General features: G+C 49.7%; 41 protein-coding genes (1 of these 41 running past the window's edge). 37 read left to right on the plus strand and 4 right to left on the minus strand.

Going from position 1 to position 57,671, the window contains the following annotated elements; genetic code table 11:
* Positions 1–16: 16 nt before the first annotated feature.
* From GX019_00450 to GX019_00460, 3 genes are read left to right on the plus strand one after another with little or no spacing between them, the layout of a single operon-like run.
* Positions 17–1,105 carry a Gfo/Idh/MocA family oxidoreductase gene (locus GX019_00450; GenBank protein ID HHT35627.1) on the plus strand — a complete coding sequence of 363 codons (1,089 nt, stop codon included), beginning with the start codon at positions 17–19 and terminating at the stop codon, positions 1,103–1,105.
* 5 nt (positions 1,106–1,110) lie between these two features.
* Entirely contained in the window at positions 1,111–2,076 is a 966-nt protein-coding gene (locus tag GX019_00455; protein ID HHT35628.1) for a sugar phosphate isomerase/epimerase, read from the plus strand.
* 40 nt (positions 2,077–2,116) lie between these two features.
* Positions 2,117–3,142, plus strand: a complete 1,026-nt coding sequence (locus GX019_00460; GenBank protein ID HHT35629.1) for a Gfo/Idh/MocA family oxidoreductase — start codon at positions 2,117–2,119, stop codon at positions 3,140–3,142.
* A 61-nt stretch (positions 3,143–3,203) separates the two neighbouring features.
* Here the strand turns inward: GX019_00460 and GX019_00465 are convergent, their stop codons facing one another.
* On the minus strand, positions 3,204–5,153 hold the full coding sequence (locus GX019_00465; GenBank protein HHT35630.1) for a hypothetical protein: 1,950 nt from the start codon (positions 5,151–5,153) through the stop codon (positions 3,204–3,206).
* A 284-nt stretch (positions 5,154–5,437) separates the two neighbouring features.
* Here GX019_00465 and GX019_00470 point away from each other — a divergent pair, with 284 nt between their 5' ends.
* Positions 5,438–6,364 carry a dihydrodipicolinate synthase family protein gene (locus tag GX019_00470; GenBank protein ID HHT35631.1) on the plus strand — a complete coding sequence of 309 codons (927 nt, stop codon included), beginning with the start codon at positions 5,438–5,440 and terminating at the stop codon, positions 6,362–6,364.
* 25 nt (positions 6,365–6,389) lie between these two features.
* The gene (locus GX019_00475; GenBank protein ID HHT35632.1) at positions 6,390–9,437 is read left to right on the plus strand and encodes a hypothetical protein; all 3,048 of its coding nucleotides are present in this window, start codon (positions 6,390–6,392) and stop codon (positions 9,435–9,437) included.
* Positions 9,438–9,479: 42 nt separating this feature from the next.
* Here the strand turns inward: GX019_00475 and GX019_00480 are convergent, their stop codons facing one another.
* The gene (locus GX019_00480; protein ID HHT35633.1) at positions 9,480–10,115 is read right to left on the minus strand and encodes a cobalamin-binding protein; all 636 of its coding nucleotides are present in this window, start codon (positions 10,113–10,115) and stop codon (positions 9,480–9,482) included.
* A gap of 433 nt (positions 10,116–10,548) precedes the next feature.
* Between GX019_00480 and GX019_00485 the strand changes: the two genes are divergently transcribed.
* The 6 genes from GX019_00485 (at position 10,549) to pelA (ending at position 20,236) form a co-directional block, all read left to right on the plus strand.
* Positions 10,549–12,702 (plus strand): hypothetical protein, encoded by a 2,154-nt coding sequence (locus GX019_00485; protein HHT35634.1) that lies wholly within the window; start codon positions 10,549–10,551, stop codon positions 12,700–12,702.
* 29 nt (positions 12,703–12,731) lie between these two features.
* Positions 12,732–15,551 (plus strand): hypothetical protein, encoded by a 2,820-nt coding sequence (locus tag GX019_00490; GenBank protein ID HHT35635.1) that lies wholly within the window; start codon positions 12,732–12,734, stop codon positions 15,549–15,551.
* Positions 15,551–16,462, plus strand: coding sequence for a sugar ABC transporter permease (locus GX019_00495; GenBank protein ID HHT35636.1), 912 nt, complete (start codon positions 15,551–15,553; stop codon positions 16,460–16,462). The genes GX019_00490 and GX019_00495 overlap by 1 nt, the downstream gene beginning before the upstream one ends.
* Before the next feature lie 7 nt (positions 16,463–16,469).
* Positions 16,470–17,411: a carbohydrate ABC transporter permease gene (locus tag GX019_00500; GenBank protein HHT35637.1), complete on the plus strand. Its 942-nt coding sequence runs from the start codon at positions 16,470–16,472 to the stop codon at positions 17,409–17,411.
* A gap of 100 nt (positions 17,412–17,511) precedes the next feature.
* The gene (locus tag GX019_00505) at positions 17,512–18,861 is read left to right on the plus strand and encodes an extracellular solute-binding protein (protein HHT35638.1); all 1,350 of its coding nucleotides are present in this window, start codon (positions 17,512–17,514) and stop codon (positions 18,859–18,861) included.
* 70 nt (positions 18,862–18,931) lie between these two features.
* Positions 18,932–20,236, plus strand: coding sequence for a pectate lyase (gene pelA / locus GX019_00510; protein ID HHT35639.1), 1,305 nt, complete (start codon positions 18,932–18,934; stop codon positions 20,234–20,236).
* 50 nt (positions 20,237–20,286) lie between these two features.
* Here pelA and GX019_00515 read toward each other — a convergent pair whose 3' ends face one another.
* Both GX019_00515 and GX019_00520 read right to left on the minus strand, forming a co-directional pair.
* Positions 20,287–21,321, minus strand: a complete 1,035-nt coding sequence (locus tag GX019_00515) for a methyltransferase (GenBank protein HHT35640.1) — start codon at positions 21,319–21,321, stop codon at positions 20,287–20,289.
* Between the two features lie 107 nt (positions 21,322–21,428).
* Positions 21,429–22,016, minus strand: a complete 588-nt coding sequence (locus GX019_00520; GenBank protein HHT35641.1) for a discoidin domain-containing protein — start codon at positions 22,014–22,016, stop codon at positions 21,429–21,431.
* Between the two features lie 219 nt (positions 22,017–22,235).
* Between GX019_00520 and GX019_00525 the strand changes: the two genes are divergently transcribed.
* From GX019_00525 to GX019_00650, 26 genes are all read left to right on the plus strand, one after another.
* On the plus strand, positions 22,236–22,892 hold the full coding sequence (locus GX019_00525) for an Asp/Glu/hydantoin racemase (protein ID HHT35642.1): 657 nt from the start codon (positions 22,236–22,238) through the stop codon (positions 22,890–22,892).
* A gap of 3 nt (positions 22,893–22,895) precedes the next feature.
* Positions 22,896–23,726 (plus strand): transketolase, encoded by an 831-nt coding sequence (locus tag GX019_00530; GenBank protein HHT35643.1) that lies wholly within the window; start codon positions 22,896–22,898, stop codon positions 23,724–23,726.
* Positions 23,723–24,682: a transketolase gene (locus tag GX019_00535; GenBank protein ID HHT35644.1), complete on the plus strand. Its 960-nt coding sequence runs from the start codon at positions 23,723–23,725 to the stop codon at positions 24,680–24,682. The genes GX019_00530 and GX019_00535 overlap by 4 nt, the downstream gene beginning before the upstream one ends.
* Complete coding sequence (locus GX019_00540; GenBank protein HHT35645.1) at positions 24,679–25,731, plus strand: hypothetical protein; 1,053 nt, start codon at positions 24,679–24,681, stop codon at positions 25,729–25,731. The genes GX019_00535 and GX019_00540 overlap by 4 nt, the downstream gene beginning before the upstream one ends.
* A 21-nt stretch (positions 25,732–25,752) precedes the next feature.
* Positions 25,753–26,094, plus strand: a complete 342-nt coding sequence (locus GX019_00545) for a cupin domain-containing protein (GenBank protein ID HHT35646.1) — start codon at positions 25,753–25,755, stop codon at positions 26,092–26,094.
* A gap of 10 nt (positions 26,095–26,104) precedes the next feature.
* Positions 26,105–27,115 (plus strand): hypothetical protein, encoded by a 1,011-nt coding sequence (locus GX019_00550; protein ID HHT35647.1) that lies wholly within the window; start codon positions 26,105–26,107, stop codon positions 27,113–27,115.
* Complete coding sequence (locus GX019_00555; protein HHT35648.1) at positions 27,115–27,954, plus strand: transketolase; 840 nt, start codon at positions 27,115–27,117, stop codon at positions 27,952–27,954. Before GX019_00550 ends, GX019_00555 begins: the two co-directional genes overlap by 1 nt.
* The gene (locus tag GX019_00560) at positions 27,923–28,903 is read left to right on the plus strand and encodes a transketolase family protein (protein HHT35649.1); all 981 of its coding nucleotides are present in this window, start codon (positions 27,923–27,925) and stop codon (positions 28,901–28,903) included. The genes GX019_00555 and GX019_00560 overlap by 32 nt, the downstream gene beginning before the upstream one ends.
* Positions 28,904–28,905: 2 nt before the next feature.
* A complete protein-coding gene (locus GX019_00565) occupies positions 28,906–30,813 on the plus strand; it encodes a hypothetical protein (protein HHT35650.1) in 1,908 nt (635 codons plus the stop codon).
* Between the two features lie 13 nt (positions 30,814–30,826).
* Positions 30,827–31,927: a trimethylamine corrinoid protein 2 gene (locus GX019_00570; GenBank protein ID HHT35651.1), complete on the plus strand. Its 1,101-nt coding sequence runs from the start codon at positions 30,827–30,829 to the stop codon at positions 31,925–31,927.
* A 20-nt stretch (positions 31,928–31,947) separates the two neighbouring features.
* Positions 31,948–33,243 (plus strand): four-carbon acid sugar kinase family protein, encoded by a 1,296-nt coding sequence (locus GX019_00575; protein ID HHT35652.1) that lies wholly within the window; start codon positions 31,948–31,950, stop codon positions 33,241–33,243.
* Between the two features lie 3 nt (positions 33,244–33,246).
* The gene (gene pdxA, locus GX019_00580) at positions 33,247–34,260 is read left to right on the plus strand and encodes a 4-hydroxythreonine-4-phosphate dehydrogenase PdxA (GenBank protein ID HHT35653.1); all 1,014 of its coding nucleotides are present in this window, start codon (positions 33,247–33,249) and stop codon (positions 34,258–34,260) included.
* Positions 34,261–34,288: 28 nt separating this feature from the next.
* On the plus strand, positions 34,289–35,176 hold the full coding sequence (gene dapA / locus GX019_00585; GenBank protein HHT35654.1) for a 4-hydroxy-tetrahydrodipicolinate synthase: 888 nt from the start codon (positions 34,289–34,291) through the stop codon (positions 35,174–35,176).
* Positions 35,177–35,194: 18 nt separating this feature from the next.
* Positions 35,195–36,502, plus strand: a complete 1,308-nt coding sequence (locus GX019_00590) for a DUF4038 domain-containing protein (protein ID HHT35655.1) — start codon at positions 35,195–35,197, stop codon at positions 36,500–36,502.
* A 404-nt stretch (positions 36,503–36,906) separates the two neighbouring features.
* Positions 36,907–39,021 (plus strand): hypothetical protein, encoded by a 2,115-nt coding sequence (locus GX019_00595; protein HHT35656.1) that lies wholly within the window; start codon positions 36,907–36,909, stop codon positions 39,019–39,021.
* A 23-nt stretch (positions 39,022–39,044) separates the two neighbouring features.
* Positions 39,045–41,879 (plus strand): hypothetical protein, encoded by a 2,835-nt coding sequence (locus GX019_00600; GenBank protein HHT35657.1) that lies wholly within the window; start codon positions 39,045–39,047, stop codon positions 41,877–41,879.
* Positions 41,869–42,774: a sugar ABC transporter permease gene (locus GX019_00605; GenBank protein HHT35658.1), complete on the plus strand. Its 906-nt coding sequence runs from the start codon at positions 41,869–41,871 to the stop codon at positions 42,772–42,774. The genes GX019_00600 and GX019_00605 overlap by 11 nt, the downstream gene beginning before the upstream one ends.
* A 4-nt stretch (positions 42,775–42,778) precedes the next feature.
* The gene (locus tag GX019_00610) at positions 42,779–43,747 is read left to right on the plus strand and encodes a carbohydrate ABC transporter permease (protein HHT35659.1); all 969 of its coding nucleotides are present in this window, start codon (positions 42,779–42,781) and stop codon (positions 43,745–43,747) included.
* An 11-nt stretch (positions 43,748–43,758) separates the two neighbouring features.
* Positions 43,759–46,035, plus strand: coding sequence for an alpha-xylosidase (locus tag GX019_00615; GenBank protein HHT35660.1), 2,277 nt, complete (start codon positions 43,759–43,761; stop codon positions 46,033–46,035).
* 258 nt (positions 46,036–46,293) lie between these two features.
* Positions 46,294–47,658 (plus strand): hypothetical protein, encoded by a 1,365-nt coding sequence (locus tag GX019_00620; GenBank protein HHT35661.1) that lies wholly within the window; start codon positions 46,294–46,296, stop codon positions 47,656–47,658.
* 113 nt (positions 47,659–47,771) lie between these two features.
* Positions 47,772–49,112 carry an alpha-L-fucosidase gene (locus tag GX019_00625; protein ID HHT35662.1) on the plus strand — a complete coding sequence of 447 codons (1,341 nt, stop codon included), beginning with the start codon at positions 47,772–47,774 and terminating at the stop codon, positions 49,110–49,112.
* Positions 49,113–49,131: 19 nt separating this feature from the next.
* Positions 49,132–51,144 carry a beta-galactosidase gene (locus tag GX019_00630; GenBank protein ID HHT35663.1) on the plus strand — a complete coding sequence of 671 codons (2,013 nt, stop codon included), beginning with the start codon at positions 49,132–49,134 and terminating at the stop codon, positions 51,142–51,144.
* A gap of 71 nt (positions 51,145–51,215) precedes the next feature.
* Positions 51,216–53,885: a hypothetical protein gene (locus GX019_00635; GenBank protein HHT35664.1), complete on the plus strand. Its 2,670-nt coding sequence runs from the start codon at positions 51,216–51,218 to the stop codon at positions 53,883–53,885.
* A 20-nt stretch (positions 53,886–53,905) separates the two neighbouring features.
* Positions 53,906–55,051, plus strand: coding sequence for a hypothetical protein (locus GX019_00640; GenBank protein ID HHT35665.1), 1,146 nt, complete (start codon positions 53,906–53,908; stop codon positions 55,049–55,051).
* 23 nt (positions 55,052–55,074) lie between these two features.
* Positions 55,075–57,291, plus strand: coding sequence for an SUMF1/EgtB/PvdO family nonheme iron enzyme (locus GX019_00645; protein ID HHT35666.1), 2,217 nt, complete (start codon positions 55,075–55,077; stop codon positions 57,289–57,291).
* An 11-nt stretch (positions 57,292–57,302) separates the two neighbouring features.
* Positions 57,303–57,671, plus strand: the start of a protein-coding gene (locus tag GX019_00650) for a Gfo/Idh/MocA family oxidoreductase (GenBank protein HHT35667.1). The gene runs 708 nt beyond the window's last position; the window shows 369 of its 1,077 coding nt (coding positions 1–369); it begins with the start codon at positions 57,303–57,305; the stop codon falls past the right edge of the window.

Raw genomic sequence — 57,671 nt, forward strand, 5'->3', positions numbered from 1 at the left:
AGGGGGAGGTAGAACGATGGAAAAGGTAAGAGTTGGGATTATTGGCTGCGGCGGCATTGCCAACGGCAAGCATCTGCCGGCCCTGGCCAAAATTCCAGAGGTTGATATTGTGGCTTTCTGCGACATTATAGTTGAGCGTGCCGAACAAGCCAAAGAAAAGTACGGCACTAAGGATGCTAAAGTCTATGTGGATTACCGGGAACTCGTGGCAGACTCCAGCGTCGATGCGGTCCATGTGCTGACTCCCAATGACCTGCACGCCCCGATGACGATCGCAGCGTTGGAAGCCGGCAAGCATGTAATGTGCGAAAAACCCATGGCCAAAACAGCCGCGGAAGCGCGGGCGATGTATGAGGCTGCCCAGAGAACCGGCAAGCTGTTAACCATCGCGTATCAAAACCGCTTCCGGGAAGATGCCCAGTATCTGTACCGGGCCTGCCGCAATGGCGAACTGGGCGAAATCTACTTTGCTAAGTCTCACGCTGTGAGAAGAGCCGCTGTTCCCACCTGGGGAGTATTTCTCGATGCTGAAGCGCAGGGCGGCGGACCCCTGATTGATATCGGCACCCATGCTCTTGATTTAACCCTGTGGATGATGGATAACTATGAGCCGAAATATGCTGTGGGCACCACTTACCGCATGCTCGCCGATAACCCGGATAAAGCCCTGGCCAACTCTTTTGGGCCGTGGGATACCAAGGAATTTACTGTTGAAGATTCCGCCTTTGGATTTATTGTCATGAAAAACGGTGCCACCATCTTTCTGGAGTCCAGCTGGGCCTTAAACACCTTGGAGGTAGGCGAAGCGATTACGACTCTGTGCGGAACCTTAGGCGGCGCTGATATGCGGGACGGCTTAAGGATCAACGGCCAGAAATACGGCAAGCACTTTGTTGAAAAACCGCAGTTAGGAGCAAGCGGAGTTGATTTCTACCAGGGCGAAACTATGAGTCCCGGGGAAAGAGAAGCGCAGGTGTTTTATGATGCGATTCTGAAAGGAGACCCACTCGTGGTAGAGGCAGCTCAGGCCTTGGTTGTGACTGAGATTTTGGAAGCCATTTATAAATCGGCGGAGACCGGCAAACCAGTATTTTTCGAGGAGTGAGATTGATGAAACTGGGTGTATTTACTGTGCTTTTGGGTAACCGCAGTTTGGATGAAGCGCTTCAGTACTTAAAAAGCCTCGGTGTGCAGGCGGTTGAGATTGGCTGCGGCGGCTTTCCGGGTAAAGCCCACGCTGATCCCGATGAGCTGCTGAGCGATGCAGCCAAATTCCAGGCATTTGTGGATCTCTTCAAAAAGCATGAGATGATGATCAGCGCGTTAAGCTGCCACGGTAATCCGGTTCATCCCAAGCAGGAGATTGCCGACAGATTTCACCGGGATTTCGAAAAAACGGTCCTCCTCGCTGAAAAGCTGGGGATTAATATCATCAACACTTTCTCAGGCTGCCCGGGAGGTTCGCCTCAGGATCAAACTCCGAACTGGGTTACCTGCCCCTGGCCCTCGGATTTTCTGGATATTTTGGACTATCAGTGGAATGATGTCTTAATTCCCTACTGGGAAAAGACAGTGAAATTTGCCCGGGACCACGGTGTTGATAAAATTGCTTTCGAAATGCATCCCGGCTTTGCCGTCTACAATCCCGAAACGCTGCTGAAGCTTCGGGAAGCAGTTGGCGAAGAAATCGGTGCTAACTTTGATCCGAGCCACCTGATCTGGCAGGGAATCGATCCCACTGCTGCCATCAGAAAGCTTGGTAAAGCGATTTTCCACTTCCATGCCAAGGATACCAAGATTGATCCCCACAACACTGCGGTTAACGGCGTGCTTGATACCAAGCACTACGGCGATGAAATCAACCGCTCTTGGCTGTTTAGAACTGTGGGCTACGGCAACAGCGCCCAGTATTGGAAAGACATTGTCAGTAATTTGCGGATGGTGGGCTACGACTATGTTTTAAGCATTGAGCACGAAGACAGCTTAATGAGCGTAAATGAAGGTCTTACTAAAGCAGTAGAGTTTCTCAAGGATGTATTGATGTTTGAAGATACCGGCCAAATGTGGTGGGCCTAGATAAATCCAATTAGATTAAGCAGTGCTGGAGGTTTAATTAATGAAACAGTTCCGAGTTGGTATTATTGGCTGCGGCAACATATTTCCGATGCATGCCATTCCTGTTACAGCGCAGGAAAATGCTGAATTGGTCGCAGTCTGTGATGTGAAGGAAGACCGGGCCAGGGCAAAAGCGGAGGAGTTTAACTGCGCTTACTACCTTGATTATCAGGAAATGATCGATCAAGAAAACCTGGATGTCGTGCACATCTGCACACCTCACTACCTGCACGCGCCCATGGCGATTTACGCTGCGAAAAAAGGGGTGCATGTGCTGACAGAAAAACCAATGGCGATTAAGCTTGAAGATGCCAAGGCCATGATTGCTGCTGCTGAGAAAAACGATGTGGTTCTCGGAGTAATTTTCCAAAACCGCTACAATCCCGGATCAAAATTAATCAAAAAAGCCCTAGATTCCGGTGAACTCGGCGGTGTGATTTCCTGCAAGCTGTCGGTAACTTGGCAGCGCACCGATGAGTATTACTCCCAGAGCGACTGGAAAGGCACCTGGGATAAAGAAGGCGGCGGGGTAGTCATCGACCAGGCCATTCATACTCTTGACCTTGCCCGCTGGCTGATCAACTCTGAGATTGAGTTTGTAGAGGCTAATATCGCCAACCGCACTCACCAAAAAATCGATGTTGAGGATATGGCGGAGGGGATTATCCAGTTTAAAAACGGTGTGCTGGCAAGCTTCTACACCATCAATTACTACGGCTATGATGCTCCGGTAGAGATCGAGCTTTACTGTGAGCGGGGTAAGGCGAAAATGAGCGCTGATGGCGCCGTGGTTACCCTCAACGATGGCCGCGAATTTAAAGCGGATAAAGATCCCCGGGAGTCCTTTAATTACGGAAATGTGAAGCAGTACTGGGGGGTAAGTCACGTTAAGCAGATTGCCAACTTTTATCAGGCTTTAGGCGCGGGCTTTGAGCCGGATATCACCGGAAAAGATGCGCTGAAAACCCAAGAGCTGGTCTGCGCGATCTACGAGTCGGGCAAGCAGGGAAAACGAGTAATCTTTTAATCAACAGCATAAAAAGAGCGACCCAGGACAATTCCAGGGTCGCTTTTAAGATCTGTTTTTATTATTTTACGGCAATCTCGATATAGTCGATTCTGGTGAGCATACTTTGGTCACTGGAACCAACAACTCGGATTTCATCACCGGTTTTGAGCTCAACGTTTTCAATCGTATGAGTTTCAATTTGATTGGTGTTCTTTGTCGCAACGATCCGGTCAACCTGCTCATCATTGACATACACAGTGATCACGCCGCGGCCAGAGCTCTGGTCTAAGTAAGCGATGGTTAGATCACAGACAGTGTCCGGATCATTCCAGACTGCGCTCAGAGTTCCAGTACCGGCTTCCACTTTCACCAACCAGTAATTGGATGGTACCAGATAAGCTCCCGGACTTGCCGGATGATGCTCCTTGAAGTAGCGGCCGCCAATTACCATATCTTCTGCTTCGGTCCTGCCTGCTCCGATATAGAGTACCGGCAGTTCAAAACTCCAAGTTTCGCCCGGAACAATGGTGCCGTCAGCGAGCACAGTATCTACCCGCCAGTAGTAGGTTTCACCTAACTGGAGTCTGCCCGGAGCAAAGGATGATTCTTCAACTCTGCCCAGCAGATTGTTTTCGTCAAGCTCAGGAGTGGTACCCAGATATACATCATGGGCAACAGCGCCTAATCCAGCTGCCCAGTCTAACTCCAGCGGCTTAGCTGAAACTGCATCAGCCTGGTCGTAGGGCATCGGTTGGCTGCCGTTCGCCGGCTGAGGTTTGGAAGCCAGCGCTGGAGCAGTTCTGAATCTCCACAGCTCCCCTTTAATCTCTCCATCAGCAGTAACTGCATCAACCCGCCAGAAATAGACAGTATTGGGTTGGAGTTTGCCCGGGTTGAAGACGGGTTCGGTTACATTGGCTTTGCGGTTAAGCGTGGTATTGGTGCCAAAATACACGTTCCAGGATTCAACCTCGCGGGTATCCACCCAGGTTAACTCCGGTTCGTTAACTGCAAGATCAACTGTGCCGTTGCCGGGAACTGGAATAACTAAGTGTTCAAAGGCTGCTCCCGGTCCTGCGTAAGTGCTGACCAGGTTCGGGATGGCAGCGGCATCACTTAAGATAAAGTCATAATCGTAGTAGAAGCTTGGGTCAAAGGACTTACCGGTACCGGTTGTATTGCCGCGGGAGTTTTCAAAGATATTGCCGACACTTTCCAGATCACCATAGTTAGCTTCCCAATCATTGTGGTTGTACATCTGCTGGAAAGGATTGTTGGTATTGAAGAAATAGTTGTTTTCAGCAAGCACCTTAGCCCGGGTGTGGGTGCCGATCGCATAGCTGGTAATATTGGTGTAGTAGTTGTTAAAGACGTGTCCTAAGCCGTAGCCAACCCGAGGATTGCGCTGGACATTGTCTTTGAACCAGTTATAGTAGTATGTATTTCTGTTTTTGTTGTGGTCTTCCCAGTGGTTGGTTCCTGAGTTGATCAGGGACACTTTGTCGTGCTCTCTGAAAATGGTCCAGGATACAGTAATGAAGTCAGAGCCAAGCGTAAAGTCGAGGAGACCGTCTTTTGCTTTGTGCAGGTCGCAGTGGTCAATCCAGACATGATGGCAGTCGCGCAGGGCAATCGCATCATCGGTGCGCACGTCGGTGATGGTGAGGTTGCGGATGATGATGTTATGGGCACCATCTGCTCTTAAACCAAACCACTTCAGGGTGGCGTCGTCACCTAAACCAATGATGGTTTTGTTGGATTCAACATGAACATCGCGAGAACCGGTGATTGTGCCTTTGACGAAAATTGTCAGCGGTTCCGGACTGGAAGCGTGCTTTTGCAGATCTGCGATGTTGGTAACAACCACGGTTTCACCATTTCCTCCGCCGGTAATGCCGCTCATGCCCAGGCTTGGATAAGTAGCGAATCCTACCGGGCTGTTGACGGGGAAAGCAAAGGCAGAGGCGCCGATCAGTGTTAAAGCCAGTAAACTAACGAGCATGATACGAGTTAACAGCTTTGATTTCATTTTAGTCATCCACCTTTCTGTTAATTTCCAAAAAAATTGGGCCCCAAGCAGTTGTGTCGGACTCTCACCTCCCGTTCCGGTTATTTTCATGCGGCCTGTGTGTTTCCTTTTTTTAGATAATATTTATTTAAAAAAATAAATATTTTACTTATATTTTAGTGGATATATTTTACCGTGTCAAGAACTAAGGCCGCTGGTATTTACAGTTGAGTTGATAAATATTAACTCGTTTTATATAATTGATATGATTCTGTTAGGTAATTTACACACAAAGGAGATATCCCATGACTAAACAACTACCTATTGTTAAAGGCATTTGGCCAACTATGATTACCCCTTTTACTGATGATAATAAAATTGATTATCCGGCCCTGGAAGCAATGATCGAGTGGTATCTCGCCAGAAAAGTTCACGGCTTGTTCGCAGTCTGCCAGTCCAGTGAAATGCAGTATTTAAGTTTGGATGAGCGGACTGAGCTGGCTAAGTTTGTGGTGGAGGCAGTGAATGGAAGGATTCCGGTGGCCGCTTCCGGCCACAACAGCTCTAACCTTGCTGACCAGATTGACGAGCTGAAAGCAATGGCTGATACCGGCATCGATGTGCTGGTGCTGGTTGCTAACCGCTTAGCAGCTGAGACTGAATCAGAGGCGGTGTGGCTGAGAAATTTGGAAGAGCTGATGGCAAACCTGCCGGATCTGCCTTTGGGCTTATATGAGTGCCCTGCGCCGTACAACCGCCCGGTTGAAGGTGAGCTTTTAAAGTGGTGCAGTGAGACGGGTCGGTTTCATTTCTTTAAAGATACCAGCTGCGATCCGGATAAGATCAAAGCCAAAATTGCGCTTGTTCGGGGTACCGATCTTAAGTTTCTCAACGCCAATTCCGCGACTCTGCTCATGTCTCTGGAGATGGGCGCAGACGGTTTCAGCGGTGTGATGGGAAATTTCCATCCGTCCCTGTATGTGTGGCTCTATGAAAACTGGCAGCAGTATCCGGAGCAGGCGAAACGGCTGCAGGATTTTCTTGGACTAGCTTCGGTGATTGAACAGCAGTGCTATCCCATTAATGCGAAATACCACTGCCAGTTAGAAGGTCTGCCGGTTAAGCTTTATTCCCGCCGGCGTCCCCTTGCGGATTTTAAGCCTTCGTTTAAGGTGGAGGTGGAGCAGCTGCACGAATTAACGCAGGATTATTTGGAGAACTACCGGGTTTAAATAGAAAACATCGGGAGTGGTAAATTTGGATCTATTAAAGTTTAAGAATCCCCCCAAGGAATATCGGACAGCGCCGTTTTGGTCCTGGAATGATGAGCTTGCGGAGGAGGAGCTTCGCCGGCAGATTCGGGAAATGAAGGAGCAGGGTTTCGGCGGCTTTTTCATGCATTCCCGGGAAGGCCTGCGCACTCCTTACCTTACTGATACCTGGTTTGAGCGGGTAAGCGCTGCCGCTGCAGAAGCTGAAAACCAAGGCATGGATGCTTGGATGTACGATGAGGATCGGTGGCCGAGCGGCTGCGCGGGAGGGATTGTGACCGCCAGCAGTGATGAGTATAAGGCGAAGTGGCTGGTAATGATGCCGAGTTCTGCAGCTGCGATTGCTGATGCCTTAAACGATCCTAACACAGCGGCTGTTTTCTGCCTTGAGTTTGATCCAGGTGGCAGTTTAATTAGGTTTGAGCGGATTGGCAGATCCGACCAGATTACTCATCAGGCTGAGAATAATGATAAAATTACATACTGTCAGTTTCAAATTCAGGTGCAGAGACCGACTAGCAACAGCAACGGCCATGGCTATATTGATGTCTTTAATCCTGAGGCGGTTCAGGAGTTTATTAAAGTTACCCATGAGCGGTATTTAAACCGGGTAGGTGAGTATTTTGGTTCAGTAATTCCGGGTATCTTTACCGATGAGCCTACATACCGGAGCAAAGCGGACAATTCCATCCCTTGGTCGCCGTATATTCCTGAGTATTTTAGCAGCCACCACGGCTACGATCTTATGAATCATCTGCCGGAGCTGTTTTTTGAATCAGTGGAAAGCGCGAAGATCCGCTCAGATTTTTACTATACCCTCACCAAAGCTTTTGTGGAAAACTTTACCAAGCGGATCTATGACTGGTGCGACAAGCACGGGTTAATGGCCACCGGGCACCTGTTAAGCGAAGATACTTTGGTAAAGCAGACTAATGCCGTGGGAGCGGCTATGCCCCACTACCAGTATATGCATGTCCCGGGCATTGATCACCTCGGCAATAATACTGCTAACGCCTTGACTCTGAAGCAGTGCGCATCGGTGGGCAATCAGTTTGGCCGCCGGCGGATGCTGTGCGAGATTTTTGGCGTCAGCGGCCACCACATGACGTTTGCGGATCAGCAGTGGATTGCTAACTACCACTTTGCTTTGGGGATCACGTTTTTATCTCAGCATTTGGTGCTGTACTCCATGACAGGAGAGCGGAAGCGGGATTATCCGCCGACTTTCAGCTACCACCAGCCGTACTGGCCGTATTACCGGTTGATCAATGATTATTTGGCGCGAGCCGGCTATTTTTGTCAGCAGGGAGATTATTTCTGTGATACCTTGGTGCTTCATCCCATCGGCTCGGTATGGGCCGAGTTTAATCGCGAAGGTGGACGTCCTCTGCCCAGCAAATACGATGCAGAGCTGATTAAGCTTCAGGATGCTCTCTTTCAAGCTCAGATTCCTTTCGACTATGGCGATGAGCTGATTATGGAAGAACATGCTGAGGTTGTGGTGGAAGCTGGGCGCGCTTATCTGCAGATTAATAAAACAAAATACAGGACGGTAATTGTACCGCCGTCTTTAACCTGGCGAGCTGGCACCTTTGAGCTGTTGAAGCGTTTTGTGGCAGCCGGAGGCAGGCTGATGTTTGTGGGGGAAACCCCCAGCCTAATCGGGGGCGAACCGGACAGGAGCAGTTGGAAGGGGCTGTTAGCAGATGCTGATTTTCTAGCGGACGATTGCCACGAACTGATTGACCGCTTAGGACAAATCTGCTTGAGACCAATCCAAGTTGAGACAAAAACCGGTGAAGATATTTCCCATGTCATCTTCCAAGTTCGCACAAATGGTGATGCCTATTACTGCTTTATCGCTAATCTCAGTCGGGAAAAGACACATGAGCTGATTGTTACTGCGCCAAAAGGCAGGTATGTTTACAGCTTAGATTTTGCCAGCGGAGCAGCGGCGCAGGTGGAATATACTGCTTTAGGAGAAAAGCTGCAGTTTGAGCTCACCCTGGCGCCTGCTGGTGGCCGTGGATTCCTGATCACTGACGAAGCGCTGACCGCTGGAAAACCTCAGCTTAGTTTAGGAAAAGATCAGAGTGTTATCTGGACAGCTGATCAGTGGAACTACAGGCTTACCCACAAGAATTCGCTGACTCTGGATTACTGCCGCTTTGCGGCTGAAGAAGGTAATTACAGCGAAAAGGTTCCGGTTTGGCAGGTCCGGCGGGCGCTGTGGAAGGCAGCTGGTTTGGATCCGCTGCGAGGTCTGCAGCCCTGGGCTGCGCTGGAGCGCAATCTGGATCTGAAGCGGATTCCCATCAAGCTGATATTTGAGTTTATGGTCGAGAAACTGCCGGCAGAGCTTGGGCTGGTAATTGAGAACAGCCACCACTGGCAGCTTAAGGTAAACGGCAGGACAGTCAGCACTAAAACAGATCGATATTATTGGGACCGCCAGTTTGGTTTGGTTGATATTTGTGAACACGCTGCTGTGGGCAGGAATATAATCGAGCTTTCCGGTGAGTTTTATTATGGAGTGGAGCTTGAGGAGATTTATCTGGTAGGCGATTTTGCCCTCAGGCAGACAGGATATAATTCCTATGCTGTGACTGGAAAACCTGAGCGGCTCGCTAACGGCAGCTGGGTCTACCAAGGCTACCCGTTTTACGCTGGGAATATAGTGTATGAAACGGAGTTTAATCTTGATGACTATGCTCAGGACACTCGCTATCTGCTTCAGCTGAACAATCCCCGGGGGACCCTTTTTAGAGTTAAAGTAAATGGTAGGCAATGGCATAACCTGATCAGCGAGCCTTGGGTGGTTGATGTCAGTGGTGATTTGAACCAGGGCGGCAATCTGGTGCAGATTGAAGTGGTGGGATCGCTTCGGAATACCTTTGGTCCCCTCCATCACCGCCTCCAATCGCCGGCGTGGTGCGGACCCAATCAGTTTGTAGACGCAGCGAACTGGATCGACAGCTATCAGTTTGAGGATTACGGCTTGATTGATGGCGTTTCCTTAGTGATGGTGAGATAACAAGAGGCTGTTTGGTGTAATGCCAAACAGCCTCTTTAAGTTTTAAGCAGTGCATGCCTCCACAGCAACTTCTGCAGCAGATGCCGCATCGGGAGCGTAGAGGTCAGCGCCGATTGTTTCCCTGAACTGATCGGTAACCGGCGCGCCGCCGATCATGATCTTAACTTGATCGCGGATTCCCGCTTCAACAGCGGCGTCCACAATCATTTTCATTTCATTCATGGTTGTCGTCAACAGCGCGGAGCAGGCAATGATCTGGGCATTTTCTGCTTTAGCGGTTTCAATAAACTTCTCGCAGGGTACATCGATGCCTAAATCGATTACTTCTAAGCCCTTGCCTTCCATCATCATCCGCACTAGGTTTTTGCCGATATCGTGGAGATCGCCTTTGACGGTACCCAGCACGACTTTGCCCTTAGTCTGAGCATTTGCTGAGACTAATAGGGGTTTTAAAAGAGCAGTTCCAGCATTCATAGCTCTAGCAGCGATAAGTACTTCCGGAACAAAGATTTCGTTGTTCTTAAATTTTGCGCCGATCACATCGATGCCCGGCATTAAGCCCTGCTCGAGGATTTCTTCGGCCTTCAAACCTTGGTTGATGGCCTGCTGAACTAACTCTTCAACAGCTTTTGCATTGCCCTGCTGCAGTTTCAGGGAGATTTCTTTAAGCAATTCCATATCGCACCCTCCATAGACGTAGTTTATGTTTCCAACGCTTTGTATATTATATCTTGATTCTTGATATTTTTAAAGTTAAAATCGCCAACTAAAAATTTTAGTTGATTTAAGTTCGAAATTGCAAAAACAGATCTAGTTTCCCACCGTTATTGTAAACTATATCAGTAAACTTAGCAAACTGTTGTCTAGATTAACTTAAAGAAAAATGGAACTGCCTGCTTGTTTCAATGGAAAATACCAGCTAAAATCGGTTGAGAAAAAATTGACATTGTTAACTCGTTGTTATATAATTTATTCATCAGGAAGTTTACTAAAAATTTACCGGCACTTTTACTTGTTAAGAGTTTCGAAGGATAGTTTTACTAAAATCGAAATAGAAGACATAGTATTTACTGGGGACATGGATAGCCTTTACCGGGATGGTGACTAAAGCATGAAACGAAGTATATTTGTCAAAGTGGTTATTTTAGCAGCAGTACTGATAGTTATGGGCGCGCTGCCTGTTGATGCAGCCCTCTACAAAAGTTATCTGTTTGATGCGTGGGGTGTTCCTATGCCCACACCCGAACCATATCTGCCGGTGCAGGTGATATTCGGCAGCGATATCGGCGCTGGGGATTTTCGCAGTCCCCAGGATATTTTTAGAGCTCATGATGGGACCTTGTATATCGTTGATTCCGGGAATAACCGCATTGTCAAAACCACCAGCGGCTTTGAAGTGGTTCGGATTTACCAGGAATTTGACAATAACGGTGTCAAGGATACCTTTAATAATCCCCAGAGTGTGTTTGTAACAGCGGAAGGCGAGATCTACATCGCCGATACGAATCGGGAGCGGATTGTCCGGCTGAAGCAAGACGGTGAGCTGATTTCAATTATCGGGGCACCGAAAACAGACAATCCCGACGCTTTTCCGCGCCACTTCCGCTTTCGTCCCAAGCGCATCGCAGTTGACCGGTTCGATCGCTTGTATGTAATCGTCGAAGGTCTTTACGAGGGCTTGATGGAGCTCGATCTGGAAGGTAACTTCCGCACCTTTACCGGTGCGCCGCGGGTATCGCCTACCGTGTGGGAGTACTTCTGGTATCGGATTGCGTCCGAAGAACAGCGAAGCCGCAGAAGGCTGTTTCTTCCGACCGAGTACAGCAGCATGCACTTAGATGCCGATGGGTTCATGCTGACTACCATTTCCGGCGGTGAGGTCCAGGACGACCACTTTGTGCGCAAGTTAAACCCCGCTGGTGTGGATATTCTCAAGCGGGAAGGTCTTCATCCGGTGATGGGGGATCTCCGCCCCGGCATGGGAACCAGTTTAGAAGGAAACTCCCGCTTTGTTGATGTTGTCGGCCGGGAGAATGATATTTACAGCGTGCTCGATCAGCAGCGGGGCCGGATCTTTACCTATGACGGCCAGGGCAATCTCCTATATGTTTTCGGCGGTCTCGGCCAAGGAGTAGGCTTGTTCAGCCGTCCGGTAGCCATCGAAGCGGTAGGGGATCAGCTGCTGGTTATTGACAGCCGCACCAACAGCATCACTGTTTTTGCTCCGACGGAGTATGCGAAGCTGATTCACACCGCATTGGACCTTTACAACCGGGGTAAGTACGATGAAGCAACTGAAGTTTGGCAGCAGGTTGTTAAGCTGAACGCCAATAATGAGCTGGCCTTTTCCGGTATGGGCGATTCGGAGCTCAGCAAAGGCAACTTCGAGCAGGCCATGCTGTATTACCGCCTCGGCAGCGACCGGGAAGGCTATTCTAAGGCCTTCTACCGCTACCGGCGCGAGGTAATCGGTGCTAATTTCGGAAAAATCATGACCGCTGCCCTGGTGATTATTGCCGTTTTATCTATCGGTGCCAAGCTGCAGTGGCGGACTAAGTTTAAGGAACGCTTCCGCAGCAGCCAGGCAGCAGCCGCTCTTGCCAGCGAGCGGGTGCAGGGCAACCGATTGGTGATTTATCTGAGGAAAACTTGGCAGGCGCTGCGCTTTGCCAAACATGTGATATTCCATCCTTTTGATGGCTTCTGGGATTTAAAATATGAGAAACGGGGTACATCTTCTGCCGCGACCATCCTGTTAATTCTAGTAGTGATATCTTATATCTTTATGCGGCAGTACACCGGCTTTGTGCTTAATTATAACCGCATTGAAGACTTAAACATTATTGTTGAAGCAACAAGTCTTTTAGGACCATTTATCTTGTGGTGTGTTGTTAACTGGGCATTAACAACCCTGATGGACGGCAAGGGTAAGATGAAGGATATTTACATCGCCGGTGCGTATGCCTTAACGCCCATGATTCTCATAAACTTCCCAATTACCATCATCAGCAATTATATGACCATCGAAGAAGGCACTTTCTATTATCTGCTGCTGGTGGTGGGAGTGGTTTGGGCCATGACCCTACTCATTTTAGGAACCGGGGTAATTCACGAATACAGCTTCGGCAAAACGATCTTTACAACCCTGGCTACTATCGTTGGGATTGGAATTGTTATCTTTGTAGGTTTGCTGTTTTTCCATGTAATTGATATGATGTTCAATTTTGTACGGGAAATGTATGTGGAACTGACCTTTAGGTTGTAGTGCAGTCTCACAATAAGGGAGCGAGGAACGTGAGTTGGCAGCTGAGATCCAGTAAAAATCTTTATCTAGGCTTAAGTGTATTGTTCCTGGTACTGTTATGCAGTTTTACCGTTGACGCCAAGCTTGCCGATTTTGAGCTTGCTGCCGCCAGTGAATACTTAAACCTGTATTTTAATCCGGAAACTACCGAGATTGCGGTAGAAGATATTCAAACCGGTAATCTGTGGTTTTCCAATCCGCAGAATCGGTTTTCTACCAGTGGGTATGTATTCAACCGGTTGAGCAGCCAGTTTACTATTGTTCATGATCCGAAATCAGTGCAGAAAGACAATCACCGCTACAGCATTGATTACGAGCAGTTTGAAGTCTCGCCGATTGAAAATGGAGTGCGGGTGGATTACACGATTGTCGAAGAGTGGAAGCCGGAGCATTATGTTCCGAAAATGATCAAGCAGCAGCGGATGGAGGAAGTAATTCTGTCTAAGATTGAAAGTGAATCCGACCGCAGCCGCATTCTGGAATACTATAACTTGATTATGCTGGCGCCCTTGGAAGGCGAGCGCAAGGCGATTCCCGGGGTTCAGCAGGAGCGTGTTTTTGGAGAGTATGATTTAGTAATCCTCAATCCTGATTACCAGGAGCGTCTTGGCGAGCTTAACAGCATGAAAGCAGAAGCAGCCCGGCTGCCCGAAGGCGAGCGGGGTGAGCTGGAGAGCCAGATTAAACGCTTGGAGCAGCAGCTCGATAAAGAAAAAGAAGATATTGTGTGGCGTCTTCTGTACACCATTGTGGATCACCGTTTAGATATTGAAAAATCCGATGATATCGTTTTTGACCATGTGGCTCATCTAGTGGACAGTCCAACATACTTAATGGAATTAGTACCGCGGTTCTATCTAACCGCGGTGCAGAAGATCATTATTGAAACAGGCTACACGCCGCTTGAATCTGCCGAGGATCATCTGGAAAACAATATCGATCCGATTCTGGCCAATCTTCAGGTGTTTTCGGTGCCAATTGAGTACACTCTCGACGGCGCCAATCTGGTGGTGCGGATTCCGGCTGCTGAGATTGAGTATCCCATCGATGTGGAAAACCGGATTGGAGAAAAGTTTTCTTATCATCTCCACACCCTGAGGGTGTTAGAGAATTTTGGCGCTGCTGATATTAACGATGAAGGCTATATCTTTGTTCCTGACGGGTCGGGAGCCTTGATTTATCTGAATAATAACCGGCTGTTTACCTCCGGATACAATGATCAAGTTTATGACAGGGATCATGCGCTCAATACTCCTAACGAGATGCAGCGCTTCCCGGAAACGATCCGCCTGCCGGTCTTTGGTCTTAAAGCCAATGATCAGGCTGTGTTTGCCATTATTGAAGAAGGGGCATCGTTAGCGCGGATCAAGGCCGATATTTCGGGGCGGACCGATAACTACAACCGAGTTTTTGCCGAGTTTTCGCTGCTGCCCACCGGCAGTGTGTCAATCAGCTTGGAAAGTGAAAACGTGGAGTTTTCGGGCAGCATGCCTGTTTACCAAGCCCGCCCCTATCAGGGAGATTTCGTGATTCGCTATGCTTTTCTAAGCGGCGAAGATGCTAACTATATGGGCATGGCTAACTACTACCGCAGTTATTTGATTGAGAAACACGGTTTAAAGCGGAAAGCTCCGGGAGAGAGCATTCCCTTTTTCCTGGAACTGGTTGGCGCAGTTGACAAGCGGGAGCCAATCTTAGGCATTGCCCGGGATGTAATTTACCCCTTGACTACATTTAACCAGGCTCAATCGGTTCTGGAGTCGCTTAAAGAGGAAGGAATCAAAAATATTCAGCTTAAGTATACCGGCTGGCTGAAAGGCGGCGTTGAGCACAACTATCCGACCAAAGCAGCTGTGGAAAAGGCTTTGGGCAGCGCTGACGATTTAATCCGCCTGGTGAGTTATGCTGAAAGCGAAGGACATGAGGTTTACCCCAGCGTTGGGTTTATGAGGGTGTACCGCGATGGATGGTTTGACGGATTCAGCTCCCGGAAGGATTCAGCGCGGATGCTGGACCGCCTGGTAGCTAGAACTTACCGCTACTGGCTCGATACCTATGATCGCAATCCAAGCGGTTCGCATTATGTGCTGTCCCCCCGCAAGCTCGATGATCTGGTCGATCGGTTTTTACAGGATTACCAGAAGTTAGGTTTGGCAAAACTCAGCCTCTTTGATCTTGGCCGGGAAGTAAGCTCCGATTTTATCGATGATCCAAATCGGGTGATCGATCGGGAGCAGGCGGTGGAAACAGCAGTTAAGCAATTGATCAAAATGAAAGAGAACGGCCTTAAGCTGATGGTGGATCACGGCAACGCCTATGCCATTCCATATGCCGACGCGATTGTCAATCTGCCCAGCCGCGGCAGCTCTTATCATGTGGTAAATGAAGAAATACCGTTTTACCAGATTGTGATTCACGGCTTAATTGACTACGCCGGCAGTCCGCTTAATCTGTCATCTGCTGCGAAAGCGGATTTCTTGAGAATGCTGGAATCAGGCAGCTATCCGTATTTCATCGGCAGCTATGAGCCGTCGTTTACCGTGAAAGGCTCCAAGTTTGACCATTTATATGCGCTTCACTATGGCGACTGGATGGAGGATGCGGCCGAGATTTACCGCGCTGTCAATGAGGCGTTGAAAGACGTGCAGGATCAGCTGATCGTTGATCACCGCATGCTTGCCGAACAGGTTTATATGACCACTTATGAAAATGGCAAACAGATTATTGTCAATTATAACCAGCATCCGGTGGAAGTTAATGGATTGGTGATTGATGGTGAGGACTTCGTGGTTATCGGGGGTGGAAACTAATGGAAAAGCGTGCTAGACGACGCTTTAGGCTGACTCTTACTCGTCAGCGGGCAATCTGGGGACTGCTCTTTACAGGAGCGTTTATCATTGGGTTTATTGCCTTTTTTCTCGGTCCCATAATTCAGTCGTTCCAGTTTGCCTTCAGTGAGTTAAAAATCACCCCGACCGGTTTTACCCTTAGTTATGTAGGCTGGGAGAATTTTCGCTACGCGCTGCGGGTAGATCCCAATTTCGTCCAGGTGTTTGTGGAAACCACCGCTCGGATTTTGGTGGATATCCCGGCAGTGATTATCTTCAGTTTCTTTGCTGCGACACTGCTCAATCAAAAGTTTAAGGGCAGAACTCTGGCCCGCGTGGTTTTCTTCCTGCCGGTTATTCTGACTTCCGGAATCATTTATAAGTTTGAATCCGGGGATATTTTTCATGAAATGCATATGCACGCATCCCAAGAGGAGATCGTTTATTCTTCCCAGATTATTATGGGAGTGCTGATGCGGATGCGCCTGCCGGAAACATTCACCCAGTACATTATCGCCGCGGTGAATCGGATTCCTGATATCATCAACGCTTCGGCGATCCCGATTCTGATTTTCCTGGCAGGACTGCAGGGGATTCCATCGTCTTTGTATGAGTGTGCGAAAATCGAGGGGGCAACCGGCTGGGAGAGTTTCTGGAAGATCACTTTCCCCTTAGTTTCACCGCTGTTTTTAACCAATATTGTGTATATCATTATTGATTCGTTTACAGCGCCCGGCAACCGCTTGGTTGAACTGATCGAAAACGCAGCTTGGGGACGGAATATCTACGGAGTAAGTGTGGCGATGACGTGGATGTACTTTGGCGTAATTGCATTAATTCTAGCAGTTGTCTTTGCAGTATTATCAAAACGGGTCGTTTACATGGAGGAGTGACGAGACAATGGCTGTTATGGTTAGGCCGAGCAAATACCGGACATCCAGCTACTGGGCGGGCATAGCCTGGAGTATTGTTCGTGGTGTGTTAGTGGCCGGTATCTGCTTTATCATTATTTATCCACTGCTGATAAAAATCTCATCGTCACTGATGACAGAAGCGGATCTTTATGATTTATCGGTAAAATGGTTTCCCAGGCGGCTGAGCTTTCAAAGTCTGGCGCGAAACTACCAGATGCTGTACCACGAAATGAACTATGGTGTGGCGCTGATCAATTCGATTCTGCTGGCATTGTTCGTTTCTGTTCTGCAGCTGATTTCCTGCAGCGTGATTGGCTATGGTTTTGCAAGATTTAAGTATTTTGGCAGCAACTTTGTCTTCGCTTTGGTGATTCTAACGCTGCTGGTGCCGCCTCAGATGATCATGGTGCCTATGTTCCTCAATTTCCGGTTTTTTGACTTGGCAGGTCTATTGCCTAAGTCGTTCAATCTTTTGGGATCGATTTGGCCCTTTGTACTTACATCCCTGACAGGAATGGGCATGAGGAACGGATTGTTTATCTATGTGATGCGCCAGGTATTCAGCGGCCAGCCGAAGAGTTTGGAGGAGGCGGCTTTGGTTGACGGAGCTGGTCCAATCCGCACTTTCGTTAGGATTATGCTGCCCGGTGCCAAATCAGCTTTGATGATTGTGTTTCTGTTCTCGTTTGTGTGGCAGTACAATGATTACTACTTTACATCGCTGTACATGACCAGCCAGACCATGCTGCTTCCTTTTAGGCTGGATCAGTTGACCAGAATTTTTGACGTGTACGAGTATACTGAGGAGTATGTCACGATTGTAACCAATACCGGTATGATTATGTTTATTGCCCCACTATTGATCTTCTATGCTTTCCTCCAGCGTTACTTTGTGGAGAGCATTGAAAGAACAGGAATTGTTGGCTGACATAATAACAGCAAAGGGGGGAGAGAGGAGAATTTACGCAATCTGCAGGTAGTTGTTTTAGGGTAAAAATGTGATCTAAAACTTAAAGGAGGTCCTAGCTTTGAAAAAGAGATTATCTTTAAGTATCTTCTTAGTTCTGATTCTGTTAATGGCTGTCAGCGTAAGCGCTGAAGAAGTAAAGTGGGATCTGGGCGGACAAACTATCCGCATCCAAACTCGCTGGGAAGACGTTACTCCGCTGGGAGAACGGGGAGCCCACAACTGGTACCAACCGGATGAGCGCCTCTTAGCTCATATCAAATCTGTTGAAGAAATGTTTAACTGCAAAATTGAATTCGTAGCTCGCGGTCATGAAGGTGACGCTTGGGCAGCAATCCAAGAAGGTTCTCTGCTTGGCGAGACTACAGTTCACTTTGCTCACTTCTCAGCTGGTATGGTTGTACCTGCTACTGCTGGTGCACTTCATCCGCTCAACGATATCCTTGATGATGAGTTCTATGAATCCTATCCGATTATGTTCCAATATCCGAGACTGTCTGGCGACAGCGTAGGCAGCACAATTTACGGATTTGAAGCTCTCGGCCACTCCCGCGAAGCTAGAGTTATCATGTGGAACAAGAGCCTGTTTGAGCGGGAAGGCATCGAGAGTCTCTACGACATTTATGAGCGCGGCGAATGGACTTGGGATAAGTTCTATGAGATCGCCCGTGCCCTCACCAAAGACACCGACGGTGACGGTGAATACGATCAATATGGTTTAGGCGCTTTGGGTGTGAAAGAAGTTTATGACTTCCTGGTATCCAATGGTGCTCGCTTTACTCAAATCAGAGAAGACGGCAGAGTAGAATTTGATCTGCTCAGACCAGAATTCCTGGAAACCATGGAATTCCTGCAAAAGATTTGGTCTGAAGGTCTTGTTGGTGATGGCATCAGCAGCAACCGCTCCAGAGCAGCTATGTGGTTAGATATCGGTACTCACATCTCTAACCCGGGCCGTCAAGCTGAGTTCTACGCTATTCAAAACGATGAGTGGGGTATCATTCCTCCGCCGCAGGGACCAAATGGCAAAGGCGAAGTTAACATGCATACCCGCTGGGTTGGTGTAATTCCGAATACTGTTGAAGATCCGAGAGCGGTAATCGAAGTTGTCAGCGCTCTGTTCCAAACCCGCGAACCCTACATCGACAAAGAAGAATGGGAAGCTAAGTGGTGGGATAGACACTTATGGGCACTGTATGACTATGAGTCCTTCGAATACCTCCAGGAAGCTATGAGAAACTCGGTTCTGGTACCAGACCATGTTGAAACCCGCGTGCTGGTTGTTCACGCTGAACCAAAAGCTGAGGCTGTCTTTGATCAGATTATTAAACAAGGCGCCAGCGCAGCCAGCGTTCTCGCTGAATGGGAACCGGTTCTCCAAGGCTATCTTGATGAAATGCTGAAACAATAGTATAGTAGAAGTAGATGGGGGATCTGCTCAGCAGGCAGATCCCCTTTTAACGATTAAAAGAGGTGTTATTATGTGTCTGAAGTTTAAGAAGCTGCTGCTGCTCGCTGTCATGTTTGTTGTTTGTACTTCTGCAGTTTCCGCCCAGTATGGTGTGCCCACATCAGCCCGGGCAGTAGATCTTGCCGACAATTTAATTGCCTGGCAGACCGAGTCAGGGGGCTGGACAAAGAATACTGATTTCAGCACAGTTAAGTACCAGCCGGGCATGTCCAGAGGACCGGTTAACCGCTACGGTCAGGAGTGCGGCACTTTTGACAACAACGCCAGTATTGATGAAATGCGCTTCTTAGCAATGGTGTACAAGTGGCATGGCCACGAGCGCCACAAGGAAGCCTTTATGAAGGGTTTAAACTGGATGCTGGAGGCCCAGTATCCCAGCGGTGGCTGGCCCCAGTACTATCCGCTCCGGGACGGCTATTGGGATAATGTTACTTATAATGATAACGCCATGGCCCGGATTCTGTCGTTTATCAGGGACATGCTCAACCAGCAGGCCCTTTATGATTTCATCGGCGAAGAGAATTTTGTCCGCTTAGAAGAAGCGTATGAGAAGGGTATTGAGTACATTTTAAAATCCCAGATTGAAGTCAATGGCCACTTAACCGCCTGGTGTCAGCAGCATGACCCGGTTACTTATGAACCGAGAATGGGTCGGGCGTATGAGCATCCGTCGATTGTTTCTGCTGAATCAGTGGGTGTGGTTCGCTTCTTGATGTCAATTCCGGATCCGTCTGAGGAAGTGCGGCGGGCAATTGTCAGCGCGCTGGAGTGGTTTGAGCTGGCGCAGCTGCCGGCAGGAAACTGGGCCCGATTCTATGACATCGACACCATGGTTCCCATCTTCTCCGGCCGCGACAGCATTATCCGCTACCAGGTAACCGATATCGAGCTGGAGAGACAGCAGGGCTACAGTTGGTTCAACAATTCACCGCGCAGCCTGCTGGAAGAAGCCCGCAAGGGTGATTATTTGGATAAACTTCGGGAGAGTCTGCCTGATCACCAGCCGATCACCATTGAAGCATTTGCTGATCCGGCGGTTCCTAAGTTTAACAGTCCAAAAATCTGGCCGGCTCAAACAGTTTCCGGCATCATGACCATTGATATTGAACTGTCCATGCGCAAACCGGAAAACTTTGAGGAAATTGTCATTAAAATTGGTAACGAGGAAATTTACCGGGGCAGTGAAATGCATGTGCAGCTGGAGCATGATACTTCAGCAATGCGAAACGGCATTCACGCTTTAATTGTGGAAACTACTACCAAGGCAGGTGCGTTTATCCGCCACTCCGCCAATTTCACTGTCAATAACCGCTAGATCAAAACGACCAACCACGGCTTTTACACTGCCGGCAGTTGGTCGTTTTTTTAAGCTTTGATGCCTGCAAACAAGGCTTCAATATTAGCCGGATTTACATCCGGGAGAATCGCTTCATGGCTCGGTGAGATAATCAGTCCGGTTGGGAAAATAGATTTTAGTTCCTTAACTTTGGCCTTTACCTGTTCGGGAGTTCCGTTGATCAGAAGCTCCTGGGCATCAACCCCGCCGCAGAAGGACACCTGATCGCCAAACTCTCGCTGGAGCTTGTATGGATCCATGTTCTTGGCCAGCGCCTGAATGGGGTGAATCACATCCACACCGGCGGCAATCAGATCGGGAATTACATCGTAGATTGAGCCGCAGGAGTGGTAAAAGACCTTCAAACCATAGCTTTTGGCCTGCTCAATCAGCTTAATGGTACCCGGGATGACAAACTCCCGGACAGCATCCGGAGAAATCATTAAGCCCCGCTGGCTGCCAAAATCATTGCCAATTAACACCGCATCTAGTTTACCCTCAGTGGCACTGTAAAAAATCTCATTGGCATCTAGGTAGAATTCTGCGATCCGATCAATTACTGCTCGAAACATTTCTGGTTCAGTCAGCATTTTCACCAGGGCGGTTTCCATGCCGAAAGCAGAGCAGGCATCCTGAAAATGAGCAGACCAAACCACACCCATTACCGGATACCCCGGCGGCGCCGCTTCCACCGCCTGCCTGCATTTTGCCGGATCAATATGGTCAGCGGGATTAGGCCAGTCAAAATCATTAATGCGGCTGGGATCGGAATAGTCTTCAAAGAAGCCCGGCGCGGTTAAAGTCCGCTGATCCTTGCGGCCGTCGGCTGTGGGTTTAGCAAAATCGAGAGCAGTGTAAATTGCGCTGCTGGTGGGTGACTCATAGGGCATTTCCACCGGATAGATATCATCATCGATTACAGCCTTAAGCTCATCGATGTCGGAAACCTGAAAATACTCAAAAAGGCGGTCGCAGGCTTCCGGTACAGGCAGACCCAGCCAGGAAGCAGGCCGATCCACTGGTTTTCGTGCAATTGTGGCATAAAATCGTTCGATCCGATCCATCAAAACCTTCCCCTTTCCATAATGTGCGAAGACCAACTTTTCAGCAGGATGAAAAGTTGGCCGCGCTGTCAGCAGAAACCTTCCCTCTGCGTTAAGAAACGATTATTTTAGTAAACCTCAAGTTCTGCCAGTTGGAATACGAAGCCATCGCCGCCTTCACGAAGATTGGTCGCTTTAACTCTTACATATCTGGCTTCGACTGGATCAAAGGTGTGCACTACAGGTGCTCCGTCTTCTGGCTTTGGAGCATCAGTTACTGCAACAACGGTAGTCCAGTGATCATCGCTTTCATTTTCCTGTTCCCATGCAGCCGGGTCAACGGCAGTTTGAATCACATAGTCAATGGGGAAATAGTTTCCGGCAGCGCTGCCGTCAGGACGGGGGCAGAGAACAACTTCCGCGATGGTGTGGACACTGCCTAGGTCAATTTTTGCCCATTGGGTAGAGTTTTCTCTAGCGATTTCCGGGTTGAAATAGCGGATAGCGCTGCTCCAGCCCCGGATCACATTCTCCTCATCAAACTCCCGCATGCCGTTGGTTAAATATACTGCGTGCCAGCCGAAAGCTTCAACAGAGGTTGATACCTTCACTTCAGCATTGAGCGCTAAGTTAATCCGCTCCTCGGTGCCGGCAATACCTGCTGCAAGTAACAGTGAGAATAGGCATACAGCCAATATAAAGAATTTCTTTTTCATCTACTCACCTCCGGATATTTGGGGAAGGTTCTCTGCCTTGGTGTACGTTTACTAAAAATTTATCTAAATACATTATTCTGCGCTGGGCTAGTATTTCCTTTTGAAAAACACGGGTTTGATAACAATTTGGCAATAAAATGTGGGTGAGTAAAACAAATTGATTATTACCTTTAAGTGGTTTACAATAAGTATAAGGAATAAACAAAGGGGAGGATTTCGTTGAAAAAAATAGTTGCTATTTATACCGGTCAGGGTTTGGCTGAACCGCTGCAGAAACTTATTTTAGATAAATTATCCGGGATAAATTTAGTAAATCTTATTGATGACAGTTTAATTCGCGATGTCATAACAGCGGGAACAGTAACCAAATCCGTGAGCCGGCGCCTGATCAACTATTATCAGATTGCAGCAGAAATGGGAGCGGATTTAATTCTCAACACCTGCTCATCGGTGGGGGAGATAGCGGACATGGGGCGGGAGTTAGTTGATATTCCGCTGGTTAAGATTGACGAGCCCATGGCAGAGCATGCCGCGGCCAATTATGCCCAAATCGGGGTAATCGCCACCCTGCCCACAACCTTAGAACCAACCATCCGCTTAATTAAATCTCAAGCCCAAAGACTCAACCGCGAAGTTGAAGTTGTGGACGGTTTAGCGGCAGGTGCCTACCAAGCCCTGGTGAGCGGCAGTCCCGAAGAGCACGACCGCCTGATTTTGGAAGTCGGGCAGAAGCTCTCCCAGCAGGTTGACTGCATCGTGCTGGCGCAGGCCTCGATGATGCGCATGCAGGAGCAGCTGCAGGAATATGCCGGAGTTACTGTGCTGGCCAGTCCGCCTTTATGCCTGCCCCGGATCAATGAGATATTGGAGCTGTAAGCCATGGCAGGGTACAATATTGAGCGGCTGGAAGCGGCTGCCCGAAAACTGAGAACAGACATCATTACTATGATTTATCAAGCTAAGGATGGGCATCCGGGTCCAAGTTTGTCCTGCGCGGATCTGGTAGCAGCCCTGTATTTCTGCGCCATGAAGATCAAACCGGAAGATCCGGATTGGCCGGAGCGGGATCGCTTGATCTTATCGAAAGGCCACGCCTGTCCCAGCGTTTATGCGGCTTTGGCAAACCGGGGCTATTTCTCCAAGGACGAACTGCCAAAGCTGAGGACTTTTGGCGGTATGCTCCAGGGACATCCGGACATGCTGAAAACTCCTGGAATTGATTTTACTTCCGGTTCTTTGGGCAATGGCATTTCCATCGGACTGGGGATGGCATTGGCAGGTAGAATCAAGGGAATTGACAACCACATCTATGTAATCACTGGCGATGGTGAGCTCCAGGAAGGTGTGGTTTGGGAAGCTACCATGGCGGCGAAACACTACAATGTGGGCAATTTGATTGTGCTTGTGGATTACAACGGCATTCAAAGCGGTGGACCAATCGCTGACATCAGCGGATTGGAACCGTTGGTGCCGAAGTGGGAGGCTTTCGGCTGGCACTGCCAGACGATTGACGGTCATAATTTCACTGAAATCTTAACCGCTCTTGATAATGCCAAAGCAGAGGATACAACACCTTCGGTGATTCTCGCCCGGACTGTTAAGGGACGGGGAGTGTCTTTTATGGAAAATAACAATGCCTGGCACAAAGGAGTGCCCACCAAAGCGGAGTGGGAGCAGGCAGTAGCCGAGTTAGGAGCTGAGGAATCATGATCCTTGCCAACACGCGGCAGGCGTTTATAGATAGTTTAATTGAGCTGGCAGCGAACAATCCTGAGATCGTGCTGGTTTGTTCCGACTCTGCCAAGGTTGTGCGTGCAGATTCATACATCGACAGATTTCCCGAACGGTTTATTGATGTGGGCATCGCGGAGCAGAATGCTGTGGCCTGCGCGGCCGGAGTGGCTTCTTACGGATTAATTCCTTTTGTGGCGACTTACGCCGGATTTATTACCATGCGCGCCTGCGAGCAGGTGCGGACTTTTGTCGCTTACCCCAATCTAAATGTAAAGATGGTCGGCGCTAATGGCGGCATAGCCGCAGGTGAGCGGGAAGGAGTCACGCACCAGTTTTTTGAGGATCTGGGCATTCTCCGGACAATTCCCGGCATAACCATAATTGTGCCGGCTGACGCGGGTCAGACTCGCCAAGCAGTAAAAGCGGCCGCGGAGATTCCTGGACCGGTTTACATCCGGATTGGGAGCGGACGCGATCCGGTTGTACATGCCGATGACGTTCCGTTTGAGCTCGGTAAAATTCGGATTCTCGAGGAAGTCGGCCGTGATGTGGCAATCTTTGCTGCTGGCGGATATCCCCTTAATAGAGCTCTAGCTGCCGTTAAGGAGCTGGCTAAGCAGGGAATTAAAGCGACAGCGGTTGAAATTCACACCCTCAAGCCGCTGGATGTGGACGGCATTGCTGAAATTTTAGGGCAGACCAAAGCGTGCGTAACCGTCGAAGATCACAATATCATCGGCGGTTTAGGCAGCGCGGTTGCTGAGGTAATTGCTGAGCATGCTCCGGCTTCTTTGGTGCGAGTAGGGCTGCGGGATGTTTACCCTGAGTCGGGTGAACCGGAACAACTTTTAGACGCTTATGGCATGGGTGTTGAAGATATTATTTCGGCCTGCCGGCAGGCAATTACGAATAAAGAAAGGAGACAGCTATGACCCTGGGATATTTTCAACGGGTAAGCCAGCAGAGCGAAACTCGGTTGTGGATCAATAATCCGACAGTAGAAGAGGCGCGGAAAGCAATTCCGGTAGGAGCAATCGGCTGCACTACCAATCCTACTTACACTGCCAAAATGCTGAATCAAGAATCAGAGCGGGCGCGGGTTCTCGCGATCATTGATGCGGTCCTGCCGATAACAGATGACGATTCGGAAGCTGCCTCCGAAATTCAGCGCCGGGTAATGGAGCCGATTGTTGAGGTTTTTCGGCCGCTCTATGAAGAGCAGCCGGGACAGCTGGGCTATGTTTCGATTCAGGGCGATCCCTTTGCGGAAGATGATTACCAGAATATCATCGACGCTGCCCTTAAGGATCGAGAACTTGGGGAAAATGTGATCGCTAAGATTCCCACCACTGCGTCGGGCTTAAAGGCGATGGAATACCTAATCGGAGAAAATGTGCCGATTATTGCCACCGAGATTATGGGTATCGCCCAGGCGATCAGCGTCTGCGAGATTTATGAACTGGCGTGCCAAAAGTATCATAACCGTCCCCCCATGTATGTAACCCATATTACCGGCATATTTGACGAATTTTTGGCTGAGCTTGTTAAACTGAGGGGCATTGAGATCGCCAAGGATCTCCTCTGGCAGGCGGGAACCATTATTGCCCGCAAGCAGTACCGAGTGCTGAAAGAACGTGGCTATAACGTGATCATGCTGGGCGGGGGAGCCAGAGGGATTCATCATTTTACTGAATTTGTAGGTTCAGATATGCACATTACCATCAACTGGTCCGGGGCCATCGATAAGCTTTTGGAGCTGGATCCGCCGGTAGTTTACCGCATGGATACTCCGATTCCGGACTACGCGGTTAGGGAACTGCTCAAGATTCCGGAGTTTGAGCAGGCTTACCGGGAAGATGGTCTGAAGGAAGAAGAATTCGCTGACTTTGGTCCGGTGCGGTACTTCCGCGACAGCTTTGAAGCAGGCTGGGGTGCGCTCTTAACGACAATTAACGAGCGGCGCCGGATCAGCGCATTATAGGAGAGGAGCTGAAGTTTAATCATGTCAAAGAATATGTACAGCAGGCATGTGGGCGAGGCCAAAACTGTGGAGATGATGCCCGGCATTTTCCGAACCACTCTGGTGTATAACGACGACTTAATGGTCTGCCATTTCACCATGAAAAAAGGTGCCCGGATACCCCTGCACAAGCATGAAGCTGTTCAAAACGGCTATATGATTAAGGGGAAAGTCCGCTTTTTCACCGAGACCAACGACAGCATCATTGTGGAACCCGGCTGCGGCTACATCTTTGATTCGAACGAAGCCCATGGCTCGGAAGTGCTTGAAGACTCGGAGCTGATCGAATCGTTCACGCCGGCCAGACCGGAGTACATGGATTGAGGTACTGGCTATGATTAGAAAATATCTTACCCCTTATAAGCTGGGTAAACCAATTTTAACCGGCTCCGGTATCTCCGGAGCCTTCGATGAATTGGCAGTGGATTGCCCCTTTGTGTTTTATCATCATAACAGGTTCTATATGATGTATGTGGGGTTTGACGGAACCGGCTATCAAACCGGATTGGCTGTCAGCGATGATTTAATCACCTGGGAGCGGAAAGGCCCGATTCTCAAGCGGGAAGAGCATGTGGGCTGGGATCGGATCGGTGCTGCGGGAACCTGGATTCTAAAAGAGAGCAATTCCCTGTGGGACCTGCCTACTTTAAAAAAAGTAGATGGGAAATACTGGATGGTTTACCACTCCTATCCCGAAGAGGGCTATGAAGCGGGTCCGGCTCAGATTGGCCTGGCCTGGACTGAGGATGAAGAGCTGATGGACTGGCACCGCCTGCCGGAACCGGTGTTTTCCTGGCAAGACGGAGCGGATTGGGAAAACGGCGGACTGTACAAGGCGTGCTTACTTGAGGAAGACGGCAGGTACTACCTTTTTTACAATGCCAAAGACCAAAAGCCGCGAGGCTGGCAGGAGCAGATCGGAGTCGCTATTTCTACTGACCTCAAGCACTGGGAGCGGTATGAGAACAATCCGATTGTGAAAGTAGCGTCTGGCCGCTGGGACAGCCAGTTCTGCGCCGATCCATATGTGGTTAAAGATGGCGAGCGCTGGGTGATGTACTATTATGGGTTTAACCGCCGCCATGCCCAGGATGGCATTGCTTTTTCCGATGATCTGTTCAACTGGGAAAAGCATCCTGATCCGATTCTGCCTAATGGTGATCCGGGAGAACTAGATCATTCCTTTGCCCACAAACCGGCGCTTCTCTATCATGACGGTGTGCTCTACCACTTTTACTGCGCCTGCCGAAAGTACAAGCCGGGGGATCCGGTCAAGAGTTTGTGGGATGAATTTAGAACGATAACTTTTGCTGCATCGCAGCCGATCAATCAGGCTGAGGAGTGATGGAATTGATGGAGCTGAATCTGGCAGAAAAAGCAGTTCAGACGAGAATTGCAGTGCTGAAGATGATTTATCAGGCGCAGGGCGGCCATATCGGCGGGGCGTTTTCCTGCGCCGATATTGTGACAGCCCTCTATTACGGAGTTATGCGGGTCGATCCTACGCGTCCTGATTGGGAAGAGCGGGATCGCTTCGTGTTGAGCAAAGGCCACAGCGTGGAAACTTACTACGCAGTATTGGCTGATTTAGGCTTCTTTGATCAAGCAGAATTAGCGACATATCGGGCTTATCAATCGCGGCTGATCGGCCACCCCAGCAGCCATGTCCCCGGCGTTGAAGTGAGCACCGGTGCGCTGGGTCATGGACTGCCGATCGGGGTAGGCATGGCGTTAGCAGGAAAGATGGATCATAAAGACTATCGGGTGTTTGTGCTGATGGGGGATGGAGAATTGGCCGAAGGATCGGTTTGGGAAGCGGCCATGTCTGCGAGTCACTACCGCTTGGACAACCTGGTGGGTATTATTGACCGCAACCGTCTTCAGATTGGCGGCGATACAGAAGAAGTGATGGCTCTAGAAAATCTCAAGGCTAAATGGGAGGCTTTCGGCTGGAATGCGCATGAAGCTGATGGCCATGACCTGCAGGGTCTTGTGGATCTATTGCACAACCTGCAGCCAGGCGGCGGCAGGCCTCATTTAGTGATTGCCAATACTGTCAAGGGAAAAGGCGTATCGTTTATGGAGAATCATAAAGGCTGGCACCACCGAGTGCCCACGGATGAAGAGTATCAGCAGGCTTTAGCAGAACTTAATGCTCAGAGGGAGGCGATTCGGCGTGAGTAAAAACAGCATTCCCTGCAGAAAAGCGTTTACAGAAACCCTGCTCGAGCTGGCGCGACAGGATCGGGATATTATCGCTCTTACCAGCGATGCCCGGGGCTCGGTCACTTTGGAGCAGTTTGCCGCGGAGCTTCCTGAGCAGTTTGTAGAAGTAGGCATTGCGGAACAAAATCTAGTTGGCATCGGCGCCGGATTGGCAGCTGCCGGCAAAAAACCATTTGTCTGCGGTCCCGCCTGTTTCTTATCGGCGCGCAGCTTGGAGCAGGTAAAGGTAGACGCAGCTTACAGCCGGACCAATGTGAAAATCATTGGGGTCAGCGGTGGGGTGAGCTACGGAGCGCTTGGATCTACCCACCACGCAGTTCATGATCTAGCGGTGATGCGGGCAATCCCAGATCTGACTGTAATTTTACCGGCTGATGCGCATCAAACTCGGAAAATGACCGCTGCTCTGACAGCAATGGAAGGGCCGGTTTATGTGCGGATGGGCCGCGGCGCGGTACCGGATGTTTATACTGAAGCTGATGCCCCCTTTGAAATCGGTAAAGCGAATGTACTGCTGGAAGGTAATGATGCGGCAATTATCGCCTGTGGTGAAATGGTGCGTCCCGCTCTTGACGCGGGATTAAAACTGCGGGAGCAGGGAATTGAAGCCCGGGTTATCGATCTGCACACCATCAAACCTCTGGATACTGCTGCGGTTTTATCAGCTGCGCGGGAAACCGGTGCGATTGTCACTGTGGAAGAGCACAGCGTACATGGTGGTTTGGGCGCGGCAGTGGCAGAAGTGATTGTGCAGAATCATCCGGTGCCCATGGAGATTCTGGGTATACCGGATGAACCAGCAGTAACTGGCGAATCACCTCAGATTTTTGCCCACTATCGGCTGACGGGTGAGGGTATCGCTTTAGCGGTCCAAAAACTGCTTGCGCGCAGAAAAGGAGGTAGGTAAGGATGGGTTTTCGCTGGGAAAGTGATTTAAATAACCGGACGCTGTATTACGAGGAGCAGCTGATCGGGGAACTGGAGATTCATGCCGGCTCGGGCATGCATCTCAGTCTCTGCGATATTGACGAAGTAGATTCGGGAATTTTTCGGATTCTGCTTGAGTTTTTGATTGATACGGATCGCTATCCGTATTTCTTGAATCTCGATTTTAAAGCAGCCTATCAGTCCCAGTGGGCGATGATTCCCGCGGTAAGCTATAACGGCAACCATTGGGGCCGTGGTTCGGAACCGAAAGGCTTTATCAAGGACGGCAAGCCCTGGTCGTTTTCCTACAGCAGAATGGCGGTGGCTGGAGCCGCTTATTCCGAAGGAGATACCTGGTGCGTTGGGCTGTTTGGAGATCTTACAGGATCTGATGCGCCCTTTTCCTGCTCCTTGATCCCGGAAACAGATACCACCACTCACCGCCTAATCTGGCCGGAAGAGGAAGAACCCCTCACTTATTACCGCCGGGATCACTTCAATCCTGGTTTTCAGCACAATCTGCAGCTGACTGTCGGGGAAACCTTTCGGATCTGCGCTTATTTAGTAATTGACCAAATTGAGCAGGAGCGGGTTTCTTACCAAAAAATGCTGGATTTTGCCTGGCAGCTTAACTACCACGAGCAGAAGCCGTGGTATGATCCGGAGAAAATCTGGGAGCTGGGACTGGCTTATGCTCAGGATACTCTCTATGTGGAAGATGGGATCTTCCGCGGGTTTTCCAAGGGCTTAAGATGGGACGGGAAAAAATGGTACCTGCGGCCGACTGCTAAGTATCTGGTGGGCTGGACCGGCCAGAACATCTCCCTGGCTAATTCCATGCTCTTCAGCTATTTAAAGACTGGCAATCAGCGGCATTTGGAAATCGGGCTCAATACTTTAGATACCTGGGTCCGCCACGCCGTGCTTGATAACGGCTTGATCCAGTGCTTGTTCGATCCGATTTTAACCGGCAATCAGGACAAAAGTGTCCAGGATGCCTGCAATCTTGGGGACGCGGCGGTAAATTTCTTTGAAGCTTACGAGCTGCTCCAGCAGGTCGATCTTGAGGTTGACAAAGAAGTTTACCGAGAAACGGCGTTGGGAATCTGCGATTTTGCAGTCAAGCATCAGCTTCCCAATGGAAACTTCGGTAAAGCCTGGTCCAGTGATGGAACCTGCGTTGATGATAACGGCACAATCGGCTGCTATTTGGTGCTGCCGCTGTTAAAGGCCTATCAGTTAACTGGCAAGCAGCAGTATTTTGATTCTGCTCGCCAGGGCTATAACTATTATTTCAACAGTTTTCTTAGGGACGGCTTCACTTCGGCAGCGGCTTTAGACACCTACTGCATTGATAAAGAGTCGGCAATTCCGCTGCTTAAGAGCAGCCTGAAGTTTTATGAACTGACCGGGGAAAAGGAATATCTCAAGCAGGCAGAGCTGGTGTCCTACTACCTAGCTACCTGGCAGTGGCACTATTCTACCCCGTTCCCCAAGAATACACCGCTGAATGAGCTGAACTACGACATTTTCGGCGGAACTTCCGTTTCGGTGCAGCACCACCACATTGATCCCTATGCTTTAGTGTTTATGCTGGACTGGTTTAAGCTTGCTGAACTCACCGGAAAAGACATCTGGAGACAGCGGGCTGTGGCGGTGTGGGCTAATGCTTCCATGGGAGTTTCTGATGGAAATCTGGTGGTAAACGGCGCGCCAAGACCAGTCGGCAGCCAGGATGAAGGTTTTTACCATACCTACTGGGGCGCGCCCAATGAAAGCACTGGCAATGCCATGGGCAATGTCAGCAGCTGGCTGGTTGCGTGGCCGACTGCGTTTCGGCTCCAGGTGCTGCGGCATCTGACCGATTGGGAACAGCTGATACAAAAATAAGGGAGCGATTGTGGTGAAACATGTGGAAAATTGGGAAGCGGTTAAAGCGCGCTTTACAGCCTGGTGGCAGGGTAAGAATCTCGATCGGCCCCTCATGAAAGTTGTCGCGCGGCGGGAAACCCCGACTGAACCTTTGGAGCCGACATGGCAGCCGCAAACTCTGGAAGATCGGCATTTGGAGGTTGATCGCAAAGTGGTGAATATGCGCAATTACTGCCGCCGGCACCGCTTTTTTGCGGAAGCTTTCCCTTCCTTGGATCTAAATATTGGGGCTGGCTCACTCGCAGTTTATCTCGGCTTAGAGCCGGAGTTTGCCGAAAGCACCGTCTGGTTTCCCGAATGCATTGATGATTATAACAGCTGGGGACCGCTGAAATATGATCCGGAAAATTACTGGTGGCAGCGGCATCGGCAGGCAATTGCTAGAGCTGTGGAGCTGGCTCAGGGTGAATTTTTGGTCAATATCCCTGATCTGATTGAAAATCTCGATATTCTAGCTGCTATGCGCGGCGCCCAGAATCTCTGCTTTGATTTGATTGATCAGCCGGATATAGTGAAGGAATACCTGGATCAGCTGGATGATTTGTATTTTAAATATTACCATCCCCTCTATGAGCTGGTAAAAACACCCGATGGGGGCAGCAGTTACACTGTCTTCTCAATCTGGGGTCCGGGCAGGATTGCAAAAGTTCAGTGCGATTTTTCGGCATTGATTTCCCCCGCTCATTTCCGGGAATTTGCCCTGCCTTCTTTAAGAAAGCAGTGTCAGAATCTCGACTATTCGCTCTATCATCTTGATGGACCGGATGCGGTGAAGCATGTAGAAGCGGTGATGGAGATTGAAGAACTGAATGCGCTGCAGTGGACACCTGGAGCAGGCCAGCCCGATGGGGGCAGTGAGCAGTGGTACCCGATTTATGATCAGGCTGTCGCTGCTGGAAAATCGCTGTGGATTATCTTTTCATCGCAAAACAGTTTTGCTGATTTGGTCCGGGGAGCTGATCGATTGGTGCAGCGGTATGGTTCAGAAAAGCTGTATCTCCTCTTCCCGGTGATGTCGGAAAAAGAAGCGGAAGAGCTGATGGAAATAGCGGAGCGGGATTGGACTAAATAGCAGGGACAGAGGGTGATCAAGTGAGCTTTATTGGCGTGATTGCCGATGATTTAACCGGCGCCATGGATGCTGGGATGCAGATGCTCACAGCAAATCTAACTGTGCACACCGCCCTTCTGCCGCAAAACCTTAACCAGGTTAGGGCCGGGGCAGATGTGGTCGTAGTCAATACCCAGAGCCGCAATATCGAACCGGATGCTGCGTATCGGGCGGTGAAGACCGCGTTTCAAAATTTACAAAGCGCGGGCTGCGCAGGTTTTTATAAAAAAATCGATTCTACGCTGAGAGGCAATGTGGGGGCGGAGCTTAGAGCAGCCTTGGATTCCGCGCTGTTTGACATGATCTTAGTTGCTCCCGCCCTGCCTTTCAATAAGCGGACCACAAGAAATGGAATTCACTACGTGGATGGGGTGCCCCTTGCGGAAACTGAGCTGGCGCAGGATCCTTTTGCGCCAATTCAAGATTCGGAGATCAGCCGGATTATCCGGACTCAATATGAAACAGACACCGGTCTGGTAGCCCTGGATGATGTGCACAGAGGGGCAGAGCGAGTGAGCCAGGTTATGGAAGAATACGCCAAGGCCGGGATCAAGCTGATTATTGCGGATGCAGCGGCAGAGCAGGATTTAGAAGTGCTGGCAGAAGCAGCCGGCCGCTTAAACCGCAGCGTGCTTTTATGCGGATCGGCGGGCTTGTTTCAATATTTCAACCGGTTTTATGGCGAAGACTTGATCAGAACGGAAACCCAAATCAAGAACCAGGGATTAAATGGAAATGGGCCGGTGCTGGTGCTTTCCGGCAGTCCGGCAGCAGCGTCAAAACGGCAGATTGACAGGTTAAGGGACCACCCTGATGTCTGCGTCATCCAGCTAGATATCACCAGGCTTGCAGAAAAGCAGGATGCGGCAGCGCGGGAAACTGCCCAAAAAGCAGTCCAAAGCCTTAGAGGCGGCAGGCATGTAATCTTAGATGCGGCGGGAACCAGCAAAGCGGAAATCTACCGCAGGGCAGCGGGAGATCGGGAGCTGTTAGACCGCCACAGTGCCATGGTTCTGAATCTGATCAGCGAGACCGCGGGAGCAGCTGCTCTGCTTCCCCTCGCGGGGCTGGTTATCTTCGGTGGTGATACAGCAGTTGCAGCAGCAGGACGGCTGGGAGCAGCTGGTATTGCAATCATAGGTGAGGTTGAACCGTTTATTCCCCTGGGCAGACTGATCGGCGGCAGCCGCTCCGGCCTGCCGGTTGTTACCAAAGCAGGTGGATTTGGCAGTGATGAGCTGCTGATCAGAGTTTTAAGTATTTTAGCGGGAGGTTGAGTTATGGATAGACCAATTATTGCAGTCTCAACCGGCGACCCCTCAGGTATCGGGCCGGAGATTTCAATCTCGGCTCTGAAGCATCAAGCAATCTATGGGGCCTGTCGGCCTTTTTTAATCGGAGATTTGGCAGTATTCCGCGATCTGGTGCCGGAGGAGTTGGGACTGAATCCGGTGGGACAGATCGAGGATATGCGCTTTGAATACGGAACGATCGATCTTTTGGATCTGCAGCTGTTAGCGGAAGCTCCGCCGTTAGGCAGAGTCAACGCCGCAGCGGGCAATGCTGCGTTTCACTATGTTAAGCGGGCGATTGAGCTGGCCCTTGCGGGAGTTGTTGATGCTACGGTGACCGGTCCCATCAACAAAGAAGCAATTAACCTTGCCGGGCACGCATTTGCCGGGCATACCGAGATTTACGCCCATTATACCAAGACCAAAGATTATGCGATGCTGTTAGCCCATGAGCATTTCCGCGTCATTCATGTTTCGACCCATGTATCGCTGCGGGAAGCCTGTGATTTAGTGACGAAGGAACGGGTGCTGAAGGTGATTAAAATTGCCGACCGCGCCTGCCGGCAGCTTGGGATTGCCGAGCCTAAAATTGCAGTCGCTGGTTTAAACCCCCATGCCGGGGAAAGCGGAATGTTCGGCCGGGAAGAAATTGAGGAAATCATCCCAGCGGTGAATGCTGCCAAGGCACTTGGACTGGATGTGGATGGACCGATTCCGCCGGATACCGTGTTTCCGAAGTTAAACGGCAAACTCTATGATATCTGTGTGTGCATGTACCATGATCAGGGCCATATTCCCACCAAACTGCTGGGCTTCACCTGGAATGAACAGGAAGGGAAATGGAATTCGGTGAGCGGCGTCAATATCACGATGGGCCTGCCGATTATCAGGGTTTCGGTTGATCACGGCACTGCTTACGATATAGCCGGCAGGGGGATTGCATCTGAGCGATCGCTGGTAAGCGCCATTGAATACGCAGTGCAGCTTGCCAAAAACCGCTAACGAAGAAACGCAGAGAGGAGCTGATGGGATGGAGTTGTGCAGAGGGATTATTCCGGCAATTTTAACGCCTTTTACAGCCAGCGAGGACATCAATTTTCCTGAACTGCGCCGGCACGTGCGGCGAATGCTGGATGCCGGGGTGCACGGGATTTTCTGCCTGGGTACGAATGGAGAGTTCTATGCCTTAAGTGAAGAGGAAAAATATCAGGTTGTGGAAGCAGTGGTTGATGAGGTTAATGGACAGGTTCCGGTCTACGCCGGATCGGGAGAGATCGCAACTCGAACGGTTATCCGGCTCACTAAGCAGTTTCAAAAGTTGGGAGCCGATGCGGTATCGATTGTAACGCCTTATTTTATTAATCCATCTCAGCATGAGCTGTACCACCATTACCGTCGAATCGCGGAAGCAGTCGATCTCCCCATCATTCTCTACAATATTCCCATGCGGACTCATGTTAATCTAGAACCGGAAACAGTGGCAGCTTTAGCAAGAGACTTGACCAATATTGTCGGGATTAAAGATTCCAGCGGTGACCTTCAGCTGACAAAGGCCTATATCGAGCAGTCCCCTCAAGATTTTGCTGTGATGGGCGGAAACGATGGCCTGATTCTTGATACTCTGCTGCTGGGAGGAACGGGTGCGATTGCCGCAACGGCGAATGTGATCCCGGATATTCTCCTCAACATCTACAATGCTTACTCGGCCGGCGATCTGGAAACAGCGCGCAAGTGGCAGGAAAGGGTAGCGCCGCTGCGCCAAGATTTTAAGCTGGGAACCAGCCCAGGAGTGATCAAGGTGCAGGCCGGGCTGTGCGGTTTTGATGTTGGTCCCAGCCGTGGTCCGATTCGCTATGATGACCCGGAAGTAATTGCGAGAATCAAAGATAATATCAAGCGGAACTATAATTTGGGATAACCTTAAAGGAGACCTGATATGGCTGTAAACCGCTTAACCATTAGTGAAAATGGCAGGTTCTTAGCGCAGGATAATGGGCAGCCGTTTTTCTGGCTTGGTGATACCTGCTGGCTGCTGTTCAGCCGGTTGACCTTGGAGGAAGCTGAATACTACTTAAGTGTGAGACAGCAGCAGGGTTATAATGTGATCCAGGCGTCTCTGATCCACGGTCTGCCGACACGAAACCGCTATGGGAACCGACCTTTTGTGGATCATGACCCAGCGCAGCCGATCCTGCTGGATCATCCCGAAGGATATTGGGAGCATATCGATCGTGTACTTGCGGCAGCGGAAAAAAAGGGCCTGTACATGGCCCTGGTACCGATGTGGGGATCGGTTGTCAGATATCAGAAAGCCACCGCAGAGCAGGCTGCGGCCTACGGCACTTGGCTTGCCCAGCGCTATCGCAGCAGACCGAATATTATCTGGCTTAACGGCGGCGACTGCCGGGGCGATGTTGGTCAAGAGATCTGGGATGCTTTAGGAGAAGCGATTAAAGCTGGCGATCCGAAGCATTTGATGACCTTTCATCCCCGGGGACGGACCCGATCCTCCATGTGGTTTCATGATCGCAGCTGGCTTGACTTTAATATGTTTCAGTCGGGACACTGCCGTTACGGCCAAGCTGGTAAGGACGGTATAACTGATCATTTTGCCCAGGACAACTGGCGGTACGTTGAGATCGACTATCAGCTGACACCGACTAAGCCAACGATTGATGGGGAACCTTCATATGAAGCTATTCCCCACGGACTTCACGATTTTAACGAACCGCTGTGGCACGCAGCCGATGCGCGGCGATACGCGTATTGGTCAGTGTTTGCCGGTGCCTTTGGCCACACTTATGGGCACGCTTCAATCATGAAGTTGGCGTTTAAAGATTCTCCCAGCGCGAGTATGTATAAACCGTGGCAGGAAGCTGTATTTGATGAAGGCGGCACCCAAATGCAGCATTTGAAAAACTTAATTCTTGCTTATCCCTATTGGGAGCGAATCCCTGACCAAGCGGTAATTGCAGGTGACGAGGGAGAAAAATACGAGCGTGTTGCAGTTACACGCGGTGCGGACTACTTACTTGCCTATGTTTATACCGGCAGGGAGTTTAGTCTCAGAATGGGAGTGATCAAAGGCGCCACAGTGCGGGCATTCTGGTATGACCCGCGTACGGGAGTGCGGACGCTGATTGGAGAAATGGAGAATTCCGGAGTGGTAAGTTTTAACCCTCCGGGCAAACATGAGGATGGCAATGACTGGGTGCTGATTCTCGAATCGGTATCCAGTGCTTAGGGTAGCTCTTCTTGCTTAAACATTTACTTGATAATTGTTTAAATCTATTACTGGAGATAATTACAGCACAACCTGCGTGCTGGCATCCTGGGAGCTGAAATTTTGAAGCAGTAACAGCAGACTGCTTGGGAGAGACCCGCGGAAGGGTCTCTCTTTTTTAAATAATTTACTTAAAAAACATCTCATAATTTAGTTAAAGTGTTAACAATCGCATTGACTCAACCAGGTTAATGTAATATAATAATTACAGATGTTAAAGACGGACTAAAATATGTCGTTAAAGTGAAGATAGTGCGTAAGATGTAATGTAAACTGCAGCTGATATTTCAGCTGAACTATCCGGGAAGGTGATTTGTGTGCGGTGCAGAGGACTGATAATGGGATCATTAGTATTTTTGATACTAATGAGTTTTTATTTTCCTGCTGATGCGGCTATGTATAAAAGCTATGTCTTTGATGCATGGGGCAGGGCTGTGCCTACACCAGAACCTTATGAACCGGTTCGGATTATTTATGGCTCGGATATAGGCGTTGGTGAACTGATCGGTCCGGAGGATTTGTTTGTTGCTCCGGACAACACGCTGTATATAGTCGATACCCGCAACAACCGGATTGTTAGAACGACCAGCAATTTTGAGCTGCTTGAGGTATACGCTGAGTTTGAACGGGCAGACGGCACCAAGGATCGCTTTAACAATCCGCTGGGAGTCTTTGTAACCGATGAAGGGCATATGTTTGTGGCGGATACGAACAATGGCCGCATTGTTCGCTTTGATGAAAACGGTCGCTTTATGATGACAATTGAAGCTCCGGAAAAGACTTATCCGGAAGCATTCCCCGCGTATTTCCAGTTCCGGCCGACCAAAATTGCCATCGATCAAGTTGGCAGGCTCTATGTGACAAGCGCCGGACTGTATGAGGGTTTAATTGAGCTTGATCTCAACGGCAACTTCCGCACCTTTATGGGCGCACCCCCGGTTTACGTGGGAATCTGGGATTACTTCTGGGGCCGGATAGCCACCGATGAGCAGCGGCAGAGACGCCAGCTCAATCTTCCAACTGAGTACAGCAGTATGGACCTGGACGCACGCGGTTTCATTTATACAACCGTATCCGGCGGTGACATTGATGTTACTGAGGTGGTCCGCCAGTTAAGTCCGGCGGGTAAGGATATCCTTAAGCGGGATGGTTTCTGGCCTCCCATGGGCGATATCAATGTGTTTGACGAAATGCTTCTTTCGGAAGTGACCGGCTACTCGCTGCTGGTGGATATTATCTGTCGGGAAAACGGCATTTACAGTGTCCTGGATCAGCGGCGGGGCAGAATCTTTACCTATGATAATCATGGCAATTTGTTATATGTTTTCGGCGGTCTCGGCCAGGGTACAGGCTTGTTTGTTCGCGCGGTAGCCATTGAGCAGCTGGGCGATCAGCTGCTGGTTCTGGACAGCCGCAATAACAGCATTACTGTGTTTGAACCCACCAAATACGCTCAGCTGATTCATCAGGCGATTGATGAGTATGAGCAGGGACGCTATGAAGATTCAGCCGCTCTATGGTTTGAGGTAATGAAATATAATGCCAACTATGAGCTGGCTTATTCAGGTGTGGGAGATGCGTACCTTCGGCAGGGCGATTATGAGCAGGCCATGCTCTATTATCGTTTAGGCAACGACCGGCCTGGCTACTCGGACGCGTTTTACCGCTACCGGCGGGAATTGATGAATGAGTATTTCGGAACGTTTATGAACTGGGTGTTGGTGATCGCAGCTGTAATCTTTGCGGCTGCAAAGCGCCAGTGGATTCCCAGAGCCAAGGCAAAGTACCGCACCAGCCAGCTGGCAGCAGCGCTGGCAAGCGAGCGGGTGCAGCAGAACCGGGTTTATGCGGCAGTAAAGGGCACCTTAAGCAAGATGCGCTATGCTCTGCATGTCATCTTCCATCCTTTTGATGGTTTCTGGGATTTGAAATACGATAACCGCGGTTCCTTTGCTGCGGCAACGGTGATTTTGCTTATGGCTGCGCTGTCCTTCGTCTTTATGCGCCAGTACACAGGATTTGTACTGAACTACAACCGTATTGAAGATCTCAATATCTTTGTCGAGGCTGTCAGCATCATTATTCCATTCTTACTCTGGTGCGTGGTTAACTGGGGTCTGACAACCCTGATGGACGGCAAGGGAAGAATGATTGATATTTATATCGCGGGAGCTTATGCGCTGACACCGATGGTGCTGATTTTTATCCCGGCGACTATTTTCAGCAACTACATCACTGTCGATGAAGGCACTTTTTACTATCTCCTGGTCACGATCGGTACAGTGTGGAGCTTATCCCTGCTCTTCCTTGGTGCCGGGGTGATTCATGAGTATGGTTTCGGGAAAACCATCTTTACTACAGCAGCTACGATTGTCGGTATCGGAATTGTCCTCTTTGTGGGACTGCTGTTCTTTGACGTAATTGACCGGATGAGCTTGTTTATCCAGGATCTATATACAGAAATTGCACTGCGGTTATAACGTTTTCAAGGGGAGAGATCAGAGTGAAAAAGCGGCTGGTATACCAACACATATTTGTAACCTTGATGGCATTAGGAGTGATCCTGGCGGGAACCTGCCAAGTTTTTGCCCAACTGGATAACTTTCAGCTTGCTGCCGCTAATGAATACCTCAATCTGTATATTAATCCTGAGACAGCTGAAGCCGCAGTTGAAGACCGGGCATCCGGAAAAATGTGGTTTACCAATCCTCAGGATCGGGCGGCCACCAGCCGCGGCACTGTGCTGCAGCGGTTAAGCAGCCAGTTTACCATTGTCTATCATAATGAGAATATCATTGAAGTCGCTAAAGACAATTACCGCTACTGCATTACTTACGAGCAGTTCGAGATTACTCCCATTGAACAGGGAGTGCGGTTTGACTACACAATCGTGGAAGAATGGAAGCCGGAGCACTATCTGCCCCAGATGATCAGCCAAGAGCGGATGGATGAGCTGATTTTAGGGAAAATTGCCAGCGCAAAAGACCAGCAGACTGTGCTCGGTGTATACAATTTAATAATGCTGGCTCCTGTAGGTGATGGAGAGCGCTTGGCCATTAGAGGCTTAGATCAGGACAAGGTTTTCGGTGAATATGACGTTGTGGTTCTTAACCCGGATTACCTGGAGCAGCAGGAGACCCTGGCGGCTCTCCAAGCTGAACAGGCAGCCGCTGCGGATGAGGAGGAGAAAGCAAAACTCCAGTCTCAGATCGATAAACTGCAGCAGCAGATGAATAAAACTAAGGAAGATTTGACTCTGCGGCTTCTCCGCGTCATTCAGGGCAGCCGCGCTGATTTGGATAAAATTGATGACATTACTCCCGAGGATATGAGCCAGCTCGTCAATACGCCTACTTATCTGATGGCTCAGGTGCCGGCATTTCGCCTCACCGGAGTGCAGGCAGTTGTGGTCGAAACGGGCTATACCCCGATAGATGCGGGTTTAGATCATGAAATGAACAATCTTGATCCACCGCTTCCGAACCTGGAAATTTTCCAGGTACCAATTGAGTATGTTTTGGATGGGCCGAATCTGCTGGTGCGGATTCCCGCCAAGGACATTGTGTATCCGATTGATGTGGAAGACACACTTGGTGAGAAGTATACGTTCCCGCTGCTGAGGATCAGTGTCTTAGAGTGGTTCGGAGCAGCCGGAGCTGAGCAAGATGGATACATTCTTGTCCCTGATGGCTCAGGTGCTTTAATCTACTTAAACAACGGCCGCATTAACGCTTCCGCGTTTAATGTTCCGGTTTACGGCCGCGACAATTCCCTTGATCTTCTCAAAGAAGTCCAGAATTACCCGGAGATTATTCGGCTGCCGGTCTTTGGTTTAAAGCAGGAGGATCAGGCGTTCTTTGCCATTATTGAAGAAGGAGCTCCGCTGGCAAGAATCAGAGCAGATATATCAGGACGGGCTGCCAACTACAACCAAGTTTACGCGGAATTTGTCCCCCTGCCGTCAGGTGAGATTTCGTACCGGATCGAAGATGTCAGTTCCGGGCGAATTCCAACCTACCAAGCAAGGAAATATGAAGGCGATTTTGTCATCCGCTTTGCTTTTCTGACCGGTGAAAAAGCTGATTACGCCGGGATGGCTGAGTGCTACCGCAGTTATCTTACTGAGCGCTATGATTTTACACCGGTGGAAAGCAGACCTAGTATTCCGTTTTATCTGGAACTGATTGGTGCCATCGATAAGCTGGAACCGGTTTTAGGTATTGCCCGGACAGTGACTCATCCCTTAACCACTTTCAGTCAGGCGCAAGAAATTGCCGCCGACCTTGGTGAGCAGGGGATAGAACAGATTCAGCTGAAGTATACCGGCTGGCTTCGGGGCGGTGTAAATCACCATTATCCTGACCAGGCTGCGGCAGAAAAGGTTTTGGGCGGAGAAGCTGATTTTCGCGATCTCATTGCTTTCATGGAAGAGCAGGGCTATGAACTCTATCCGAGCGTTGGTTTTATGCGGGTTTACCGCACCAGCTTTTTCAGCAAGTTCAGCCCGCGCAAGCACGCAGCGCGCTTTTTGGACCAGCTGCCAGCTCGCGCCCATAGGTTTTATTTGGATTCCTTTGAGCGGAACTCATCCGCCTTTGAATATCTGTTATCCCCAGGCAGACTACCTTGGCTGGTGGACAGCTTTATGCAGGACTACCAGAAATACGGTTTGAACAGCATCTCCTTATTTGATATGGCCCGGGAAGTAAACTCAGATTTTGTCGATAAAGCCGAAGTTGTTATCGATCGGGTCCAGGCTGAACAGCTTGTTTCCGAGCAGCTGGAGAAGATTAAAGCATCCGGATCCAAGCTGATGGTCGATCGCGGCAATGCCTATGCGCTTCCCTACGCTGATGCAATTGTCAACCTGCCTACTTCCAGCAGTGGGTATAGTTTAGTAAATGCAAGCATTCCTTTTTATCAGATGGTAATCCACGGCTTAATTGATTACGCTGGAGAGCCGATCAATCTCGCTTCCAACCAGACAAAGGCGGTGTTGAGGATGCTGGAGTCAGGAGGATATCCGTACTTTATCGGCAGTTATGCTGAGTCCTTTGAAGTCAAAAACACTGACTTTGAACATTTATACGCTCTGCATTATCGGGATTGGCTCGATCATGCCGCTGAGGTTTATCGGGTAGCAAATGAAGTGCTCAAGGATGTGCAGGATCAGCGAATTGTGGACCACAGGATTCTGGCGGACGGTGTCCACCAAACCACCTATGCAAACGGCAAGTCAATAATCGTTAACTACAACCGAGAAGCAGTGACTGTTGACGGCAGATGGATTGGTGCAGAGAACTTTATTGTATTGGAGGGCGGAGTTTATGAACATTAAATTGCCGCGCTTAACTCTCAGGCGCAAGCGGGCGATGTGGGGGTATGTGTTTACAGCTCCTTTTGCCATTGGTTTTGTTCTCTTTTTCCTGGCGCCGATGCTGCAGTCAATCCAATTTGCCTTTAACGAGCTGACCATGACTGCTTCAGGATTCAATCTGCACAATGTAGGCTGGGAGAATTTTCGGTATGTGCTGCAGGTCGACCCTGATTTTCTCCAGATCTTTACAGAAACCACTTTAGGAATTCTGATCGATATTCCGGCTGTAATAATCTTCAGCTTTTTTGCAGCCAGTCTCTTAAACCAAAGGTTCCGCGGCCGCACGATTGCGCGGGTGATCTTCTTTATGCCGGTAGTGCTGACAGCCGGTGTAATCTACGAGCTGGAAGTCCAAGACATTTTCCACCACATGCGTGCTTATGTCCCGGGGCAGGATGGATTCATCTCCGGATCTCAGGCTCTGATTGGACTGATGTTTAGGCTGCAGATACCCGCGGCCTTTGTCCAGTACATCATTACGGCGGTTGGCCGCATCCCTGCAATCATTAATGCGTCAGCTATTCCGATCCTGATCTTTTTAGCAGGACTGCAGGGGATTCCTTCGTCACTGTATGAATGCGCCAAAATCGAAGGTGCTACCGGGTGGGAGAGTTTTTGGAAGATTACCTTTCCGCTGATCTCGCCCCTGTTTTTGACCAATATCGTTTATATTATTGTTGATTCGTTTACCACCCCCGCTAACCAGCTTGTTGACCACATATATAAAACGGCATGGCTGCGTAATATGTTTGGCGCGAGTGTGGCCATGACCTGGATGTACTTTGCTGCTATTGCCGTGATTATTCTGCTGGTTTTTGCAGTCTTATCAAGACGGGTTGTCTATATGGAGGAGTGACAAAATGGGTATGGAAGCTAGGATTGCTGCGAAGGATGAAATGCGCCATGTCAGCAAGTACAGCACATCAAGCTACTGGGCTGCTACCGCTTGGAGCCTGGTTAGGGCAGTCTTGATTGCGGGCATCTGCTTTATCATTGTCTACCCGGTGCTGGTCAAGTTTTCATCTTCGCTGATGACTGAAGCGGATTTGTTCGATGTCACCGTGCGCTGGGTTCCCCGCCGCTTTAACATCCGCACTGTTGTTGGTAATTATGTAGATGTTTACCGGGAGATGGATTATCTGCGGGCGCTGTTTAACTCAACGGTATTAGCCTTAACTGTGGCTGTGCTGCAGGCGGCATCGTGTACCGTTATCGGCTACGGTTTGGCGCGGTTTGAGTTTTTCGGCAACCGCCTCATGTTCGCGATGGTTATCTTTACCCTGCTGGTGCCTCCTCAGATGGTAAACATACCGCTGTTCTTGAATTTTCGGACCTTTGATTTATTTGGATTGTTGGAAAACCCGATCAATCTCATCGGCACATATTGGCCGTTTGTGCTCACTTCGATAACCGGATTAGGTCTCAAAAACGGACTTTTTATCTACATTATGCGGCAGTTTTTTAAAGGCATGCCGAAGAGCTTGGAAGAAGCAGCCCTGGTGGATGGAGCGGGACAGCTGCGCACGTTCTTTAGAATTATGCTGCCGGGTGCCAAGGTTTCTCTGATTATTGTCTTCTTATTCTCGTTTGTCTGGCAGTACAATGATTTGTTCTTAACGTCCATGTATATGCGGCAGACTCAGACGCTGCTGCCGTTTAAACTGAGAAACCTGACTTTGATTTTTGACAACCTGGATTACTCGGATGAGTATATTTCGGTGATTATCAACACAGGAATGATTATGTTCATTACGCCGGTACTACTGCTGTACGCTTTCCTGCAGAGATACTTTATTGAAAGTATTGAGCGGACTGGAATTGTGGGTTAGGGGCTGATTTTGTGAAACAAAGCAATAATTTTATCGGAGATATGCTCGACTTTGATTTGCCGGAGGCAGCTGATGATGTTTTCTGGCTTGGCGGGAGACCGACGGCGGTTCGGGCAGAAAATGGCGCTGCAGTGATTACAATACCCTTTCAAGCCCAGACCAGGCCGAAATTAAATCCTGATCCTTCGCAAGCGCCGAAATCCTATGATCTGATTGTCCGAGCTTACGGAGAGAAGATCGTCCGCTGTTCCATTTCTTTTGGCAGTGACTTTCCGGAAGATGACACCAATGTGATGATGGAATGGGATCCGGCTCTTAAGCAGGAGCCATTAGAAGTTAGACCAGCTGCAGCAGGCTGGGATATAGTTGACAGCAGCGGAAATGTGCGGATGACCATCACGACCGCAGAGCAACCCATTAAAAAGTGGAGCTCGCTGCTGCCGCCGCCGCAGGATATCTTTGCTGCTGCCGTCTACCCCGATGGTAAAACCGCTGTGCCCTTTATGGCTTATGATACTTTTTCACCGGGGCACATCGATTCCGCCAGCTTGGGCTATGTAGAGCGTGATTCTAAACCAAACCGCTCTGTGTTTTCGCTGTACGCAGGACCGGATGAAAAGTTTGCCGGAACCGGCGAGCGGTTTTTGGGCATGAACCTTTCCGGACAAACCATTATTTTAGAAAATGAGGATGCGGCCGGTGCTAACAGCCGCAGGGCTTATAAAAACATTCCGTTTTACCTTTCCAGCCGCGGTTATGGACTCTTAATTATGACTTCCTACCATGTGCGGCTTTCTCTGGCCGATATCTCAACCAGAGCGGCTCAAGGGCTGGTTGAATCAGATCTTCTGGATCTGTTTTTTATCGGAGGCGAGACTCCGGCTGAGATTATTCGCGGTTACTGGCAGATAACCGGATATCCCCGGAATGTGCCGCTATGGTCATATGGTGTATGGATGAGCCGCATGACCTACTTTTCAGCCGAAGAAACGCTGGATATCGCCCGTAAGCTGAGGGAAGGCGGATATCCCTGCGATGTAATTCACCTTGATACCGGATGGTTCCGGAAAGATTGGCAGTGCGAGTGGGAGTTTAACGAAAGAACCTTCCCCGATCCCAAGGGCTACATGGGTCAGATGCGGGACATGGGGATCAGAATCTCGCTGTGGCAGACTCCAAATGTTGCGAAGAAAACGAAGCATTACCAGACGGCCATCGAAAATGGCTATCTGCCCCGGAAGCGGGCTGCTTCAGGGGATGCTTCCAACTTCGGCGCGGTAGAATACGGCGGCCGGATTGATTTTACCAATCCGGAAGCGGTTAAGTGGTACCAGGGGCTTTTGAAAAATCTTTTTGATTTGGGTGCTGAAGTAATCAAAACTGACTTTGGTGAGATGATTGATTCCAACGCTGAGTTTTTTAACGGCATGAGCGGTGAGGAACTCCACAATCTCTACGCTCTTTTGTACCAGAAAGCAGCTTTCGATATTACAGAAAAGACTAAAGGCCGGGATCAGGCCATAATTTGGGCGCGGGCCGGTTGGACAGGATGCCAGCGGTATCCAGTGCACTGGAACGGGGACTGCGCCAGCACTTGGGATGGTCTGGCGGGAACAATTCGGTCGGGACTGCACATCGGTGTTTCCGGATTTGCCTTTTGGAGCCATGATGTGGGAGGGTTTCATGGACTTCCGGATTTTATGAACAGCTGGCCCGATGAAAAATTGTATCTGCGCTGGACTCAAGTAGGCGTTTTTACCAGCCACATGCGCTATCACGGCACTAATCCCCGGGAACCTTATCTCTATCCGGAAGTAAGCGATTTGGTGAGGGAGTGGCTGAAACTCCGCTATGCTCTGATTCCGTATCTGGATGAGCAGGGCAAAAAGGCGGTCAGCAGCGGTTATCCTGTCCTGCGGGCTTTGATTTTCCATCATTATGATGATCCATTCTGCTGGTATATCGATGATCAGTTCTACTGTGGTGATCAGCTCTTAATTGCGCCGATCCTGAATCCGGAAGGAATCAGAAATGTTTATCTGCCGGCAGGTCAGTGGACCGATTTTTGGACCGGTGAAGTGATTGTAGGACCGGTGATGTTAAAGGATGTCAAAGCGGAGCTGTCCCGGATTCCAGTTTACTGCGCAACCGGATCGAAGATTTCGGTTTATCCAGAGGTGGTGCAGCATACTGGTGAAATGGATTTGAATAAAACTGTCCACCTAAATTTTGACCAAACATATCGGGGCTTTGACCAGTCTATTTTAGGTAAAATCATTAAAATTTAGAGGTTAAGAAACGGTGTTATATATTAAGTAATTGGGAAAGATGCTCTTGATTTTTTAGCTGGAGACGCATATAATTTAGATGAAGGTAAAAAATGCGTGTTGTTTTAGTAAATGCTAACTAAAAATTGACTAAAAAAGTTGGCTGGAGATCAGCGTCGGATTTAGTGCGGAAAGTACAAAACTGTCAAGGCTGCACTATCAGACTTATCGTTAGGGATGAGTCTGATTCAAAACAAAAATTAAGGAGGAGGTCTATTTATGTTTACAAAGGGAAAAATGCTGGTTCCTAGTTTGATCCTGGTGATCGCGCTAGTTATGGCCAGCGGATTCGCAGCAGCCAATCAGGAGTTTGATTTCAATGGCGAAACATTGAAATTCCAAACTCGCTGGTGGGGTGTAACTCCACTTGGACCGAGAAACGAGTTTGACTGGTACGGTCCAGATTCACTGCTTCAAGCGCACATTGAAGAAATTGAGGAAATGTTTAACTGCAAGATCGAATGGGTTGAGCCCGGCGAGTGGTTTGGTGACCAATCATTCCTGGTAACCCACATGATGGCGGGAGATCTGCCGTTCCACTTCACTCACTTAGAAGAAGAAAGAATGGCGATTCAAGCTTCCCTGGGAACTCTCGCTCCTTTAGAAGATGTACTGGAAGACGACTTCTATGAAGGCTATCCAGATCTGTTCAAATCCGACGTTCGCAATCCCGGCTATACTTTCGGCAACCATGTCTACGGTTTTGAAGCGCTGAACTTCCAGCGGGAAGTTGTTGGTATTATTTGGAACATTGATTTATTCGAGCGGGAAGGCCTGCCTAACCTCTATGAGCTGTACGAGAATGGCGAGTGGACCTATGAAGTAATGGCTGACATTGCCCGCAAAGCAACCAAGGATACAGACGGCGACGGCGTTATCGACCAAATGGGATTATATGTGGATCCCCAGAGATTCTATACTCACGCAGTCTATTCATTCGGCGGCTCCTTTGAAAGAAACGCCAACGGCAAGATCGAGTTTGCCCTTAACGATCCAAAATCACTGCAGGGTCTCGAGTTCGCAGTTGGATTGTTCAGAGAAGGCGTAGCTAACGCTGACTATTGGGGCAAGCGTCGGGATGGTAACTTTGCAATGGGTTACTACTACGTCCATGACCTGCCGAACGTTGGTCAAAACTCCACCGATCGCTTCGGTATTGTTCCGCCGCCAAAAGGACCGGGCAGCGATGAGCACCTGGTCGACATCTGGAGTCAGTGGATGGGTGTTATTCCCCTTGGCGTTGAGAATCCAAGAGGCGTAATCGAAGTTGCTAAAGCGCTCTTCGGTTTAAGTGAACCTTACATCGCAGATATGAGCGCGTGGGAAGACAATTGGTGGTACGTATCACCGGGTCACGGCAACTACATCCAGGATATGGAAACATTTGAAAACTGGCAGTGGATGCTCGGTAACGCTAGAGGCCTGCTGGCACCGTACCTGAAGATGGCGATCAAGATGGCTGACTGGGATTGGTGGACTAAGTTCCATAACGCAGTTGTTACTGACGGCCAAAGTATCTCGGCTTACATTGATCAGTGGACACCAGTAATTCAAGCAGAATTGGATTCAGTACTAGGCCAATAAGTGAAGGAGAAAGCATTTGACTTTTAATTTAAAAATGAAAAGAGCTAGATGAACAGTCTAGCTCTTTTCACTACTATAGAAACCAGTTATTAGAAAAGTGGAGGAAAGAAGGTATGACAAAACCATATGTTCGGGAAATGACCGGTGACGAGCTGAAGTCAATGCTGAAAAGCAGCATTCAGTTTAAGAGCTTGGGAGGGGTAAAGCATCCCGGATTAAAACTCAGCGAAGAGGATTTGGTCTGGTGGCGGGATGCCAAGTTCGGCATGTTTATTCACTGGGGGCTGTATTCGATTCTCGGCAGAGGCGAATGGGTAATGCACAATGAGAAAATCCCTGCGGAAGAATACAGAAAATTGGCGCAGGAATTTAACCCTCAGCATTTTGATGCGGATCAATGGGCTCAGATTGCCAAGGATGCGGGTATGCGCTACATGGTGATGGTATCCCGCCACCATGACGGCTTTGCGCTTTGGGACAGCCCCGGCAGCTACCAGGATTTTACCAGCATGAATTCAGCCGCCAAACGGGATTTTGTCAAGGAGTATGTAGAGGCGTGCCGCAGAGCCGGCCTCAAGGTTGGGCTCTACTATTCGCCCATGGACTGGCGCTTCCCCGGCTATTTTCAGCCAAAAGAGCTTCTGGACAACGCTCTCTTGATGAAAAAGCAGTGCTACGATCAAGTCCGGGAATTGATGACCAACTATGGGCCGATTGATATTCTCTGGTATGACGGCGCTTGGCTGGCTCACAAAAACCACGACCCGGATGCGGCTTGGCTGTGGGAACCGATCAAACTTAACCAGATGGTGCGGGAGATCAATCCCAAGGTTGTAATTAACCCCCGCTCGGGCTGGGAAGGGGATTTCTACTGTGATGAAGGCTCCCATGAGATTTCCGGCGGCATAATTCCGGTACCATGGGAAAAATGTCTGTGCATCTGCAGCGGCACCTCCTGGGGCTGGATTCCTGATGATCCGGTGATGGAATTTGATGATGCAATCAGAATGTTTGTCAATGTGTGGGTTCGCGACGGCAATATTCTCTTGAACGTAGGCCCTGATCGAGACGGGCTGTTCCCGCCTGAGGTTGTGGAAAGACTGGAGGAAATTGGAGTATGGATGCGGGCAAATGGTGAAAGTATCTACGGCACCCGCGGCGGTCCGTTCCAGCCGGTGGATCAGGTATACGGCAGCACTTATAAGGATCATAAAATTTATGTGCATATTCTCGATTACGACAAGTTTAAGGATCTGCGTCTGCCTGCGCTGGAGCAGAAGATTGTCAGCTGTCAAACAATCGGCGGTGAACAGGTAGAGTTTGAGCAGACAGAGGGAGGAATTAAAATCTCCTTATCTCCAGATCAGATCACACCTCCGGACACAATTGTTGTGCTGGAATTGGATGCCCCAGTGCCCAAACCAGAGCTGGAAGAAATATCATTTAAAGGTTAGTACAGAAAAGGAGTCCAAGATGAAATACGGAGTTTCATACTATCCTGAGCATAAACAGCGAGCTGAGATCGAGCAGGACATTCAATTGATGCAGGAGTTGGGGATCAACTTTGTCCGCATGGGCGAGTTTGCCTGGTGCAAATTTGAGCCGGTGGAAGGCCAGTATGAATTTGACTGGTTGGATCCGGTTATCGAAGAGCTGGGGCAGCTCGGTATCCTGACCATTATCTGCACCCCAACTGCCTGCCCGCCCGCTTGGCTGGTAGAGAAGCACCCGGAGATTCTGTATGTGGATAACCGGGGCATGACCCGGCCTTTCGGCGGCAGGCGCAGCTACTGCTACAACAACCCGGTTTACCGGGAATATTCTCGGAAAATAGCTGAGGCAATCGGGAAGCATTATCGCGATAATCCCCATGTCTTTGCTTTTCAAATAGATAACGAATTGGCGCAGGAGGGCACCGGCCGCTGCCGCTGCCCTGTCTGCCGGGATAAGTTTCACGGCTGGCTGGAAGAAAAATATGGGACCATCGATGAGCTCAACCAGAAGCTGGGCACGATTTTCTGGGGGCAGACCTACGATCATTTCGGCCAGATCAATCCGCCGGTCAATTCCATCGAGCCCAATACCAACCAGGCAATCACGGCCTTTTTTGAAAACCCATCGCTGCGTTTAGATTTTGAACGGTTCTGCAGTGATTCCAATATCGAGTACCAAAATATCCAAACGGAAGCGCTGCGCAAATACACCGATAAAGTCATCACAACCAATGCCACAGGGGTGGCTACTAACAGCATCAATTATTACAAAGCGTTTCAGGAACTGGATAGATACGCTTTCGATTATTACCCCAGCATCAGAGATCGGGAAGTCGATTCATTTCCCTATGCCCATGCCCGAGGGGTCCGCGGCGAGCAGTTCTGGCTGATGGAGTTTGTCTCCGGCGGCGGCCATGGTGCTTGGGGCGCAGGAAGGCTCCAGCACTATCCGGGAGCCCTGCAGCAGGCAGCGATGCACGCATTTGCTTCCGGCGCTGAGCTGGTTGCCCATTTTCAGTTTCGGACTTTCCCCTTCGGAGCAGAACAGCTGAATTATGCGATTGTGGATATTGACGGCATTCCCCGCCGCAAATTCTACGAAGTGCAGGCAGCAGCAGCTGATCTTAAAAAACTGGGAGAGATTCTGAAAAACTCGTCATTTAAGAACGAAGTGGCTTTATGCTTTGACTATGACGCTTTATGGGCCCTTAAGATTAAACCTGTTGCTAAGGACTTTGATTATGTCAAATTCTGCAGCGAGCTTTATAATGCTTTTGTCAGCCTTGGCGTCGGTGTGGATGTAGTCAGCTGTGAGGAAGATCTCAGCGGCTATAAGGCGGTGATTGTACCGACCCCGGCGGTGATGGACGGCCGCTTTAAACAGCGGTTGAAAGACTATGTGAATGCTGGAGGCATTCTGCTGTCCACCTTCCTGGCAGGCATTAAAAACGAGTACAATGTGGGCATTGCTGAATCGCTCCCCTGCGGTCTGACCGATTTATTCGGCATCCGAGTTGGCGAAGTGGAGCCGGTCTTTGAGCGCACTGTTTCTCAGATTGCTGTGACTGTTGGTGACAAGGAATATCAGGGTGCTAATAAATATTGGACCGAGACCCTAGAGGAAAATGGAGCTGAGATCATTGGTTTTTACGCTGACACCTTCAGGAAAGGTACCGGCGTGATCAGCAGAAATAATTATGGCAGGGGTCGCGCTTATTATCTCGGTACGGCGCTGGCCAGTGATCTGATGAAAACTTTAGCCCAGCTGATCATTGCTGACGGGAAAATTACCCAGGTGCCATTTCCGGTACTGCCGGGTGTGGAAGTAATTGTTCGGGAATATGCAGGCCGGAAAGTCTACTGTATCTTCAATTTCTGCCAGGAAGCAGTCGAGTTTGAACTCGGCGGGACTTACACTGATCTCCTGAACGATGCGGCAGTGGCTAACCTGAAACTTGATGCAAAGAGCTATGCATTTATTATGGATAATTGATTCGGTCAGCAAAGGGGGAGAGGGGAATGAAACAAGCAGTTATTCTAACTAGTGCTGAAAAAAACAAGCGGATCGAATTTGGAATTACTTATCTGGAAACAGCGCTTGCAAGCGCGGGTTATACGATTGAAAGAGGAGTTTTAGATCAAGATTACTACCGCTATCGGGATTTTCCGGGCGAGAAGATTTACATCGGCTGCAGGGGAACAGATCCCTTTACAGCTTGGCTCGAAGCAGAAGAAATCCTGATTTACCATGGACAGGAACCCCAACGGGAAGGGTTTTATCTCACTACTTGTCCCGGATTATTAACCGCTGTTGTCGGTGGAGATGATGTTGGGGCGCTGTATGGCTGTTTGGAATTGGCGGAGCGGATTGAAGCAGCAGGCGGGATTCCCGCTAATCTGGCGTTTTATGATGCTCCTGAGTTTAAACTGAGGGGACCCTGCCTGGGTCTGCAGAAAACCAAGATTGAACCGCCGCGGCTTACTTATGAGTATCCGATTACTCCGGATCGGTTCCCCTGGTTTTATGATCGGGAAATGTGGTTAAAGCTGCTGGACCGCATGGTTGAGTACCGCTGCAATGTGCTTTACTTGTGGAGCGGCCATCCCTTTTCCTCCTTGGTTAAGCTCGCGGATTATCCGGAGGCGCTGGAAGTAACGGATGAAGAGTTCGAGCTCAACCGGGAGATGTTCGGCTGGCTGACCGAAGAGTGCGACCGCCGCGGCATCTGGGTGGTTTTGAAGTTCTACAACATTCACATTCCCCATCCATTTGCGGTAAAGCACGGCCTGGAGCAGCGGCAGAGCCGAATTCATCCCCTAGTAGCGGATTATACCCGGAAGTCAATTGTTGAATTCATCAAGTCCTTCCCGAGAATTGGTTTGATGGTGTGCCTTGGGGAAGCTCTCCGGGGCTATGACAATAAAACGGAGTGGTTTGTGGATACGATCATTCCTGCTGTGAGAGAAGGCATTAAGGAAGCGGGACTGACAGAAGAGCCGCCGATTATTCTCCGCGCCCACGACTGCGATCCCTTTGCAGCAATTGAGGGAGCGGCGGAGCAGTACTCCAATCTCTATACGATGTGGAAATACAATGGGGAAAGCCTCACTACTTATTATCAGCGGGGCAATTGGCACAAGCAGCACGCGGCCTTGAGCAAGATGAAATCGACCCACATCATCAATGTTCACGTGCTGGCCAACTTGGAGCCGTTTCGCTTTAAAGCTGCCAATTATATTCTTAAATGCATGCAGTCGGCTAAATACCAGCTTGGCGGCAATGGACTCCATCTTTACCCGCTCTTTTATTGGGATTGGCCCTACGCTCCGGACAAGGCCGAACCGCGTCTTCTGCAGCTGGATCGGGATTGGCTGTGGTACGAAGCGTGGTTCCGCTACGCGTGGAATCCGGAGCGGAATGAGCAAACAGAAGCTCTCTACTGGACCAAGCGCCTGGCAGAGCACTATGGGTTAGAACTGGAAAGAGCAGAGCAGCTGCGGCAGGCTGTCGAAAGCGCCGGCCATATTGCTCCAAAGATTTTGGGTCGGATCGGTATTACCGAAGGCAACCGCCAGACTTTCAGCCTCGGCATGACCATGAGCCAAATCACCAATGTCAACCGCTATGGCCCGAACCGGGAGCTCTGGAATTCAGTCGCCCGTCGGGGCGAGCAGCCCGATGACTACATCACCAACGAAGTGGCGGGGCAGCCCCATATCGGTGAAACGCCTTATGATACTATCGCAGAAGTAAAAGCCGATGCCAAAATAGCTCTCGCCAGCATCAACAGCGCTTTAGAAAGTTTAACCAACCCCGATCCGGAGTTGGTGCGGATTAAGACAGATATTGAAGCCCTGTATTATCTCACTGAATTCTACTGCGCTAAACTGGAAGCGGGAATGCTGATTTTAAAATACAAATACACCATGGACGAGAATTACCAAGGGGATTTTGATCTGCTCGAGCAGGCGGCAGATTGGATGGCAGAGAGTCTGAAAGCTTACCGCAGAGTGACTGAGCTTACCAAAGATACCTATCTTTATGCCAACAGCCTTCAGACCACCCACCGCAAGATTCCTTTCCCCGATGGGGAGCGGTATTACCACTGGTCGCAATGCCTGCCTGAATATGAGCAGGAATATGAGAACTTTGTCCGCAATGCCGCGCGGCTGAAAGCAGGTGAGCTGCCGCAGTTTGCAGCTGGGGATCAGCCGGTGAAAAAGCTTCCGGAAGCAGAATTTGAGCTGTTAAGTCCGGAGTGGGAACTGTGCCCGGTGCGGATTGGCAGCAGGTTGTTTAAGGATGGACGGGAGATAATCCAGGCGGTTATTCCGCCCCTGGACGGCATGACCGGCATCCGCCTAAGCCACGCAGCCTGCCGCAGTAAAGGGGCAGAAATTAAGCTGGAGTTGAAAGAAGACAGCCAGATCTTAATTGGATATATCAAGGACCAGGATCAGAAGTGGCTGCAGGCGCCGAAACTGGAAACCAATGCTCACGCAGATGATCGGGGCGGATTTAAAGTCCAGTTCGGCAATGCGGTGCTCGCTTCTGACTGCCCGGCTGTCGATATTCATGCCCTGCAGTATGAAAAGGGTGTCCATGAGCTGTACTTAGGTACCGGAAGCTTTCTGGTTATAGGCATTGTGCCAAAAACCGTCAACTTGGCGGATGCAGCCGGCAAGTATGCCAAAGATGGTCCGGAAACCTTAGATTGGCTGTACACAGAATAGATGAGTGGAGGCGGTGCCGAGTGACTTCTAAAGAAAGAGTGCTGAAAACAATTGCCCATCAGGAACCAGATCGGGTTCCGGTGGGAGAATGGGGCATCGATCACGATCATGTCAGTAGGATTATCGGCCGCCATACTTATTACCGCAACCGCCGCGATGAAACGATTGCCATTTGGGAAGGCAGACGAGACGAGGTTGTGGGCAGCTATAAGCACGACTATGAAGAGCTGATCAAGAAACTGGATTACGACATCATTACCGTTGATCTAGTACCGCCGCGAGGCTATATCCATCCTGACCCTCCCCGCAGAATCGGGGAGGGTGTGTGGGAGGATTCCCGGGGACGAATTTATAAATATGCGGCCAGCAATGATTCAATCATGTGCATCGATAATAAGGAGCCTGCCCGGGAGCAGGTTACTGACGAGGATCTTGCAAGGCTTTTTGCCAGTTTGGATCAGATGGACGATTCTATCTTCGAGCTCGTCGATTATTTCGGGGCTAAATACGGCGATGAGAAAGTGGTTTTATTCCGCGGCATCGATATCTACGACTGTTTGATGAATGTTTTTGGCGGCGATCAAGAGCATCAGCTGATTCTGCCTCTAATTGCTCCGGAACAGATCAAGAAAGTGCGTGATTACGCCTTAGCGTACAATAAAAAGCTGATCAAGCACTGCGCAGAAAACAAGGTGTTAATCTGCATGCAGGGGAAAGATTTCGGGATGAATACTTCTACAATCATGTCGCCTGCAGTAATCCGGGACATCTATCTGCCATTGATTGCGGAAGTCAACCGGGAAATCGCAGCTCACGGGATGATTCCCTTCTTCCACTGCTGCGGCAATATCTGGGCGATTCTCGATGATTTTGCAGCAGCTGGCTATCAGGGATACCAGTCGATTCAAGAAACGGCGGGTATGGATACCCGGCGGGTTAAGGAGCAGTATGGTGATATTCTCACGCTCTGGACTGGAATCCAGTGCGAGACCTTAATTGAAGGTACGCTGGCGGAGACGGAGCAGGAGGTTAGGTCGGCGTTAGAGTTTTTAATGCCGGGAGGGGGATTTATTTTCGGCTCCACCAATTCAGTTCAGTATGGAGCTAAGACCGACAACTACCTCAAAGCTCTGGAGATTGTGCGGGAATATGGGATCTACCGCTGAGAATGGTGATGGAGGAAAAGAAGATGGTTGATCTAAAGATGGTGAAAGTAACGGCCGGCGAGTATAAGCGGGGTGGCGGTGATCTGAAAGACAGACCAGATGCGCTGCCTCGCCACAAGGTAACCCTTACCAGCGATTTTGCGATCTCGCAGGAGCCGATTAAATACGACTTGTTTGCGCACTTTTATCTGGAAAGGTACGGTGAAAAGCCGGATGTAGAGAACTATATGGGTTATGTGATTGGGGTCAGCTGGTATGAGGCGGATGAATTCTGCCGCTGGCTGACGGAAAAAACCGGTGAGTTCTACCGTCTGCCGACAGAAGCAGAGTGGGAGTACTGTGCACGAAACAGCCGCAAATTAGGCCTTGACCGGATGTGCGACCTGCATCTGCGGGAGTGGTGTTTTGATTGGTACGATGTCTACTCGGAAGAGGATCAGATTGATCCCGCAGGGCCCGATGGAGGCATGTTTAAAGTTGTCAGGGGCGGATTTTTAGACAATCCGGAGCGGTTTAATACTTACCACACCGAAGTGTGGATGCGGGCGTCGATGGCGCCGAACTACCGCCACTACCCAGATGATATCCACAATGATTTTGGGCGCCACAATATTGGTTTCCGCGTGATCAAGGGACAACCTGCCGTGACCAACGGCAGGCAGGTTACTGCCCCCCTCAGTCTGCATGTAAAAGAAAACCCGCCGATGGGTAAAATCCGCGGGGATGTTCCTTATTTCCGCAAGCGGTTCTTATTTCCGATTCCGCCGGATACCGCTTCGTCCGAAGCGATTCGAGCATTCGGCTTAAATCCGCTGCTGCGGCACCACAACCATTCTCCGGGATTTGATGTGGCGCCAAATGGTGATTTGATCGTATCTTTTTACTCATCCTACTGGGAATACGACGCAGAGGTGGGGCTGATTGCCGCAAGGCTCCGGTATGGTGCCGATGAGTGGGAGCTTCCGGATATCTTCGTGAATCCCGTGGCAGTTAATGACCATGCGCCCCTCTTGTTTACTGATTCTGATGGCACCATCTACCATTTCTGGGGCTGGCCGGAGCTGGAAAATGCGTTTCCGTTCCAGTTCATCTACTCTAAAGACAGCGGCGCAACCTGGAGTGAAGTGCAGTTTCCCAAGTTTAAGGAGAAGGCGGAGCAGGTGATGCGCCAGCCGATTAACACTGTCGTGCACGCCCAGGACGGTTTTTATTACCTAGCCTGTGATGTGCGGGGCGAGTCCGCTTCGGTTTTGTACCGTTCCAAAGATTTGCTTAACTGGGAAGTGCCTCAGGGCAAGACTCCAGGCCGACACAGCACAGTAGTGGAGTTACAAGATGGGCGGCTGTTGGCTGTGGGTGGAAAAAACACTGCTATTGATGGCTATATGCCCCAAGGTATCTCCGGGGATCGGGGCGATACCTGGGAAGTGAGTAAAACTCCCTTTCCCGCCATGTCTTCGGGGCAGAGACCCTGCATCATTAGGCTTCAGAGCGGACGGCTGTTTATGTGCGGAGATTTCCAGAACAAACAGGGTCAAAGACCCCGGGAAGCAGGCCCCGACGAGTGGGGTTCCTACGCTGCTTATTCTGAGGACGAAGGAAAAACTTGGAAGTTTAAGAAATTATGGGGTACCCAGCACAAGAAGCAGGATGCCAACCAGTTAGGCGGGTCCCACACCATAGGATATGCGGTCTGCCGCCAGTCGCCGGATGGACTGATTCACATTATTACTTCCAACAACCGCCCCAGTCTCCACCTCTGCTTTAATGAAGCCTGGCTGTTGGACGATGCGGAACCGACCATTCCTGATGATCAGGAACTGATGTACGAGCGGGCAGCCAAACTGCGGGATGTGGAGACTTATACGGAAAAATACGAAAACGGACAGGTTAAGTGTGTCTATTCCGGCGGATTTGCTGAGGACGGGCGTTTTCTCCTCCATGGTGAAGAAAGATGGTATTATCCGTCCGGACAGCTGATGACCGAGTGCACTTATGAGTATGGGGTCAGGAAAAACCGCTATGTCCACTATTCTGAGTTGGGAGATAAAATCTGGGAATGGGAGTATCTAAAGGACAATACAGCTGTCTATAAAACTTATTATTCCAATAACCAGCTGAAGACTGTGGGCCGCTACCGCAGCCGCATTGCGGAAGGCTGGAGCGAGACCTATTCTCCTGAAGGTAAGGTAACTGCTAGATTCTTATTTGATAACGGCAGGATTATTAAAAACGAGTAAGAGGGAAAACCATGACAGATAAGCTGACTCTAGGTGTATTGGGTTTGGGGGAAGGCAGAAGCATTATTTCTGCCTGCCTCCAGAGTGAGATGTGGGAATTGGGCAATATCTGCGATATTAATGAAGAGATGTGCCGAGAGCGGGCAGAGGAGTTTGGACTTACCAAATACACAACCTCGTATCAGGACATGCTGCGGGATCCAGAAATAGATGTAATCGGAATTTACACTCCCGACCAGCTTCACGCTGCCCATATTAAGCTGGCACTCGAAGCGGGAAAACATGTGATCTGCACCAAACCCCTGATTGTGGATTTAAGCCAAGCCAAGGAGCTGTTGGAAGTGCAGAAGCGGACCGGGAAGGCGGTCTTTGTGGGTCAG

This window comes from Bacillota bacterium, assembly GCA_012837335.1.
Classification (GTDB): domain Bacteria; phylum Bacillota; class Limnochordia; order Darwinibacteriales; family DTU012; genus DTU012.

Bases quoted from the DNA above. Each gene is read 5' to 3' on its own strand.
- GX019_00450 (HHT35627.1), top strand. From the start codon at position 17: ATGGAAAAGGTAAGAGTTGGGATTATTGGCTGCGGCGGCATTGCCAAC.
- GX019_00455 (HHT35628.1), top strand. From the start codon at position 1,111: ATGAAACTGGGTGTATTTACTGTGCTTTTGGGTAACCGCAGTTTGGAT.
- GX019_00460 (HHT35629.1), top strand. From the start codon at position 2,117: ATGAAACAGTTCCGAGTTGGTATTATTGGCTGCGGCAACATATTTCCG.
- GX019_00465 (HHT35630.1), bottom strand. From the start codon at position 5,153: ATGAAATCAAAGCTGTTAACTCGTATCATGCTCGTTAGTTTACTGGCT.
- GX019_00470 (HHT35631.1), top strand. From the start codon at position 5,438: ATGACTAAACAACTACCTATTGTTAAAGGCATTTGGCCAACTATGATT.
- GX019_00480 (HHT35633.1), bottom strand. From the start codon at position 10,115: ATGGAATTGCTTAAAGAAATCTCCCTGAAACTGCAGCAGGGCAATGCA.
- GX019_00485 (HHT35634.1), top strand. From the start codon at position 10,549: ATGAAACGAAGTATATTTGTCAAAGTGGTTATTTTAGCAGCAGTACTG.
- GX019_00495 (HHT35636.1), top strand. From the start codon at position 15,551: ATGGAAAAGCGTGCTAGACGACGCTTTAGGCTGACTCTTACTCGTCAG.
- GX019_00500 (HHT35637.1), top strand. From the start codon at position 16,470: ATGGCTGTTATGGTTAGGCCGAGCAAATACCGGACATCCAGCTACTGG.
- pelA (HHT35639.1), top strand. From the start codon at position 18,932: ATGTGTCTGAAGTTTAAGAAGCTGCTGCTGCTCGCTGTCATGTTTGTT.
- GX019_00515 (HHT35640.1), bottom strand. From the start codon at position 21,321: ATGGATCGGATCGAACGATTTTATGCCACAATTGCACGAAAACCAGTG.
- GX019_00520 (HHT35641.1), bottom strand. From the start codon at position 22,016: ATGAAAAAGAAATTCTTTATATTGGCTGTATGCCTATTCTCACTGTTA.
- GX019_00530 (HHT35643.1), top strand. From the start codon at position 22,896: ATGGCAGGGTACAATATTGAGCGGCTGGAAGCGGCTGCCCGAAAACTG.
- GX019_00535 (HHT35644.1), top strand. From the start codon at position 23,723: ATGATCCTTGCCAACACGCGGCAGGCGTTTATAGATAGTTTAATTGAG.
- GX019_00540 (HHT35645.1), top strand. From the start codon at position 24,679: ATGACCCTGGGATATTTTCAACGGGTAAGCCAGCAGAGCGAAACTCGG.
- GX019_00545 (HHT35646.1), top strand. From the start codon at position 25,753: ATGTCAAAGAATATGTACAGCAGGCATGTGGGCGAGGCCAAAACTGTG.
- GX019_00550 (HHT35647.1), top strand. From the start codon at position 26,105: ATGATTAGAAAATATCTTACCCCTTATAAGCTGGGTAAACCAATTTTA.
- GX019_00555 (HHT35648.1), top strand. From the start codon at position 27,115: ATGGAATTGATGGAGCTGAATCTGGCAGAAAAAGCAGTTCAGACGAGA.
- GX019_00560 (HHT35649.1), top strand. From the start codon at position 27,923: ATGCTCAGAGGGAGGCGATTCGGCGTGAGTAAAAACAGCATTCCCTGC.
- GX019_00565 (HHT35650.1), top strand. From the start codon at position 28,906: ATGGGTTTTCGCTGGGAAAGTGATTTAAATAACCGGACGCTGTATTAC.
- pdxA (HHT35653.1), top strand. From the start codon at position 33,247: ATGGATAGACCAATTATTGCAGTCTCAACCGGCGACCCCTCAGGTATC.
- dapA (HHT35654.1), top strand. From the start codon at position 34,289: ATGGAGTTGTGCAGAGGGATTATTCCGGCAATTTTAACGCCTTTTACA.
- GX019_00590 (HHT35655.1), top strand. From the start codon at position 35,195: ATGGCTGTAAACCGCTTAACCATTAGTGAAAATGGCAGGTTCTTAGCG.
- GX019_00595 (HHT35656.1), top strand. From the start codon at position 36,907: ATGAGTTTTTATTTTCCTGCTGATGCGGCTATGTATAAAAGCTATGTC.
- GX019_00605 (HHT35658.1), top strand. From the start codon at position 41,869: ATGAACATTAAATTGCCGCGCTTAACTCTCAGGCGCAAGCGGGCGATG.
- GX019_00610 (HHT35659.1), top strand. From the start codon at position 42,779: ATGGGTATGGAAGCTAGGATTGCTGCGAAGGATGAAATGCGCCATGTC.
- GX019_00620 (HHT35661.1), top strand. From the start codon at position 46,294: ATGTTTACAAAGGGAAAAATGCTGGTTCCTAGTTTGATCCTGGTGATC.
- GX019_00625 (HHT35662.1), top strand. From the start codon at position 47,772: ATGACAAAACCATATGTTCGGGAAATGACCGGTGACGAGCTGAAGTCA.
- GX019_00630 (HHT35663.1), top strand. From the start codon at position 49,132: ATGAAATACGGAGTTTCATACTATCCTGAGCATAAACAGCGAGCTGAG.
- GX019_00645 (HHT35666.1), top strand. From the start codon at position 55,075: ATGGTTGATCTAAAGATGGTGAAAGTAACGGCCGGCGAGTATAAGCGG.